At 49.5% G+C, this 57,208-nt stretch carries 55 protein-coding genes and 2 tRNA genes (1 of these 57 cut by a window edge); 49 read left to right on the forward strand and 8 right to left on the reverse strand.

What is annotated here, in order from left to right:
- Window positions 1–108: 108 nt before the first annotated feature.
- The 13 genes from B5E77_RS00005 (at window position 109) to B5E77_RS00060 (ending at window position 10,826) form a co-directional block, all read left to right on the forward strand.
- Window positions 109–1,113, forward strand: a complete 1,005-nt coding sequence (locus tag B5E77_RS00005) for an MATE family efflux transporter (protein ID WP_087163340.1) — start codon at window positions 109–111, stop codon at window positions 1,111–1,113.
- A 147-nt stretch (window positions 1,114–1,260) separates the two neighbouring features.
- Complete coding sequence (locus tag B5E77_RS00010) at window positions 1,261–2,553, forward strand: fused HPr family phosphocarrier protein/2-hydroxyacid dehydrogenase (protein ID WP_087163341.1); 1,293 nt, start codon at window positions 1,261–1,263, stop codon at window positions 2,551–2,553.
- A gap of 18 nt (window positions 2,554–2,571) precedes the next feature.
- On the forward strand, window positions 2,572–3,537 hold the full coding sequence (locus B5E77_RS00015) for a D-2-hydroxyacid dehydrogenase (RefSeq protein ID WP_087163342.1): 966 nt from the start codon (window positions 2,572–2,574) through the stop codon (window positions 3,535–3,537).
- Between the two features lie 244 nt (window positions 3,538–3,781).
- Window positions 3,782–3,853 (forward strand) — tRNA-Glu (locus B5E77_RS00020).
- A 51-nt stretch (window positions 3,854–3,904) separates the two neighbouring features.
- Window positions 3,905–3,976 (forward strand) — tRNA-Cys (locus B5E77_RS00025).
- Window positions 3,977–4,263: 287 nt separating this feature from the next.
- Window positions 4,264–4,629 (forward strand): NusG domain II-containing protein, encoded by a 366-nt coding sequence (locus B5E77_RS00030; RefSeq protein ID WP_087163343.1) that lies wholly within the window; start codon window positions 4,264–4,266, stop codon window positions 4,627–4,629.
- A gap of 28 nt (window positions 4,630–4,657) precedes the next feature.
- Entirely contained in the window at window positions 4,658–5,158 is a 501-nt protein-coding gene (locus B5E77_RS00035; RefSeq protein ID WP_087163344.1) for a Gx transporter family protein, read from the forward strand.
- A 116-nt stretch (window positions 5,159–5,274) separates the two neighbouring features.
- Window positions 5,275–6,654 carry an electron transport complex subunit RsxC gene (gene rsxC, locus B5E77_RS00040; protein ID WP_087163345.1) on the forward strand — a complete coding sequence of 460 codons (1,380 nt, stop codon included), beginning with the start codon at window positions 5,275–5,277 and terminating at the stop codon, window positions 6,652–6,654.
- The gene (locus B5E77_RS00045) at window positions 6,651–7,613 is read left to right on the forward strand and encodes an RnfABCDGE type electron transport complex subunit D (protein WP_087163346.1); all 963 of its coding nucleotides are present in this window, start codon (window positions 6,651–6,653) and stop codon (window positions 7,611–7,613) included. The genes rsxC and B5E77_RS00045 overlap by 4 nt, the downstream gene beginning before the upstream one ends.
- Window positions 7,594–7,758, forward strand: a complete 165-nt coding sequence (locus B5E77_RS16930) for a hypothetical protein (protein WP_162609603.1) — start codon at window positions 7,594–7,596, stop codon at window positions 7,756–7,758. Before B5E77_RS00045 ends, B5E77_RS16930 begins: the two co-directional genes overlap by 20 nt.
- Before the next feature lie 6 nt (window positions 7,759–7,764).
- Window positions 7,765–9,177 (forward strand): FMN-binding protein, encoded by a 1,413-nt coding sequence (locus B5E77_RS00050; RefSeq protein WP_087163347.1) that lies wholly within the window; start codon window positions 7,765–7,767, stop codon window positions 9,175–9,177.
- 18 nt (window positions 9,178–9,195) lie between these two features.
- Window positions 9,196–9,963, forward strand: a complete 768-nt coding sequence (locus B5E77_RS00055) for a hypothetical protein (protein ID WP_087163348.1) — start codon at window positions 9,196–9,198, stop codon at window positions 9,961–9,963.
- A gap of 257 nt (window positions 9,964–10,220) precedes the next feature.
- Window positions 10,221–10,826 carry a copper homeostasis protein CutC gene (locus tag B5E77_RS00060; RefSeq protein ID WP_087163349.1) on the forward strand — a complete coding sequence of 202 codons (606 nt, stop codon included), beginning with the start codon at window positions 10,221–10,223 and terminating at the stop codon, window positions 10,824–10,826.
- Window positions 10,827–10,866: 40 nt separating this feature from the next.
- Here the strand turns inward: B5E77_RS00060 and B5E77_RS00065 are convergent, their stop codons facing one another.
- Window positions 10,867–11,910, reverse strand: a complete 1,044-nt coding sequence (locus B5E77_RS00065; RefSeq protein ID WP_087163350.1) for an FAD:protein FMN transferase — start codon at window positions 11,908–11,910, stop codon at window positions 10,867–10,869.
- Between the two features lie 206 nt (window positions 11,911–12,116).
- Here B5E77_RS00065 and B5E77_RS00070 point away from each other — a divergent pair, with 206 nt between their 5' ends.
- Entirely contained in the window at window positions 12,117–12,710 is a 594-nt protein-coding gene (locus tag B5E77_RS00070; RefSeq protein ID WP_162609604.1) for a PepSY domain-containing protein, read from the forward strand.
- A 270-nt stretch (window positions 12,711–12,980) separates the two neighbouring features.
- Here B5E77_RS00070 and B5E77_RS00075 read toward each other — a convergent pair whose 3' ends face one another.
- Window positions 12,981–13,739: a DeoR/GlpR family DNA-binding transcription regulator gene (locus tag B5E77_RS00075; RefSeq protein ID WP_087163352.1), complete on the reverse strand. Its 759-nt coding sequence runs from the start codon at window positions 13,737–13,739 to the stop codon at window positions 12,981–12,983.
- Window positions 13,740–13,784: 45 nt separating this feature from the next.
- Here B5E77_RS00075 and B5E77_RS00080 point away from each other — a divergent pair, with 45 nt between their 5' ends.
- The 10 genes from B5E77_RS00080 to B5E77_RS00125 all read left to right on the forward strand — a co-directional run bounded on the left by B5E77_RS00080 (window position 13,785) and on the right by B5E77_RS00125 (window position 26,804).
- Entirely contained in the window at window positions 13,785–15,509 is a 1,725-nt protein-coding gene (locus B5E77_RS00080; RefSeq protein ID WP_162609605.1) for a cache domain-containing sensor histidine kinase, read from the forward strand.
- Between the two features lie 29 nt (window positions 15,510–15,538).
- The gene (locus tag B5E77_RS00085; protein WP_087163354.1) at window positions 15,539–17,119 is read left to right on the forward strand and encodes a response regulator; all 1,581 of its coding nucleotides are present in this window, start codon (window positions 15,539–15,541) and stop codon (window positions 17,117–17,119) included.
- A 109-nt stretch (window positions 17,120–17,228) separates the two neighbouring features.
- Window positions 17,229–18,194, forward strand: a complete 966-nt coding sequence (locus tag B5E77_RS00090; protein ID WP_087163355.1) for a thiamine pyrophosphate-dependent dehydrogenase E1 component subunit alpha — start codon at window positions 17,229–17,231, stop codon at window positions 18,192–18,194.
- Between the two features lie 14 nt (window positions 18,195–18,208).
- Window positions 18,209–19,234: an alpha-ketoacid dehydrogenase subunit beta gene (locus B5E77_RS00095; protein ID WP_275532743.1), complete on the forward strand. Its 1,026-nt coding sequence runs from the start codon at window positions 18,209–18,211 to the stop codon at window positions 19,232–19,234.
- Window positions 19,235–19,249: 15 nt separating this feature from the next.
- Window positions 19,250–20,443, forward strand: coding sequence for a dihydrolipoamide acetyltransferase family protein (locus tag B5E77_RS00100; RefSeq protein ID WP_087163356.1), 1,194 nt, complete (start codon window positions 19,250–19,252; stop codon window positions 20,441–20,443).
- A gap of 12 nt (window positions 20,444–20,455) precedes the next feature.
- Window positions 20,456–21,964, forward strand: coding sequence for a xylulokinase (locus B5E77_RS00105; RefSeq protein ID WP_087163357.1), 1,509 nt, complete (start codon window positions 20,456–20,458; stop codon window positions 21,962–21,964).
- Window positions 21,965–22,103: 139 nt separating this feature from the next.
- Window positions 22,104–23,156 carry a sugar ABC transporter substrate-binding protein gene (locus B5E77_RS00110; protein ID WP_087163358.1) on the forward strand — a complete coding sequence of 351 codons (1,053 nt, stop codon included), beginning with the start codon at window positions 22,104–22,106 and terminating at the stop codon, window positions 23,154–23,156.
- Window positions 23,157–23,305: 149 nt separating this feature from the next.
- Complete coding sequence (locus tag B5E77_RS00115) at window positions 23,306–24,310, forward strand: ABC transporter permease (RefSeq protein WP_087163359.1); 1,005 nt, start codon at window positions 23,306–23,308, stop codon at window positions 24,308–24,310.
- A 176-nt stretch (window positions 24,311–24,486) separates the two neighbouring features.
- The gene (locus tag B5E77_RS00120) at window positions 24,487–25,269 is read left to right on the forward strand and encodes an ABC transporter permease (protein WP_242963532.1); all 783 of its coding nucleotides are present in this window, start codon (window positions 24,487–24,489) and stop codon (window positions 25,267–25,269) included.
- An 11-nt stretch (window positions 25,270–25,280) separates the two neighbouring features.
- Window positions 25,281–26,804, forward strand: coding sequence for a sugar ABC transporter ATP-binding protein (locus tag B5E77_RS00125; protein ID WP_087163361.1), 1,524 nt, complete (start codon window positions 25,281–25,283; stop codon window positions 26,802–26,804).
- 79 nt (window positions 26,805–26,883) lie between these two features.
- On the opposite strand, the gene B5E77_RS00130 is transcribed toward B5E77_RS00125, so the two are convergent.
- Window positions 26,884–27,633, reverse strand: coding sequence for a sulfite exporter TauE/SafE family protein (locus B5E77_RS00130; protein ID WP_204247992.1), 750 nt, complete (start codon window positions 27,631–27,633; stop codon window positions 26,884–26,886).
- A gap of 208 nt (window positions 27,634–27,841) precedes the next feature.
- Here B5E77_RS00130 and B5E77_RS00140 point away from each other — a divergent pair, with 208 nt between their 5' ends.
- The 5 genes from B5E77_RS00140 to B5E77_RS00160 all read left to right on the forward strand — a co-directional run bounded on the left by B5E77_RS00140 (window position 27,842) and on the right by B5E77_RS00160 (window position 30,546).
- Complete coding sequence (locus tag B5E77_RS00140) at window positions 27,842–28,042, forward strand: hypothetical protein (protein ID WP_087163363.1); 201 nt, start codon at window positions 27,842–27,844, stop codon at window positions 28,040–28,042.
- A 4-nt stretch (window positions 28,043–28,046) separates the two neighbouring features.
- Complete coding sequence (locus tag B5E77_RS00145; RefSeq protein WP_162609606.1) at window positions 28,047–28,712, forward strand: 4'-phosphopantetheinyl transferase family protein; 666 nt, start codon at window positions 28,047–28,049, stop codon at window positions 28,710–28,712.
- A gap of 54 nt (window positions 28,713–28,766) precedes the next feature.
- Window positions 28,767–29,564 (forward strand): class B sortase, encoded by a 798-nt coding sequence (gene srtB, locus B5E77_RS00150; RefSeq protein WP_087163365.1) that lies wholly within the window; start codon window positions 28,767–28,769, stop codon window positions 29,562–29,564.
- 66 nt (window positions 29,565–29,630) lie between these two features.
- Window positions 29,631–30,368, forward strand: a complete 738-nt coding sequence (locus tag B5E77_RS00155) for an NAD-dependent protein deacylase (protein WP_242963515.1) — start codon at window positions 29,631–29,633, stop codon at window positions 30,366–30,368.
- Window positions 30,358–30,546 carry a DUF951 domain-containing protein gene (locus tag B5E77_RS00160; protein WP_087163367.1) on the forward strand — a complete coding sequence of 63 codons (189 nt, stop codon included), beginning with the start codon at window positions 30,358–30,360 and terminating at the stop codon, window positions 30,544–30,546. The genes B5E77_RS00155 and B5E77_RS00160 overlap by 11 nt, the downstream gene beginning before the upstream one ends.
- 81 nt (window positions 30,547–30,627) lie before the next feature.
- Here the strand turns inward: B5E77_RS00160 and B5E77_RS00165 are convergent, their stop codons facing one another.
- Window positions 30,628–31,761, reverse strand: a complete 1,134-nt coding sequence (locus B5E77_RS00165; protein ID WP_087163368.1) for a pyridoxal-phosphate-dependent aminotransferase family protein — start codon at window positions 31,759–31,761, stop codon at window positions 30,628–30,630.
- A 264-nt stretch (window positions 31,762–32,025) separates the two neighbouring features.
- Here B5E77_RS00165 and B5E77_RS00170 point away from each other — a divergent pair, with 264 nt between their 5' ends.
- The 6 genes from B5E77_RS00170 to B5E77_RS00195 all read left to right on the forward strand — a co-directional run bounded on the left by B5E77_RS00170 (window position 32,026) and on the right by B5E77_RS00195 (window position 38,231).
- Window positions 32,026–32,718 carry a hypothetical protein gene (locus tag B5E77_RS00170; RefSeq protein ID WP_087163369.1) on the forward strand — a complete coding sequence of 231 codons (693 nt, stop codon included), beginning with the start codon at window positions 32,026–32,028 and terminating at the stop codon, window positions 32,716–32,718.
- A gap of 10 nt (window positions 32,719–32,728) precedes the next feature.
- Window positions 32,729–33,277, forward strand: coding sequence for a signal peptidase I (gene lepB, locus B5E77_RS00175; protein ID WP_087163370.1), 549 nt, complete (start codon window positions 32,729–32,731; stop codon window positions 33,275–33,277).
- Between the two features lie 417 nt (window positions 33,278–33,694).
- Window positions 33,695–35,359 (forward strand): putative manganese-dependent inorganic diphosphatase, encoded by a 1,665-nt coding sequence (locus B5E77_RS00180; RefSeq protein WP_087163371.1) that lies wholly within the window; start codon window positions 33,695–33,697, stop codon window positions 35,357–35,359.
- A gap of 49 nt (window positions 35,360–35,408) precedes the next feature.
- A complete protein-coding gene (locus tag B5E77_RS00185; protein ID WP_204247993.1) occupies window positions 35,409–36,167 on the forward strand; it encodes a flavin reductase family protein in 759 nt (252 codons plus the stop codon).
- Window positions 36,055–36,537: a shikimate kinase gene (locus B5E77_RS17165; protein WP_242963533.1), complete on the forward strand. Its 483-nt coding sequence runs from the start codon at window positions 36,055–36,057 to the stop codon at window positions 36,535–36,537. The genes B5E77_RS00185 and B5E77_RS17165 overlap by 113 nt, the downstream gene beginning before the upstream one ends.
- A 71-nt stretch (window positions 36,538–36,608) precedes the next feature.
- Complete coding sequence (locus B5E77_RS00195) at window positions 36,609–38,231, forward strand: peptidoglycan DD-metalloendopeptidase family protein (RefSeq protein WP_087163373.1); 1,623 nt, start codon at window positions 36,609–36,611, stop codon at window positions 38,229–38,231.
- A gap of 401 nt (window positions 38,232–38,632) precedes the next feature.
- Here the strand turns inward: B5E77_RS00195 and B5E77_RS00200 are convergent, their stop codons facing one another.
- Entirely contained in the window at window positions 38,633–39,037 is a 405-nt protein-coding gene (locus B5E77_RS00200; RefSeq protein WP_087163374.1) for an amino acid-binding protein, read from the reverse strand.
- A 118-nt stretch (window positions 39,038–39,155) separates the two neighbouring features.
- Between B5E77_RS00200 and B5E77_RS00205 the strand changes: the two genes are divergently transcribed.
- From B5E77_RS00205 to B5E77_RS00215, 3 genes are all read left to right on the forward strand, one after another.
- Window positions 39,156–40,445: a class I SAM-dependent methyltransferase gene (locus tag B5E77_RS00205; protein ID WP_087163375.1), complete on the forward strand. Its 1,290-nt coding sequence runs from the start codon at window positions 39,156–39,158 to the stop codon at window positions 40,443–40,445.
- Window positions 40,442–42,982, forward strand: a complete 2,541-nt coding sequence (locus tag B5E77_RS00210) for a hypothetical protein (RefSeq protein WP_087163376.1) — start codon at window positions 40,442–40,444, stop codon at window positions 42,980–42,982. The genes B5E77_RS00205 and B5E77_RS00210 overlap by 4 nt, the downstream gene beginning before the upstream one ends.
- Before the next feature lie 93 nt (window positions 42,983–43,075).
- Window positions 43,076–44,191 (forward strand): aminopeptidase, encoded by a 1,116-nt coding sequence (locus B5E77_RS00215; RefSeq protein ID WP_087163377.1) that lies wholly within the window; start codon window positions 43,076–43,078, stop codon window positions 44,189–44,191.
- A gap of 44 nt (window positions 44,192–44,235) precedes the next feature.
- Here the strand turns inward: B5E77_RS00215 and B5E77_RS00220 are convergent, their stop codons facing one another.
- A complete protein-coding gene (locus B5E77_RS00220) occupies window positions 44,236–44,502 on the reverse strand; it encodes a hypothetical protein (protein ID WP_087163378.1) in 267 nt (88 codons plus the stop codon).
- 206 nt (window positions 44,503–44,708) lie between these two features.
- Between B5E77_RS00220 and B5E77_RS00225 the strand changes: the two genes are divergently transcribed.
- The 4 genes from B5E77_RS00225 (at window position 44,709) to rpsR (ending at window position 47,344) form a co-directional block, all read left to right on the forward strand.
- A complete protein-coding gene (locus B5E77_RS00225; RefSeq protein ID WP_204247994.1) occupies window positions 44,709–46,112 on the forward strand; it encodes a putative ABC transporter permease in 1,404 nt (467 codons plus the stop codon).
- A gap of 132 nt (window positions 46,113–46,244) precedes the next feature.
- A complete protein-coding gene (gene rpsF / locus B5E77_RS00230) occupies window positions 46,245–46,532 on the forward strand; it encodes a 30S ribosomal protein S6 (RefSeq protein ID WP_087163379.1) in 288 nt (95 codons plus the stop codon).
- Window positions 46,533–46,571: 39 nt separating this feature from the next.
- Window positions 46,572–47,033 (forward strand): single-stranded DNA-binding protein, encoded by a 462-nt coding sequence (locus tag B5E77_RS00235; protein WP_087163380.1) that lies wholly within the window; start codon window positions 46,572–46,574, stop codon window positions 47,031–47,033.
- Between the two features lie 44 nt (window positions 47,034–47,077).
- Entirely contained in the window at window positions 47,078–47,344 is a 267-nt protein-coding gene (gene rpsR / locus B5E77_RS00240) for a 30S ribosomal protein S18 (protein WP_087163381.1), read from the forward strand.
- 270 nt (window positions 47,345–47,614) lie between these two features.
- On the opposite strand, the gene B5E77_RS17585 is transcribed toward rpsR, so the two are convergent.
- The gene (locus B5E77_RS17585) at window positions 47,615–47,704 is read right to left on the reverse strand and encodes a putative holin-like toxin (protein WP_334293257.1); all 90 of its coding nucleotides are present in this window, start codon (window positions 47,702–47,704) and stop codon (window positions 47,615–47,617) included.
- A 547-nt stretch (window positions 47,705–48,251) separates the two neighbouring features.
- Here B5E77_RS17585 and B5E77_RS00245 point away from each other — a divergent pair.
- From B5E77_RS00245 to B5E77_RS00255, 3 genes are all read left to right on the forward strand, one after another.
- Window positions 48,252–48,821, forward strand: a complete 570-nt coding sequence (locus tag B5E77_RS00245; RefSeq protein ID WP_087163382.1) for a recombinase family protein — start codon at window positions 48,252–48,254, stop codon at window positions 48,819–48,821.
- Window positions 48,822–48,928: 107 nt separating this feature from the next.
- On the forward strand, window positions 48,929–49,780 hold the full coding sequence (locus B5E77_RS00250) for a hypothetical protein (RefSeq protein WP_087163383.1): 852 nt from the start codon (window positions 48,929–48,931) through the stop codon (window positions 49,778–49,780).
- A gap of 178 nt (window positions 49,781–49,958) precedes the next feature.
- Entirely contained in the window at window positions 49,959–50,267 is a 309-nt protein-coding gene (locus B5E77_RS00255) for a hypothetical protein (RefSeq protein ID WP_087163384.1), read from the forward strand.
- A gap of 26 nt (window positions 50,268–50,293) precedes the next feature.
- Here B5E77_RS00255 and B5E77_RS00260 read toward each other — a convergent pair whose 3' ends face one another.
- A complete protein-coding gene (locus tag B5E77_RS00260; RefSeq protein WP_087163385.1) occupies window positions 50,294–50,584 on the reverse strand; it encodes a helix-turn-helix domain-containing protein in 291 nt (96 codons plus the stop codon).
- Between the two features lie 1,190 nt (window positions 50,585–51,774).
- On the opposite strand from B5E77_RS00260, the gene B5E77_RS00265 reads away from it, so the two are divergent.
- The 4 genes from B5E77_RS00265 to B5E77_RS00280 form a co-directional block, all read left to right on the forward strand.
- Window positions 51,775–52,512, forward strand: a complete 738-nt coding sequence (locus B5E77_RS00265) for a hypothetical protein (RefSeq protein WP_087163386.1) — start codon at window positions 51,775–51,777, stop codon at window positions 52,510–52,512.
- A gap of 107 nt (window positions 52,513–52,619) precedes the next feature.
- A complete protein-coding gene (locus B5E77_RS00270) occupies window positions 52,620–53,027 on the forward strand; it encodes a hypothetical protein (protein ID WP_087163387.1) in 408 nt (135 codons plus the stop codon).
- A 319-nt stretch (window positions 53,028–53,346) separates the two neighbouring features.
- On the forward strand, window positions 53,347–53,865 hold the full coding sequence (locus B5E77_RS00275) for a hypothetical protein (RefSeq protein ID WP_087163388.1): 519 nt from the start codon (window positions 53,347–53,349) through the stop codon (window positions 53,863–53,865).
- Between the two features lie 117 nt (window positions 53,866–53,982).
- On the forward strand, window positions 53,983–57,208 hold the 5' portion of the coding sequence (locus tag B5E77_RS00280; RefSeq protein WP_087163389.1) for a hypothetical protein. Its footprint extends 71 nt past the window's final position; the window shows 3,226 of its 3,297 coding nt (coding positions 1–3,226); its start codon is at window positions 53,983–53,985; the stop codon falls past the right edge of the window.

Below are 57,208 nucleotides of genomic sequence, written 5' to 3' on the forward strand. Positions count from 1 at the left end.
CATTTCATGAATTTACATTACAGGCAGCATAAAAATACCGCCAGCCGTGTATCGGCTGACGGAGAAAAATTTATTGTTTTTCATTGTCCTCTTGACGGGTAGCACACCATTCGGGAGGATGCCTCCTGCTACTTTTTTATTATAAGTCTGCCCTTGATTTTCCGCTGCGCCAGCTCTGTGCTTGGCGCGGCGCTTCGTGCTGTCCAGAATACAAAGACACCCATGCTGATCAGCCTGGTGGCAAATGCAGTGAATATTGTGCTGAATTATCTGCTGATTTACACGGCAGATCTGGGAGTGGCCGGGGCGGCGGCTTCTTCTGCGGTCTCCTATGTATTGTCCGGTGTGCTGATGTACAGAGCCTGCCGGAAAAACAGGCTTCTGACCTGGAAATGGAAGGAGTTTTCGCTGGAAAAGGGATTGCTGAGGGAATGTGCTGTGACAGGGCTTCCGGTGCTGGGAGTGAGCATAGTCTCCTGTCTGGGATATGTAGTATTTGCAGGGCTCGTATCCGGAATGGGAACAACCGTCTTTGCGGCTCATTCCATTGCAGTGACTGCAGAAACGATTTTCTACGTGCCCGGCTATGGCCTGCGCTCTGCGGCGTCTACGCTTATCAGCAGCGCCCGCGGAGAGGGCAATATGGAGAAGCTGAAAAGGACTGGGCTAATCGGTATTTTTCTTACGATAGGGATGATGTGCGTAAGCGGCGTGCTGCTGTATTTGAGCGCGCGTTTTTTGATGCGTATTTTTTCTCCTGCGGAGGAAGTGGTGAGCCTCGGGGCAGAAATGCTGCGTCTTGTAGCCCTGTCCGAGCCCTTCTTTGGCTTTATGGTAGTGCTGGAAGGAATTTTTTACGGACTGGGGCGGACCCGCTACGCTTTCTTTGTAGAGACTGCAGGCATGTGGGGAGTGCGGATCCTGTTTACCTTCCTGTGTGTGCGGGTTTGGGATCTGGGACTTCGCGCAGTCTGGTATTGCATGATTGCAGACAACGTATGTAAGGCTCTGCTGTTTGCGGTTCCCGCTCTGCGTATTTTACTTTCGGGGAGAAATCATGCGGCGGCTTCCGAGAGGACGGGGAAGCCGGAGAGGCGGCTCAGCAGCTTGTGATATACAGCGATATTGCGGGGAATTATCGGTTTCCTGTCTTGTGCCTTTTCCTCTGACATAGTAAAATAAGGATGTATTTGGAATTTACCTTATACCATAAGTATTGTGTGGTAAAACTATGATAAAAGGTTAGAGGAGGTAACTGCAATGAAAGAAATCAAGTATGTCGTATCGAATCCGAATGGCGTTCACGCCCGGCCCTGCGCGCTGCTGGCACAGTGCTGCATGAATTTCAAGAGCCAGATCACGGTGAGCGTGGAGGAGGAGACTGCTTCGGCCCAGAACGTTCTGGAGCTGATGGCGCTGCATGCAAAGAAGGGCGACACGCTGGAGATCCGGATTGAGGGAGCGGATGAGGAGCAGGCTTATGTGGCGGTACAGCAGGTTCTCGATCACAGCTTTAATGAAAAGAGAGCGGGCCAGATCTTAAAGATCGCGTTCTTCGGCACAAAGGATTATGACAGAATTTTTTTCAGCGAGCTTTCCAGAGATAAAGGAGAAGGAACCTACAATTGTGAGATTAAATATTTCAGCTCCAACCTGGGGCCGGAGACAGCCGGAATGTCCAAAGGGTACGATGCTGTATGCGTGTTTGTAAATGACAACGTATCCAGGCCGGTGGTAGAGCAGCTGCATGACAATGGCGTCCGCCTGATTCTGCTCCGCTGCGCCGGCTTCAATAACGTAGATTTGGAAGCAGCGAAGGAATACGGAATCACTGTGCTGCGCGTACCCGCTTATTCTCCCTATGCGGTAGCGGAGCATGCCATGGCGATTCTTCAGGAGGCTAACCGCCGTCTGCACAAGGCCTACAATAAAGTGAGAGACAACAACTTTGCCCTCAGCGGCCTGCTGGGAATGGATCTGCACAATAAGGTGGCAGGCATTGTAGGAACCGGAAAGATCGGTATCTGCATGGCAAAGATTTGCAAGGGATACGGAATGACTGTGCTTGGATGGGACGCATATCCGAATAAGGCTCTGGAAGAAGAGGGCCTGCTGACCTATGTGGAGAAGGAAGAGCTGTTCCGCAGAGCGGATCTGATTTCTCTTCACGCGCCGCTGTTTCCTTCTACCCACCATATTATCAACGAGACGAGTATCGCCCTGATGAAGAATTCGGCCATGCTGGTCAACACCGCACGCGGCGGACTTGTAGATACGGAGGCGCTGATTGCCGCGCTGAAGCAGGGCAAGTTCCATGCGGTGGCGCTGGACGTCTATGAGGGCGAGGATGATAATGTCTATACAGACAGGAGCGATCAGGCGATTGCGGAAGATGTCACAGCCCGGCTGATGATGTTCCCGCAGGTAGTGATGACCAGCCATCAGGCATTTTTTACCCGGGAAGCCATGCAGGCGATTGCAGTGGTGACCATGGAAAATGCCCGCAACTTTAACGAAGGAAACGATTACGGAGACGCGGAGGTAAAGGCCTGACAGACAGGCGGAGAGGTTATGAAGATTACAGTACTGGACGGCGGTGTGGAGAATCCCGGGGATTTGAGCTGGGAAGAGCTTGGAAGGCTGGGAGAGCTCACCGTATATGAGCGGACAGCTGCGGCAGACGAGACGGAAATCGCAGAGCGGATTGCAGACGCCTCCGTGGTGATTACAAACAAAACGCCGATCAGCCGCAGAGTGCTGGAGCTCTGCCCATCGGTGAAATTTATCAGCGTACTGGCTACAGGGTATAATGTGGTTGACTGTGAGGCGGCAAAGGAAAAGGGAATTCCGGTGTCGAATGTTCCGGCCTACGGGACGGACGCGGTAGGACAGTTTGCCATAGCGCTGCTTTTGGAGATCTGCCATCATATAGGGGCTCATTCGGAGGCGGTGCACCAGGAGCGCTGGGAGAAGAGCACAGACTGGTGCTTCTGGGATTATCCGCTGATCGAGCTGGCAGGAAAGACGATGGGAATCATCGGCTTCGGAAGAATCGGGCAGAAGACCGGGACGATTGCGAAGGCACTGGGGATGAAGGTGCTTGCGTACAGTCCTCATGAGAGGGAAAGCGGGAAAAGCATAGCAGACTATACAGACCTGGACACGCTGCTTGCGGAGTCGGACGTCATTTCTCTGCATTGTCCGCTCTTTCCGGAGACAAAAGGAATCATCAACCGCGATACGATAGCAAAGATGAAGGATGGCGTCATCATCCTGAACAACAGCAGAGGGCCGCTGATAGAAGAACAGGATTTGGCGGACGCTCTGAACTGCGGCAAGGTATATGCGGCCGGGCTGGATGTGATGAGCGAAGAGCCTGTCCGGGGAGACAATCCGCTGCTGAAGGCGAAAAACTGTATCATTACTCCTCATATTTCCTGGGCTTCCAGGGAGAGCCGCCAGAGGATTATGGACAGCACGGTGGAGAACGTAAGGGCTTTTCTGGCCGGGGCTCCCATCAATGTGGTAAACAGATAGGCAGGCCAGGCAGGAGACAGCAGCCGGGTAAAAGCCTCCCGCAAGCCGCGCAGAGGACGGCTTGCGGGAGACTTTCCGTAAGGCGGGCGGGGCAGCCGGCAGAAAAACAGTACCGCAGAGTGTTGCCCGGAAGCTGCTGAAAAAAATGAAAAAAGTGCTTGCAAAATATATGGAAGTATGATAATATAATCGGGCACGGCATGAGTGATGCCGCTGCGATAAAGCCCAAAGGGGCAGTATATATGGCTCCTTGGTCAAGCGGTTAAGACATCGCCCTTTCACGGCGGTAACACGGGTTCGATTCCCGTAGGAGTCATTTTTAATCTTGACGCATATGTACGTCTTTGATAAAATATAATAGGTATATGGCGCAGTAGCCAAGTGGTAAGGCGTGGGTCTGCAACACCCTGATGCACCGGTTCAAATCCGGTCTGCGCCTCTAAGTGAGGAAGAGCTGAAGGTCTTGTATATACAGGGATTCAGCTCTTTTTCTGTGCAAAATCCGGAGCGCGCCATATTTTGCAGGGAGCGCTGTGGTTCGGAGCTTCTGGAAGATTGACGGAAAATCAGCAGAAATAAGAGAAGAAAAGGCTGCTATTTTCTGATTGCGAAGCTGTATTCCTCAGGGTACAATGAGATCGGAAGGGGACAGGGGGGCATTTTGTATTTTAATATTTTAAATAGAAAAGATGTATAATTTCGGGAAGGAACAGGAGAAATATAGTAATGAAACAGAAAATTTGGCTTTTTGTTCTCTGCGGCATCCTGCTTCTGGCGGGGATCGTGGGAAGCATTCTGGTTCTTCAAAGGCCGGATACCAGCCAGGTAGAGATTGTACAGGATGGAACTGTGCTTTACAGCTTTGACCTGGACAGTGAAGAGGATCAGGTTATCGAGGTGGAATATAACGGGCAGGTAAACCGGATTGAGATTCGTGATCACCAGATTCATGTGCTGGAAGCGGACTGTCCGGATCAGGTCTGTGTAAATATGGGATGGCTCCGTTCGGCGGCTCCGATTGTCTGCCTGCCGAATCATCTTGTAATTCAGTTTACGGAAGGGTCAGACAGCCTGGACGCGGTGGCGGGCTAGTGACGGCAGGACAAAGGAGGAGATGCGGTTGAAGACGAAGAGGCTGACGGAGCTGGCGATGCTGACGGCGGTCGCGCTGATTATTTTTGTGATCGAGCTGCAGATCCCGAATCCATTTCCGATTCCGGGCGTAAAGCTGGGGCTGGCAAATATTATCACTGTCTATGCGGTGTATCATTACCGGCCCGGGGAGGTTATGCTGATTGTATTCGTGCGCGTTTTTCTCGGTGCCCTGTTTGGCGGCGTCATGTCTGCGCTGATTTACAGCCTGGCGGGGAGCGTGTTCTGCCTGGCCGGCATGCTTCTGCTGCGGAAGGTCATAGAAGAGAAATACATCTGGCTTTCCAGCGTTTTTGGCGCGGTGCTGCATAACATCGGGCAGATCACGGCGGCGGTGCTGGTTACGCAGACAGCCGGCGTGCTGGCATACCTTCCGTTTCTTCTGGTGTCAGGCTGCCTGGCAGGGGCTTTTACGGGGATCTGTGCGCAGCTGATTCTCCGCAGGCTTTCAGGGAAGCGGATTGTATAAAATAAAATCCTTGCCAGAATGGCAGGGTGTATGGTAAGATACTGAGCGTGTGAATATTTTAACAAGCAAAGAAGCAGATAAGGAAGTAAAGAAAGAGGTTAAAGGAGAAACAGGATATGCAGAAAAAAAGAAAATCTGTATTTCCGGGCGGCGTGCACCCCACAGACGGGTCTGACAAGGCTTTGTCTATGGACGCAGCCGTACAGCAGTACTGGCCCAAGACAGTTACGATTCTCTCAGAGCAGTCCTTCGGCGGAAGGTGCCGGATCCTGGTACAGCCGGGAGACACTGTGGAAGAAGGCCAGCTGATCGGAGAGCCGGAGGCTTTTATGGCAGCTCCGCTCCATGCCAGTGTAAGCGGGAAGGTTCTGGATGTGAAGGAAGTCGCAAGCCAGGGGCGCAGCGTGCTGGCGTGCATAGTGCAGAAGGAAAAGGAGCATGAGGAAAGCAAGGCCGCTTACAGGACAGAGGCCGCGGATATCAGCGGGATATCGCGGGAGGAGATCCTGGCGGGCATCCGCGACGGCGGTCTGACCGGTATGGGAGGAGCGGGATTTCCGACTCATAAAAAATACGAGACGGACAAGCCCATTGACGCGCTTTTGATTAACGGTGCGGAGTGCGAGCCGTATCTGACCTGTGATTACCGCCTGATGCTGGAGGAAGGGTATGCGCTGGTAAACGGCGTGCGTCTCCTGCTGAAGGGATCCGGAGCGAAGCATGCATATATCTGCCTGGAGGATAATAAGCCCCAGGCGGCGGAAAACCTGAGCCGCATCCTGGAAGAGGCGCGGAAGTCAGGCGTCATGAAGGCAGAGGAGCAGGTAGAGATAAGAGTGCTTCCCACGAAGTATCCCCAGGGAGGCGAGCGCCAGCTCATCCAGGCGGTTACAGGGCGGGAGGTTCCCATGGGAGGCCTTCCTGCGGACGCGGGAGCGATCGTTTCCAATGTGGGAACGGCCCGGGCGGCTGCCGATATGATTCTGGGCGGAATGCCGCTGTACCGGCGTATTGTGACGGTGACAGGCTGTGTGGAGAAGCCCGGCAACTATCTGGTTCCGATAGGGACGTCCGCGAAGGAGCTGCTGAAGCTTGCCGGCGGCGTCACGGTGCCACAGAACCGTGTGATTGCGGGCGGTCCGATGACAGGCCCCTGTGTGGCGTCAGACTGGAACGGGGAAGATGAGCTTTTTTATGTGACAAAGAATACATCCGGAATTCTTGTTCTTCCGGATTCCGCTTACGAGGAGCAGCCCTGCATCCGCTGCGGCGGCTGTGAGAACGCCTGTCCGGCGGGGCTTTCCCCATGGCAGATTGATTTCGCTTTTCAGGAGGAGGACTATGACCTCTGCGAAAAGCTGTATGCCAGCGAATGCATCGCCTGCGGCTGCTGTTCCTATATCTGTCCGGCAAAGCGCGAGCTGACTGTACGGACACGGATGGCGCGTGACGCCGTGAAGCAGAGAATGAGAGAAAGGGCGGTGAAGAAGGCATGAATCAGGCAGAAGCAGTGACAAAGCCTGCAAGGGTAATCAACGGACCTCATGTGCGCACAGAGCGGACAACCAGATGGGTCATGCTCCATGTGGCCATTTCTCTGGTTCCGGCTCTTCTGGGAGCTGTGTATTTCTTCGGAATCCGTGCCCTGTATCTGACGGCCCTTTCTGTGGCCGTGTGCGTGCTGACGGAATATCTGTGGCAGAAGCTGACGAAAAAGCAGGTGACGGCAGGAGATTTCAGCGCGGTGGTGACCGGAATGCTTCTGGCCTTCAATATGCCGGCAACAGCTCCGGGCTGGGTCGTGGTACTGACGTCCATATTCAGTATTCTGGTAGTGAAGCAGATGTTCGGCGGCATCGGCAATAACTTCGCGAATCCGGCGCTTATGGGCCGTCTTTTGGCCATGGTGGTATGGCCGGGCGCGGTTATGCAGTATATCGCGCCTGTGACCCTGAACGCGGACGCGGTATCCTCCGCGACCGTCCTGGGAGCGGTGAAGACCGGAGGAGAGGCCGGATACAGCTATCTGCAGATGTTCCTGGGTGAGATTCCCGGGGCGCTGGGAGAGACCAGCAAGCTTCTTCTGCTGGTGGGCTTCGCGTATATGTGCTATATGGGCATCGTCAACGCAGAAGCAGCTGTCGTATATATTGTAACTGTGCTTGTTCTGACCTTTGTGTTCGGACCGGCAGGACTTTTTACCGGAGATATTCTGCTGAATCTCTTCGGAGGCGGACTGATCATGGGCGCCTGCTACATGCTGACAGATTACGCCTTCGTGACCAGGAGGGGAAGACTTCTATATGCGGTCACGGCGGGAGTCATCACAGCGGCGATCCGTATCTTCAGTATTTATCCGGAAGGAATCTGTTTCGGAATCCTGACGGCCAACTGTCTCGCAGGAGGGCTTTCCCTGCTGAATAAGAGACATGTATATGGAACCAGGAAAGGGTAAGGTGAATTCCGGCGGAGCCGGAAGAGAGAACCCCCTGGGGGGTAAGGTGAATTCCGGCGGAGCCGGAAGAGAGAATCCCCTGGGGGATAAGGTGAATTCCGGCGGAGCCGGAAGAGAAGACCCCCTAGGGGGTAGGGAGGAATAACAGAATATGAAAAATAAAGAATTAAGAGGTATTCTTGCACTGATAGTAGTAACAGCTCTGTCCTTCGGCGTGATCGCCGGATCGAGAGCCCTGTCTCAGGACATGGCAGGCGGAATCGCCCAGTCTGGCGAGGCAGCTGCTGCAGAGGAATATGACGTAAGCGGCGCGGAAAAGATTGAGGAGGCTGTGCGTCTGGAGGACGGCGCCTACAGGGTGACGGTCCGCGAGGCAGGCTACGTGGGAGATATCGTTCTGCGCGTGACCTTTGAGGACGATGCGGAAACGATCCGCCAGGTGGAAGTGCTGGAGCAGAACGAGACAGAGACTCTGGGCTCCAGAATCACAGAGCCGGAGTTCCTGGATCAGTTTGCGGGCGCGAAGGCTCCCGTCTATCTGCCGGGAATGTCTGTGGAAGCAGAGGGAAGCGCGGATGCTTCCGGTGAGGACAGTACAGCAGAAGCCGCAGAAGATACAGCGGCAGATCTGGCTGCGCTGGAAGGAGCAGTCCTGAATGACGGAACCTACGAGGCAGCAGGGGAGCCCGCGGACGGCTACACCGATCAGGTGACCATTACAGTCGCAGGCGGAAAGATCACAGAGGTGAACTGGGATTCCGTGGGAGAGGACGGCTCTTCAAAGAGTGTGATGTCCGAGAACGGCGAGTATGTGATGACAGAGGACGGACTGACCTGGGCGGAGCAGTCAGCAGCCCTTGCAGATGCCCTGATTGAGAACCAGTCTCTCACGTTCCTGAACCCGAATGCAGAAGGAAAGACGGATGCGGTATCGGGCGTAAGTATTTCTGTGAACGGCTTTATCAGTCTGGCGCAGCAGTGCCTGGAGCAGGCAGCCGGAATCGCAGAGAAGCCGGAAGCTTCTGAGATGACTCTTGCGGACGGAACCTATCAGGCAGTAGCTTCCGAGGCGTCCAATGGCTATACGGATCAGGTGACGATTACAGTGGCTGACGGAAAGATTACAGAGGTAAACTGGGAAGCAGTCGCAGAAGACGGTTCCTTAAAGAGCGTGATGTCTGAGAACGGCGAGTATGTGATGACAGAGGACGGCCCGACCTGGGCGGAGCAGTCAAAGGCTCTGGCAGAGGCGCTGATTGAGAATCAATCCTTAAGCTTCCTGAATCCGGATGCGGAAGGAAAGACAGATGCGGTATCAGGCGTGAGCATTTCTGTAAACGGCTTTATCAGCCTGGCGCAGCAGTGTATTGATCAGGCGGCAGGAATCGAGAGCACGGCAGATACAGAGACAGAAGCTGCAGAGGAGACCACAGAGGCTGCCGGCGGAGATACCGCAGCGCAGAACGGCACTCAGGTGGACGGCGTATCCGGAGCAACCAGATCCTCCACAGCAGCCGTGACAGCCATCAATGAAGCTTATAGCTTTCTGCAGACAGTGAAATAAGGAAACGGAGGGTTCGGTATGAAACTAAAGTATCCGGCAGAAGCCTTTGCTCTGGGAGTTATACTGTTTTCCGCGGGCATGAGGGAAGCCTTTGCAGCCGGAATCCTTGTGATTTTGTCTGCAGTGTTTGCGGAATTATTAAAGAATCTTCTGGAAAAGGCCCTTCCTGCATGGAGTCTCCGGCTCTGCGTCTATATCGCGTCCGGAGCGGTGTGCGCCTCTGTATTCCTGCTTGGTTTTGCGGCGCTTGGAAGCCTGCTTGATACCGGCATGTGGGCGCTGACCTTTGTGATCGGCCTTCTGTGCGCGCATCAGGCGCTGCGCGGTGACGCCGAGGCAGATTACGGGGATCTTCTGTGGGAATCTGCAGTTGCCTGGGGCTTTTGGATTTTGCTTGCCATCGTCCGGGAATTTGCGGCGGGCGGACAGATATTCGGAAATACCGTGCTGGAGCTTTCCTTCCAGTCAGCGGCCTTTGGGGAAGCCTGCTTTGCCTTTATCGCGGCAGGCCTTGTCCTGGCATTTACAAACGGAGTCCTGAAAAAAGACTGCAGAGGGCAGAACAGCTTTCTGGCAGCGGTTCCCGCCATGCTGCTTCTGCATCCCTTTACCACAAGGATCTTCGGAGAGGCGGCGGGCCTTGTCCTGACAATTCTGATACCTGTGGCTCTGTTCTTCTCTGTAAAGCAGACGCTGAAGTTTTCACGGGTGAGCAGATCCTACCGCGGGCTTCCGGCGGATATGCTGGCGGCAGGGATTATCTATATGATATTGAGCATTTATTGATATAAATAACTGCTGGCATGGAAGAAAGGCCGGCGGAATGGAGAGCCTGGGTTTACCGGAATGCAGGAAACAGAGGTCTCCGTTCCGCCGGTTTTTTTTAGCAGGCTGTCTCTTGCCGGCAGGGGCCGCGCCTGGTATAGTATAGACAGATAAGGCTGTAAGAGAACGGAAATTGCTTTCCTTTGTTCTCAGCCAGGGTTTGAGTGGGTGCAAAGGAAGTTTTTAAAGCAGTAATGTAAATCAGGAGGGGAACAAAAATGATCAAAGAGGCAGCGGTAGGAAATTTAAGAGAAGCGCTTCAGGCACAGGAAAGAGGCGCGGATCGTATTGAGCTCTGCGAAAATCTGGCGGAGGAAGGAACGACGCCTTCTTACGGCACGATCAAAGTATGTAAGGAGCTGCTGCGGATCCCGATTGTGGTGATGATACGGCCCAGAGGAGGGAATTTTGTGTATGACGACGCGGAGCTTCAGGTAATGCTGGAGGATATTCGAATCTGCCGGGAGCTGGGCGTGGATGGGATTTCGACCGGAATCCTGCGGGAAGATCATACGGTGGATTTTGAAAAAATGAAACGGATCGCAGAGTGTAAGGGCGATCTGAAGGTGACCTTCCACAAGGCGATAGACGAGACGCCGGATTATGCGGAGGCGGTTCGGAGCTTAAGCGCGCAGGGGCTCATTGACCGTGTTCTGACCTCGGGGCAGCAGGAGACAGCCCTGAAGGGGCTCTCAAGGCTTCGTGAAATTCAGGACATTCCGAATTTGGAGGTGGTTGCCGCAGGAAGGATCACAAAGGATAAGCTGGCGGAGCTTGCCAGGCAGCTTAAGGTAACCTCGTTCCATGGAAAACGGATTGTGTAGTTTCCCCCGTGTACTCCTTGACGTAGAAAATGATTTATGGTCAGGATTCGGTATATTCCACAGCAAACGCGTCCTCAAAGCCCTCGCTGAAGTGCAGCTCTCCGTCCTCTGTGATGAAAGCTGCGTATACATCCGGAAGGCTGTCGACAAGCTTCATACCCTTTTCCAGGCCAAGGGCGAAGCAGGAGGTGCTTAAGCCGTCCCCGTCTACAGAGTTATCCGAGATAATAGTGACGGAAACCAGGCCATTGTCATAGGGATATCCGGTATCCGGATTCAGAATGTGGTGATAAAGTACGCCGTCCTTTTCAAAATACCGTTCATAGATTCCGGAGGAAACGACAGATTTTCCGTCTATCTCCACGATGGCAGCCGTCTCGCTCCGCTCCGCGAAGGGGCGCTGGATTCCGATGCGGAAGGGTTCGCCGTCAGGGCGTTTCCCGACACAGAGAATGTTTCCGCCCAGATCGATGATCGCGCTTTCCACGCCCTGAGATATGAGATAATCCTTGATACGGTCTGCGATATAGCCCTTTGCGATGGCGCCCAGGTCAAGCTCCATGCCTTCCATTCCAAAGCGCAGGCTGGCGCCGTCCAGAAAGACCTGTTCATAGTCCACGAGCGCCAGAGCTTCGGAGAGCTCCCGGGCATCGGGCAGGATGGCTTCACCGGAAGTGAAGTCCCAGAGAGAGGATACGGGAGCGATGGAAATGTCAAAGGCTCCGCCGGAAAGACCGCTGTAATACAGGCCCTGGGAAATCAGGTCTGACAGAGGCTCCGACAGGACAAAAGCGCCGTCCTCCCGGGGGAGCGTACCTGCATTGAGCTGGTATAGCTCGCTTGCTTCCATGGTGCGGCTGAAGATTTGTTCATATTCATCGCAAAGCGCCATGGCGCCGTCCAGGATGGACGTATCCTGTGAATCGTAGATGGTGATGGTTACGACGGTATTTAATTTAAAGGCTGTGGCTGTAATCGGGTTCTGCTGTTCCTGCTGCTGCCTGGCGTAAAAAAAAGCGAATATGGCCAGAACAGCCGCAGCCAGCGGAATGATAACAAATGCCAGTTTCTTTTTATCTGTCATGAAAATCCTCCTGAAGTAAATCTAAGACTGTATTTGAATAATGAGGGTTATAGACGCTTCGGTGTTACAGGAGATATGTTACCACAGACATGCGGCTGTTTACAAGATAACGGTAGTGAAAAGCTCTGAAATCCATTAGAGTATTTACAGAATCGGAGCATACAAAACACCGGGAATACATGATACAGGAAGGGAGAAAAATCAAAATGAAAAGAAACAAATGGACTGTGGCTGCGGGAACAACGCTGTTTTTCCTTATTCTGACAGGCTGCGGCACCGCCGAAGGAGATCGGCAGGCAGCGCCGGAAGCAGAGAACCAGGGTCCCGGAGCTGAGTCAGCTATGCCTGAGGCGCCATCCGGTGAGACAGACAGAGACAGTGCGTTTGCGCTGGCGTTGGAGAACGCGGGAGTATCGGAAGGCGACGCTTACAATGTAAAGGTCGAACAGGATAAAGAGCATGAAATTTCCATCTGGCAGGTGGAATTCGAGACAGATTATGGTGACTATGATTATGAGATAGCTGTCGCAGATGGCAGAATCGTCGGCGCCGATTATGAGGTAGACGAAGAGTGGCTGGCTTCGCTGGGCGGTTCGCCGGCAGACGAAGATGAGGCAAAAACCATTGTGGCCGGAAAAGCAGGCGGAGCCGCTGCAGAAGAGGTGCAGATCTGGCAGGAAAGCGATGACGGTCAGGCTCGATTTGAAGGCGAGCTGTACTGGGATGGGATGAAGTATGAGTTTGAGATGGATGCCCAGACCGGGATTATTTTTGACTGGAATGCAGATATGAGGGAGTGAGAAGGGGGACTGTGTCGGAAGTGACGGAAAAATCAGAATGAGTGGAGGCAGCTGAAGTGGTTCGGCTGCCTTTTTTATCGGGTTTTGGCTTTGGCAGTTTTAAATGGATTCGTTTCTTGGGCACCACAAGTTATTTTGAACCAGAATAAAATGAGCAAAATGAATGCTTATTTTGCAAAAAATGAGAGTATTATCCGTATTTTTTGTGAAAATGATATAATAAACAAAACATTTATCTTGATTTAGTATTGGCAAAACAGATGTGTCGGGCTAAATAATCCGATGAATTTGAAAAGGAAGCGTATTTTCTTTTCGAAAGATATCAGGGCTGGCATTTGTGATTAGCATATGAATGTCTGAGGCGGCGCAGATCTTGTAGGTTGAAGTATGCTCAATTTTTGAAGCGTCAGCCAGATAAAATACTTGCCGGGCATGACGGACCATTTGTCGCTTTAGCTCTGTTTCTGTTTCGCTGTTATCAGTAACACCATGGGAGATGGAAAAGGAGTTGCTGGAAAAAAACAGTTTATCAGCAAAATAGTATTCAAAAAAACGCTGAGCATGGGCGCCCACAAAAGAATGAGAGGCGGAGACAAGCTGTCCGCCGGTACAGATGGTTTTTATTTTGGGGCAGTGAAGAAGCTGGCTGGCTAATTGGAAACCATTGGTAAAGACAGTAAGTTGAGAATGGTCTTTCAGAAAATCAGCCATTAGAAGAGCAGTGGAAGAGCTGTCAATAAAGAGGTGATCTCCATCGTTGATATAGCTTGCCGCTGCTTGTGCGATCTGCATTTTAGAAGCGGTTTCCTGATTTTCTCGGATTAGCGCAGGTACTCCTTCATCCCATCTGGTTTTGATGACTGCTCCTCCATGGGTGCGGCGGATCAATTCGTACTGCTGCAGGATTTCCAGTTCGCGGCGTATAGTGGACGGACTGAAAAATAGCAGCTCAGAAAGCTCGTCAACGGTAATCTGGCCTTTTTCCTGGAGTAATGCAATAATTTTCTGCTGTCTCTGTGTCAGATGCATGAGAATACCTCCTGTTTGCGACAATATGATAAAGGAGAAAGTGTTATGAAATTAAAAAATCAGCTTTTAATCAGTCATGTGCTGTTGTCGGTTGTTCCACTGCTTATTATAACCGTTTTCTTTTATGTCAAGCTGCTGGATACATTCTCGGTCACTATGGCGGAATCGGCGGATGTTCTGGTAGATCAGTCTGCCAATAACTTTGATATCCTGATAGAAGAAGCAGAAAAAGCAGCCAGCACCCTTTCGCATGAAATTGTACTGCTTCAAGCCTTACGGGAGCGTCCGGAGCTTTCTTCCTACGATGCATATCGTATCAGAATAAACCGATGGATGAAAAATCTTCATAATTATTCCACGCCGCGTCTGGATGCGTTTTACGTATTGGGAGAATATCAGGTGTTTTCTTCCAATGACGCGGAGATCACAGAAAATGTATGGAAAGAGAAGGAATGGTACAGACAGACGGTGGAACAGGACGGACCAGTGTGGTTCTCATCACATGCAGGTTCGTTTGTAGGGCAGGAGACGGAGCCGGTCATTTCCATGGCGACTACGATTCATGACAGTCTGAATGACGAACTGCTGGGGGTGATTCTGATTGATATCGGCGAAGAGGAATTCCGCCAGATTGCAAACAGCAGTATGGCAGACAATCTGATGATTCAGGTGTTGGATGAAGCCGGGCAGCAGGTATATCAGACGGGGAAGGATCAGAATTATTCTAAAGGCGAGAACAGTTTTTTGTCAAGCAACAATCTGCAGTTTACTGAGAATTTGATAAACGGATGGAGTATTCAGGTGGAAGTGCCGGTGGGAAAACTGGCTTTTGACAGAGCGTTTTCAATGATGGGAATTCTCATGGTTCTTATTATATTAATGATTCTGGTAGCGTTGGCGGTATCCTTTCGGCTGGCAGATACGATTTCACGACCGGTTGTAGCACTGCGAAATGCATTTCACAAAGTGGAAAACGGAGATTTCGATGTGGTGGCTGATGAGAGGACCAGCTCTCAGGAAATGCTTGCGCTGAACAAAAGCTTTAACAGAATGACTGGAAATCTGAAGGAGCTGATGGATGAGGCGGTGTTGAATGAAAAACGGCTTCGCGAGGCACAGATCGCAGCGTTGAATGCACAGATTAATCCCCATTTTCTCTACAATACCTTAGATACGATTGCCTGGAACGTGCGTCTGAATCATAACCAGGATGCGCTGGACGCTCTGTATGCGTTGACAAAGCTTTTCCGCATATCCATCAGTAAGGGGCAGGATGTCATCCCGCTTGAGCAGGAATTTGAACATGCCAGAATGTATTTGCTACTTCAATCCATGAGATACAGTGATATTCTTGATTACAAAATTGAGCTTCCTGATGAGCTGCGCGGTTGTAGCACGATTAAGCTTCTGTTGCAGCCCCTGGTGGAAAATTCTATTTATCATGGAATTAAAGAAGCAGAAAGAAAAGGGATGATAGAGGTTTCGGCATATGAAGAGGAAGAACAGATTGTTTTAAAGGTTTATGATGACGGAGCGGGAATGAAACGGACGACACTGCAGCATCTTAATTCACTGCTAATGCAGGGTGTAAAGACAGACAGGGAGGTGTTTGGGGTTTTAAATGTGAATTTAAGATTGAAGATGGCTTATGGTGAGAATTATGGGATCTTTTATGAAAGCGTGGAAAATAAATTTACGTGTGCATATGTCAGAATTCCCAGGTATGTGTATGAAGAAAGTGAAAATGCAGATAAGCGGAAAGCAGATTAGTCTGTTAAGTGAAATCAGGAGGAGCGCGTATGTGGGGTGTTGTAATTGCGGATGATGAGCCGATCATTCGGAGTGGGATAGCAAAAATTATTCCATGGAATAAATATGATTGTCAGGTGGCTGGAATTGCACGAAATGGGGAGGAAGCTCTGGAACTGATAAAAAAGACAGGAGCGAAAATTGTAATCAGTGATATTAAAATGCCGAAAATGAATGGGCTGAAGCTCCTTGACGAGCTCAGAAAAGCGGAGCTGGACGTATACTTTATTATTGTGAGCGGCTATGATGAGTTCCAGTATGTGCAGAAAGCGCTGAATAATGGAGCGTTCGGTTATCTCTTGAAGCCAATTATACCGGAGGAACTGGAAGAAATGATCCGGCGTGCGGCAGAAAAGGCAGGAGAGGTGTGGAATGAGGAAGAAGCTGAGGGGGCAGGGAACGAAAAGCTTTTTGAGAGCGAGACTTTGCACTCAAGGCTGGAATGGCTTCCTGCCTGGCTGTCAGGAGATATCAGCCGGGAAAGAAAGGAGAAGCTGCAAAGAGAATTGACAGAGGAAAATGCAAGATGGCATATAATGGCTCTGATACATCCGCTCAGGGCGGAGGCTTCAGGGGAGGCACTGGTGGAAGAACGGCTTTTCCTGGCTGAAACAGTTTTTGAAGAAGCCTTTGAGAATATGGAGTATATACAGTTTGTAAAGGACAGACAGCTTGTCTATGCTGTATTAAGCGTACCGGAGAGAGGAAGTATAGACTGGTGTGCGAAACAGCTTAAATATGCTTGGAACAAATACGGAAAGAGTGGAAATACAGCGTTGGCGGTCAGCAAGGCAGGGGAGAGCTTAAGAGCCTTGCTTGATATGCAGGCACAGGTGCAGAAAATCGCACGGTACCAGCTTTTTGGCGGAGATTACTTTTTTACTGAAAGGCAGTACAGGGAGGAATATGATAACTGGGAAAAATGTGCAGGTTTTACCTGCAGAGAACTTGAAAATATGGTTTTGGCAGGAGAAAAAGAGCTTCTTTTGAAAAAGCTTCGCGAAACTACGGAAGGGAAGCTTTTAGAGGAATGCAGATATATTTTAAGGGCAGCATTGTTCCGGGGACATGAAAGCTCCGTGCCGCCATCACAGAGGAGCTTGGACTACAGGCCAGGATGGCTGGCGATTAAGAAGGAAATGACGGAAAGGGCGGGAAAAAGTAATGAGCTGCGGCAGGTTGTGGAAGAAGCCTTCTGTGAAATTTTCGAACGTTTGGATCTGTTGTGTTCGAAAAATATGCAGATGATGGTAGAACGGGCAAAAGCAATTGCAAGGCTGGAATATGCGGATGCAGATCTGTCCCTGTCTCTTGTGGCGCAGCGTCTGGGCTTCAACGCAGCGTATTTTTCTCATGCTTTTTCTGCCGTACAGCAGCAGGGATTTGCAGAATTTCTAACGAACATCAGGATTCAGAGAGCAAAAGAGCTGCTGCTGACGGATATGAAAATTCAGAATATCGCTCAAAGCGTGGGCTATAGCAGTCAGCCCTATTTCAGTACCAGATTCCGCGCGGAGACGGGGCTGACTCCGTCTCAATACAGGGAAAAATATGCAATAGAGACAGAGTAAAAACGCAAAAAACTGAATGAAGAACAAAAGATATGCAATATTCCCGCTGGGCCGAAACTGCTATATTTTGATCAACAAAAGGATTTTATCAAAAGGCAGGAGGTTTGAAATGAGCAGCGTGGATAAAAGCACAGCTTTGGAGTTGTATCAGACGATGCTGATGATTCGGCGGTTTGAAGAAAAACTGTTTTATCTGTTTTCTACACGGGCGATGCCGGGGTCGATGCATCAGTATAATGGTGAGGAGGCGGTAGCAGCAGGTGTGTGTTCCTGCCTGAACAGGTCAGATTATATTACAAGCACGCACAGAGGGCACGGACATTGTATCGCCAAGGGAGCAGATGTGCGCAATATTATGGCGGAAATGTTTGCAAAATCTACAGGGTGCTGCAAGGGTATGGGAGGCTCCATGCACATTGCAGATTTTGGTGTGGGAATGCTGGGAGCAAACGGAATTGTCGGAGGCGGGCTGCCTCATGCGGTGGGAGCTGCATGGAGCAGCCAGTACAGAGGCACGCAGCAGGTGGCTGTTGCCTTTTTTGGCGATGGCGCAAGCAATGAGGGTTCATTTCATGAGTCCTTGAATTTGGCAGCGGTCTGGAAGCTTCCGGCAATCTTTGTGTGCGAAAATAATCTTTATGGTTTTTCTACCTACTACCGCCGTTCTACACCGATAGAAAATATTGCAGACAGAGCAGCAGCTTACGGAATACCGGGAATCGTAGTAGACGGTATGGACGTCTTGGCAGTCCGGGGGGCAGCCAGGGAAGCTGTGGAACGTGCCAGAAGAGGCGGAGGACCGACTCTGATAGAATGTAAAACCTATCGTTATATGGGACATTCCCGCTTTGAAAAGCCTTGCTATCGTACAGAGGAAGAGGTACGGCAATGGAAGGAGAGAGATCCGATTATCTGCTTCCCTGAGGTGTTAAAGGAACAGTTTTCGGTTACGGAGGAGGAGTTGAAGCAGACAGAGATATTTGTTGAGAAAGAAATCGAGGATGCGGTCAGGTTTGCAGAGCAGAGTCCGGATCCAAAACCGGAGGATTATAAGAAATATATTTTTGCCGAATAAGGGAGGTGGCTTTTGTGGAGAGTACGAGAATTGTTCAGGCTTTGCGGCAAGCACTTATTGAGGAGATGGACAGAGACGAAAATGTGGTGCTGCTGGGAGAAGATATCGGGGTATTTAACGGTTCTTACCGGGTTACAGAAGGATTGCTGGATAAATACGGGGAAAAAAGGGTAAAGGATACGCCTATTTCAGAAATTTCCATTACAGGAGCAGCGATAGGAGCGGCCATGACCGGACTTCGTCCCGTTGCGGAGATCCAGTTTAATGATTTTATGGGATGCGCAATGGATCAGATTTGTAATCAGGCGGCAAAGATACGTTTGATGATGGGAGGACAGGTGTCGGTTCCCATGGTGATACGAGCCCCTTATGGTGCTACAGGGAGAGCCGCTCAGCATTCTCAGTCTCTGGAGGCGTGGTTTGCGCATATACCGGGTCTTAAGGTAGTAATGCCCAGCACACCCTATGATGCAAAGGGACTCCTGAAAATGTCAATCAGGGATAATAACCCTGTTATTTTTCTGGAACATAAGCTTTTATATGGAGCGACCTCTCCGGGGGGAAAAGCAAAATCGGTGGTCGATGATTTAGATCAGACCTTCCGCCCGGCTCCAGAAGAGGAATATATGATTGAGCTGGGAAAAGGAGACGTCAAAAGGCAAGGAGAGGATGTGACGGTCGTAGCGGTGGGCTATATGGTGCACAGAGCAGTACAGGCTGCCAAAATTGTTGCGGAAGAAGGGATTGAGTGTGAAATTATAGATCCCAGAACGATTGTACCGCTGGATAAAGAAATCATTTTAAATTCGGTGAAAAAGACGGGACGCCTTGTGATTGTGACAGAATCTGCAGGCTGCTGTGGTTTTGCGGCAGAGGTGGCGGCAGTGGCTGTAGAGGAAGGGCTTTTTGATTTGGACGCTCCTGTAAAAAGAGTGTGTGCTAAGGAATCGCCAATTCCATTTGCACCCTGCTGCGAAGCAGACGTTCTGCCGGATACAGAAAAAATTGTGAAGGCTGTGAAAGAAATCTGCAGAAAATAAACGAGGAGTGAGAAAATGGCGACAAAGGTAATCGTACCGAGTGAAGGCGGGGATCTCTGTGTAATATCGGAATGTGTGGTAGCGGTGGGGGATCGTGTATGTATGGGAGATCTGATCTGCTCTGTGGAAACGGATAAGGCGATGGTGGACGTGTCAGCTCCCTGCGACGGCGTTGTACTTGCGATCTTGTATCAGGAGGGGGACGAGGTGAAAGCCTTTGAACCCATTGCGGTGATTGGAGAGGAAGGAGAGAAGATAGAGAAGGAGGACACAGGAAAAGAAGAGCCGGTAGAAGAAATGGTGCAGATACAAAGGCAGGCTTCAGAGAAGGAAAAAATGAAAGAGGAAAAGCCGGGAGATAAAAGAGAGGAGGTTCTGGTTTCTCCCAGAGCGCGCAGGTATGCGGAGAAGCATCAGGTTAGTCTGAAAGAAATAGTGGGAACAGGCATCTTTGGAAGTATAACGGAGAAGGATGTGGCGGAACAGGCAGCGCATACAGAAGAGAGCGAAGAAAAAGGATATCGGGTAAGAATGTTAAGTAGGATGGAACAGGCGTCTGGACGCCATGTGATGGAGTCTCTGCAGCAGAGCGCACAGTTTACTCTTACAATGCGGGTGTGTGCGGACAGGCTTTTGGAACTGCGCACACAGCTTAAAGAGAATCGGCAGATGCCGGAGCTGGCTTCTGTAACGGTAAATGATTTGTTCTGCTTTGCAGCAGCCAGGACACTCCTACAGTTTCCGCGGCTCAATGCAGTGTGGAATGGAGAAGAACTGCGGGAATATGATGTGGTTAATCTTGGAATTGCTGTGGATTCAGGAGAAGGGCTTGTGGTTCCTGTGGTTTCAAACGCGGATAGGCTTTCGTTGTATGAACTGTCCCGGAGAAGCCATGAATTGGCGGAAAGATGCAGGGCACATATACAGAGCGCAGAGGATCTGAAAGGAGCTACATTTTCAATCACGAATCTTGGAAAATACGGCATAGAGGTCTTTACTCCCATTTTAAATGTGCCTCAGACAGCGATTTTGGGAATCGGGGCGCCTGTAGGCCGGCTGGTACTGGATCACGGGCAGATTCGCGAGACAAAAGAGATTATGTTGTCTCTGACGCTGGATCACAGGGCAGTTGACGGCGCACTCGGAGCAGCGTTTATGCAGGCGTTGAAGATGAATGTGGAATGCATGGATATTCTTCTTGTCAGATAGGGGGATGATAATGTGAAATATTCTCTGGGAATCGATATTGGCACGGGCTCAGCGAAAGGTGTTCTGTTTTCAGCCGGTATACGGCCGGCAGCACAGGCGTCGGCAGAATATCCGACCTGTTTCCCGCGGGCAGGCTGGGCTCAGCAAAAGCCCGAGGATTGGTGGGATGCGGTGATTAAGGTTGTCCGCAGGATTTTGAAGGAAAGCGCTGTTTCTGCCAAGGACATCGGAGTAATCTCAGTCAGCTGCCAGGCGCCTACTGTATTGCTGTTGGATGAAAATGGCGAGCCGGTCTATGATGCCCTGATTTGGATGGACAGGCGAAGCGAAGCAGAGTGCAGCTGGCTGGAGCAGAAAGTGGGACGCGAACGAATTTTTGAAATCACTGGAACCCGGCTGGATCCTTACTACGTATATCCGGAGCTTCTCTGGATGAAAAAGAATGAACCGGAGGCTTTTCGAAAGGCTGAGATTCTGTTGCAGGTAAATGGGTATATTAACTATAAGCTGACAGGAAGATATTCCCTGGATCCGGTGCATGCTTCCCATACACAGATGTACGATGTGAGAAAGCGTTGCTGGAGCCAGGAACTCTTTGATGCGATAGGGGTAGATATAGAGCTGTTTCCGCCTGTGCATGAGTGTACGCAGAAAATAGGCGAGGTCAATGAAGAGGCTGCGTTTCTAACCGGTTTGGCGGAGGGTACACCAGTACTATGCGGTACCGTAGACGGCGCGGCAGCTGTGCTGGAGGCGGGCGTGACTGGAGGCGGAAACGCTGTGGAAATGACAGGCACTTCTTCCGGGCTTATGATAGCGTTTGAAGATCTTAAGACGGCGCCTAATATGGCCCATCAGTACAGCATTGTTCCGGGAGGCCATATTTTGTACGGAGCCATGAGTACGACAGGAGCAAGCTATAAGTGGTTCCGGGATCAGCTGTACGATCATGAAAGGCTCTTGAAGGATCCTTATGGGCAGATGGAGAAAGAGATACTACGGGAAGCGCCTGACCCGACAGAGCTTATTTTCCTGCCTTATATGCAGGGAGAGCGTTGTCCGGTCTGGGATACGAATGCCAGAGGTGTCTTTCTGGGAATGAATTTGGGAACTACGAGGACACAGATGATGCGTTCAGTCCTGGAAGGAGTCGCCTTTGCTCTCCGTGATAATGTGGAAGAGGCAAAAAAGGCAGGAGTCTCAGTTTCATCTCTTAGAAGTGTAGGAGGATGCACGGGAAGCCTGCTTTGGACCAAAATCAAAGCGTCAGTTTTGAATATGCCGATTGCTGTTCCCAAGCAGACAATGGGTGCGCCAGGAGGACTCGGAATTATGAATGCGGTCTGGCTGGGAGAACATGCGACGATTCAGGAGGCGGCGGCTGGTATCCAGACAGAGATGCAGATTATCCAACCGGAGGAAGAATGGATAGAGCATTATCAGAAGATGTATGAAATCTACCATTCGTGCTATGGTGATCTGAAGGAATGCTTTTCGGCAATTTCACGGTTAAACAGATAATAGAAGTTGAATTCCTGTATGGAATACACAAAAAAATGAACATTCACCTAAAGACAGTAAATTTACTCGAGGCAAGCAGAATGTTAGCATAAATACAGACGAAAGGTCGTCGGATAAAAAAAGAAAAGGAGAGTGAAACATGAAAAAGGTAATTGCAATGCTTCTTTCCCTGGTTATGGTATTGGGCATGGCTGCATGCGGCGGAACAAATACTCAGGAAGAAAGCCAAACGACAGCGGAGGATACTGCTGAGGAGGAGACAGAGGAAACCGAGCCGGCAGAATCGGAAGCAGAAGCAGAGACAGAGACGGGAAGCTACAAGATTGGATTTAGTGTAAAGACGCTGACGAATGAGCCGTTTCAGGCATTTATTGCTGACATGATCCAGACGAAGGTGGAAGAAGCGGGCTGCGAATTCGTGTTGGCTACGACGGACAGTGCGGAGGATGTGGCGCAGCAGGTCAGCCAGATTGAGGATATGCTGGTATCCGGTATTGACGCCCTGATCGTCAATCCTCTTGACAGCAACGCGATTATTCCGGCATTGGAAAGATGTAAGGAGGAGAATGTTCCTGTCATTATGGTAGACTCGGGACCTGCAGAAGGAACAGATGAAAGCCTTTATGTGACTTATATTGGAACGGATAATTATGCAGGTTCAGTGACAGCCGGTGAAAAAATGGCAGAAGAGCTGGGCGGTGAAGGAAAGGTCGTTATCGTCCGGGGCGTGAGTGGTAATACGGCAGGTGAAGCGAGGGCCAATGGTTTCAAAGCAGGATTGGAAGGGACGAATGTGGAAGTGGTGGCAGAGCAGCCGGGTAATTGGAGTAATGACGATGCACTGCAGGCGATGGAGAATATGCTGATTGCAAATCCTGACATAGACGGAGTATATTCCTGTTCAGACGTGATGCTGGATGGAATCCTGGAGGCTATCGACAGTGCTGGGGCGGACGATATTCTGATTTATAGCTTTGACGGACTGACAAATGGCTGCCAGCTTGTTCTGGATGGAAGAGTACAGGCTACCATGCAGCAGTATCCTTCCGTGATGGGTGAGCTTGCCGTAGAATATCTTCTTCAGATTCTGAACGGAGAAAAGACAGCAGATGATTTTGAAAAATTTGTTGACAGCGGCGTTGCCTATGTAACTCAGGAAAATGCGGAAGAAGCATTGCAAAATGCTCCGTAGAAAAAGCTGTGACGGGCAGATAACGGATAGCAGCTTCTGAATACAGATAGGAAAAAACATGAAACAGGCTGCATGGAGCATTCGACCTATGGCGAGGACATGCAGCCATTTTTATCTCTGCGGGAGGTTTGACCAGGAAGGAGAATGATATGCAAAAAAATGTGACAAGAAGAAAAAATCCTTTTCGGAAAGTGTCAGGGCGTCCGTTTGTTCGTACTCTCGTGATAATAGCGGTCATTCTGATGATGGCGGCTCTGATCCCAAACTTTTTGAAATTTTCGAATTTAATGAATGTGCTCCGACAGGCAAGCATTATAGCGATTCCGGCGATTGGCGTCACGATGGCTATGATTACAAAGGGAATCGATTTGTCTACCAGTGGTGTCATCGCGTTTGCGCCAATGTGTGTGATTGTGATGTACCATGCGGGCATTCCGTTTGCGTTGTGTGTACTGTGCGGGATTCTTACAGGCGTTCTTGCAGGGCTTTTGAATGGTCTTTTGATCGCCCGGGTTGGCGTACTGCCTTTTATAGCGACCTATGTATCAGGGACGATTATGCTGGGCCTTACAATGGTGATTGGAAATGGTGGTTCTGTGACGGGTTTTCCCAAAGGCTACACACAAATCGGGAATGGTTCTGTTCTTGGAATTCCATGGTCTAACATAATTATGCTGCTGTGTGTGGCGGCAGGTGCGTTGTTCCTTGGAAAGACCAAATATGGAAACAGAATCTATGCCTTGGGAAATAATGAGTCCGTAATACGAATGGAGGGGCTAAGCCCGGAGAAACTGTTGATTGCTATCTATGGAATTGGAGGCTTTTTCTCCGCAGTAGCAGGCCTCCTGCTCAGCTCCCAGCTTTCTACCGTTCATCCCACACAGGGAAACAGCTATCAGCTTGACTGCATTGCAGCATGTATCCTCGGAGGAACCAGTATGTTGGGTGGCTCGGGGACTGTGATAAACTCAGCTTTAGGAGCAATCGGCATCGCCGCCATGCGTAATGCGCTGAATCTTCTCGGTCTGCATCCTTATGTACAGAATCTGCTTCTTGGAACGTTGATTATTTTAATTGTGGCCGTCAATGTACTGCTCAAGCAGCGTGAGAAGAGACAACAGGAAGGCTTTAATATCAGGAGGGCAGATACATAATGAGTGCGAGGAAAAGCAAAAATACAGTTTTAACAGTTGTAAAGCAGAATGCTCCCATTTTTTATCTTGTAATTTTTGTGTTGATAGGCTGTTTGTTTATTCCTAATTTTGGATCCAGAGCAAATTTTCTTAATATTCTGAGGCAGTCGGCGGCGCCGATTATTTCCTGTATTGCTATGACCTTTATTTTGATCACGGGAAACATTGATCTGTCCACGGGATATATTGTCAGTCTTGTTTCAATTTCGTGCGGAATTATGGTGAAAACCCTGGAGCTTTCTCCGGGTCTGGTAATTCTTTTATGTCTTTTGATAGGATGTGCAGCTGGCGCGGTAAACGGCCTACTGGTAACCGTATTCCAGATTCCCTCATTTATCGTAACTTTAGGCACAGGAATGATTCTTACAGGGTTGGCGCAGCTGGTCAGTCAGAATACCTCCTATCATGATCTGCCGGATGGATTCCGGGCGTTTGCTAAAGCAGAACCGTTTTCGCTTCCTATTACCATTTTCTATGCGATTATCATCGCCTTTATTGTGTGGGTTGTCCTGCATAAATCCGTTTTCGGTCGAGAACTGCGGGCTTTGGGGCTTAATGCCCAGGCCAGTCGTATAGCAGGAATAAATGAGAAGAAATCGGTTTTTATTACCTTTGTGATTTCCGGCTGCTTAACGGCTTTTTGCAGTATTCTTATGACGATTCGTGTAAATTGTGCCCAGCCAGATCTGGGAGGGAGTAATTTTTCCTTTGAAGCAATAACAGCGGCTGTGATAGGAGGAACGAGCCTCCTGGGAGGCCAGGTAAATGTGCCCTGCTGTGTGGCCGGAGCTCTGATTATCAAATGCATCGAAAGCTGGATTAATATTCTGAATCTGAATTATTACCTGTATCAGGCGATTTTGGGCATTGCGATTTTGGTTGCGCTTGTGGCAGATGCTTTGAAAAACAGGGCGAGATAGGAGGAGCGGCATTGAAAAATAAAATTCTGGAATTGAACCATATCACGAAATATATATTCAATGTGAGCACAGGAAAACCGATCCGTGGAACAGAGATAAAAATTTTGGATGACGTTCACTTTGATCTCTATGAAGGAGAAGTGCACGCGCTTCTAGGGGAAAACGGAGCGGGCAAGTCGACGCTGATGAAAATTATAGGCGGTATCATTCCGTATGATGAGGGAAGCATGACACTGAACGGAAAAGAGGTGCAGTTTCATAATTCCCGGGAGGCGAGAGCAAGAGGAATCGCCTTTGTACATCAGGAACTGAATCTGTGCACGAATATTGATGTGGCTCATAATTTTTATCTGGCAAATGAACCTACAGGAAAGCTGGGGTTAATGAAAGAAAAAGAGATGTACCGGAAAAGCGCGGAGGCAATCCGGGCGTTGGGATTTGAATTAGATACGCATACAAAGCTCGGGAAACTTTCTACGGCACAGCAGCAGATTGTAGAAATATCAAAGGCATTATCCTTTGATTCCAAAATTATTATCATGGATGAGCCTACAGCCAGCCTGACCAGAAAAGAAATTGATATGCTCTTTTCGTTGATTCATGATTTGAAAAACCGAGGGATTAGCATCATCTATATTTCCCATCGATTGGATGAGATTCAGCAGATAGGGGATCGGATGACGGTGATGCGTGACGGCTGCTATATCGGAACTATGGAGAGGGTAAATTACAGTGACGAACAGGCAGTCAATATGATGGCAGGCCGTATTACAAAAAATATATTTGAAAAAGAACATGTACCGGGAGAGGAGACTGTGCTGGAGGCCAAGGGACTGAAGATAGGAGAAGCTACTGAGCCGTTGGACTTCACAGTTAAAAGAGGAGAAGTGGTGGGGCTTTGTGGTCTTGTGGGAGCTGGGCGGACGGAACTGGCTAGAACGATTTATGGTGAGCGCCCAGACGCTGGCGGCGAAGTCTGGTATGAAGAAGCCTTATATCAAAAACGCTCTCCGGGATTATCCATTAAGAAAGGCATTATTTACTTATCCGAGGACAGAAAAATAGACGGACTGATCACAGCGGCAGATGTGTCAGAGAATCTCGTTCTTTCTGCACTTCATAAGCTGTTCCCAAAAGGAATCATAGACAGAAAAAGACAAAAGCAGGAGGTGCAGCGACTAATAGAAGAGTTCAATATTAAATGTATGGACGGCGGACAAATTGTATCCACATTGTCAGGGGGCAATCAGCAGAAGGTGTCCTTGGGAAAATGCTTTGCAGTAGAGCCGAAGGTTTTGATTCTTGATGAGCCTACCCGCGGGATTGACGTTAATACAAAATTTGAAATCTATCATCTGATAGATCAAGCTGCGAAAAACGGACTTTCTGTTCTCGTAATTTCATCTGAAATGGCGGAATTAATTGGCATGAGCGATCGGATATATATTATGCGGGGAGGTACGATTACAGGAATGGTATCAGAAAAGGAGGAGATGACTCAGGAAAATCTGGTCGCGAAAATTATTGGGGTGTAAGAAAGAAATTTTTTAGATAATGTATAGGACAATGTGAACGAGAAAAAGTGCACATTGTCCTTTTTGCGGTATATGGAGCTTAATTCGTCAGAACCTTAATAAACAGAATTGCCAGCACCACCAGGATCACCGGCTTTACAATCCGCGTCCCGTTTTTTACGACCATACCTGCGCCCAGGTAATGTCCCGCGATGCAGAAAAGAGCGGCGGGCAGCCCGAGGGGGAAGAGAACCTGTCCGTTTAAAATGAAAACGGCAAGGGCTCCGATATTAGAAGCCAGGTTGACCGCCTTTGTGTTTGCAGAGGCTGTCAGAAGATCGAGCTTAGCCAGGCTGGTGTACAGGAGAATCAGAAAGGTTCCCGTACCGGGGCCGTAGAAGCCGTCGTAAGTACCTATCACAAAAGAGACCGGCATGCAGATCAGAAATGTCTTCCGGCGGGACAGCTTTTCCTGCCCGGCCTGTTCCAGATCCTTTTTGCGGAGCACATAGTAGGCTGCGACAGGCAGTACGGGCAGCAGCATGTACTGGATCAGCTTTTCGCTGGCGAGAAGAGCCAGCGATGAGCCGGCGCCGGAACCGATCAGAGAGCAGGCGACGCAGGCGCCGGCCAGCGGAAGATCCATGTATTTGAAAAGCCGGGCGGCTGAGATGGTGGTTCCAAGCGAGGATGAAAGCTTATTGGTGGCAATTGCCATATGAGGAGGAATTCCGGCAAAGAGGTAAGCGGGCAGAGAGATCAGGCCGCCGCCTCCCCCAATAGAATCTACAAGCCCTGCAAGGAACACCAGAGGGCATACAATCAAAAGCATATGCAGTGAGACTTCCATTCGTGATTTCTTCTTTCATTATATTTCTGCAGGATGGCTCATGCTCCTGGCTGGCAGGGACAGGCACGGCCCTGCCTTTTGCTATTTTAGTAAAAGGACGCGGCGCTGTCAATAAAAATGCTTTGTGGGGCGGCTGGGGATGTGCTATAATGTCAGGGAGAATCTGGATTTCCCGGATTCTGATGCAAAGACTCTATGGAGGAACATTATGAAGTTTAAGGAAAGATATCTGGCGGGTGAAATTCCTTTTGAAGAGATCGACCGGTACATTGAAGAATGGGGGAACAGCGACGAGACCTGTACGCTTCGGGAGTACCTGGGTCTGAATGCGGAGGAAGAGGACGTCTGGATTTCCGACAGCGACGAAGCGCTTCAGGAGCTCCTGGACAGCCAGAAAGGGCGCGCCTGATATTATGGTCCGGGTTTATCTTACGGAAATCACAGAAATTTCCGAGGCAGAAGGAAAAGGCGCGGCGTATGCCCGTGAAAGGCAGTCGGCGGCGGCCCGCCGCCTTCTTATGCTGGCGCTGGAAAAGGAGTATCCGGAGTCTGCAGGGGCCTTTCGGACAGAGCAGGTGGTCAAGGATGAGCGTGGAAAGCCTTATCTGGCCGGGTATCCAGATATCCACATCAGCCTTTCCCACAGCGGCAGGCTGGCGGCCTGCGCGGTTGGGAAAAAGCCGGTAGGCGTGGATGTAGAGCTGCGGAAAATGCGGCAGAACAGAGAACGTGTCGCCCGGAAGCTCCACGCGGCAGAGCAAGAATGGCTGGCGGCAAGGGCGGAAGAAGAACAGGAAAAGGCTTTTTATGATCTCTGGGTCCGGAAGGAGAGCTTTTTGAAGGCGACCGGAGAAGGGCTGCGCCTTGCGCTGGATTCCTTCTGTACAGTAGGAGATGAACTGTGGACCTGTGGGTTATATTCCGGGACGGCAGAGAGAGTACGGCAGAATTCCGGGGACAGTGCGTATTTTATCCGGCAGTATGAGCTGGCGGGCGGGAGGTACAGCCTGGCGGTCTGCTCGGAGGAAACGGATTTTGTGGAAGAGCCGGTCTGGCTTTCTGCTGAACGTGAATTTTGATCTGGCTTTTTACAGGCCAGTCTGATAGAATGAGGGAGAGGTGAGGAGTATATTATGGCCAAGAGAAAAAAAAAGAAAAAAATGCCGGTGCCTTTGATTGTTGTGCTGTGCGTCTGCGTAGTGGCGCTGGGAGTGAGCATCTGGCAGCTTTCCGATATATTTTTGGAATATAAGGCGGGAACAGATGAATACGAGGATCTGCAGCAGTATGTGATGGCTGAGATTCCGGAGGACGGGGAGACGCCGGCAGCTGAGGACGCCGCAGAAGAGGGCGAAGACGGTGTGGAAGAGGAACGCGTACAGCGTGTGGCGTTAAGCGAGCTGCAGGCGCAGAATCCCGATACGGTGGGCTGGATCGAGATCCCGGGTACGGGAATCAGCTATCCTCTGATGCAGGCGGACGACGACGCCTATTATCTGAACCATACCTTCAGCAACAAGGTGAACAGTGCGGGCAGTATTTTTGTCGAGGCGCTGAACAGTCCGGATTTTACAGATCTGCATACAATCATTTACGGGCATAATATGAAAAACGGTTCCATGTTTGCGGGACTGAAGAATTACGCGTCCCCGTCCTATCTGGTGGCACATCCGAACGTGTACATCGATCTGGCGGATGGAACACACTGTTATCAGATTTTTTCCGTCTATGAGGTGGAGGCTGAGAGCGACAGCTACACGATAGGCTTTGCGCCGGACGAGCAGTATGAGACGTTTCTGCAGACGCTGAAGAGCCGTTCGGAATATGATACGGGAGTGACTGTGGCAAAGGAGGATTCTATTGTCACCCTTTCTACCTGTACCAGAAACGGGGAACACAGATATCTGGTTCATGCCAAAAAAATATATTAGCGCCTGAGACAGAGCAGGGAGAAAGACTGACGGAGCAGATCGGTTCACGGGAAAGAAGGGATGATTGTGGGCGGAAATGCAGCGGTAGATGAAGAAAAAGTGAAGCTTTTGAAGGAATATGTGCAGGAATGCGGTTCCATTGTGTTTTTTGGTGGGGCAGGCGTGTCCACGGAAAGCGGGATTCCTGATTTTCGCAGCACAGACGGCCTTTACCATCAGGAGTGGAGGTATCCGCCGGAGACGATCTTAAGCCACAGCTTTTTTGTGAGCCATACGGAGGAATTTTTCCGTTTTTACAGAAAGAAAATGCTGTGTCTGGACGCGGAGCCGAACGCGGCCCACAGAAAGCTGGCTCAGCTGGAGCAGCAGGGAAAGCTGTCTGCGGTGGTGACGCAGAATATCGACGGCCTTCACCAGGCGGCCGGGAGTCAATGTGTCTATGAGCTTCACGGCTCTGTGCACAGAAATTACTGCCAGCGCTGCGGCGCATTTTATGATGCCCGCTATATTCTGGAGTCCGAGGGAATTCCCCGGTGCAGCTGCGGCGGCGTCATCAAGCCGGATGTGGTGCTGTATGAGGAGGGACTGGACAGCCAGGTGCTCCGGGGTGCGGTCAGCGCGATTTCCAGGGCGGATATGCTGATAATCGGCGGGACGTCTCTGGCGGTCTACCCCGCAGCCGGGCTCATCGATTATTTTTCCGGCAGGCATCTGGTGCTTATCAACCGCGACGCTACGCCCAGGGACAGAGAGGCAGATCTGCTGATTCAGGGTAATATAGGAGAGGTGCTCAGTGGAATATAAGGTAGGAGATATCGTAAAGCTGAAAAAGCCCCACCCCTGCGGAAGCTCTGAGTGGGAGATCTTGAGAGTAGGCGCTGATTTCCGTCTGAAATGTCTGGGCTGTGGACACCAGGTTATGATTGCAAGACGGCTGGTGGAAAAGAATACCAGGGGCTTAAGAACGCCGGGAGAGGCGTGAGAACGAATAAGAATCAATAAGAATCCTGCGTGCCTGCAAAAACGGCGCGCAGGATATATTTTTATAATGAGTTAGTTAATGCTAATTATCAAGAGCCCTTGTATAAGCGGCTTCCAGGCTTCCGCTCAATGCTACTCCAAGCTTTGCCATCACGCCGTCCAGCGCCTTCATAACCGCGAGAACCTTTTCCTCCCTTGCATTTTCGCCCATATGCCCAATGCGGATGACCTGACCTTCCAGCACGTCGAAGGAGCCGGCAAGCATCAGGTTATAGTCTGTGCGCAGGGCAGCCAGAATGGCAGAGGCGGTGGTTCCTTCCGGCACATCAAAGACAGAGACGGTATTGGACCAGCCGTCACGGGTGTGAAGCGTAAGGCCGCACCCGGTAAGAGCGCTGCGCACAGCTTCGGCAATGCGTGCGTGGCGGCCGAGAATGTCCGGATCTGCCTGGATGTTTTCAAAGGCAGTGCGCAGGCCCCGGATATCGCTGATGGGCATGGTATAGGGGAACCATTGCTTTTCAAAATAGCCGTCAAAGGCCATAAGATTTGCGTAGAAGGAGGCGATGGGGGTCTTGCGCTCCTTCATGGCCTTCCAGGCGGCTGGGCTTATCGTGACAAAGGTCAGTCCCGGAGGCGCGGACACAGCCTTCTGGGAACCGCCGCAGAGTAGATCGATCTGGAAGTCGTCTGCGCGGACCTCTTCGCCGAACATGGCTGAGACGGAGTCCACGACTGTCAGGATGCCATAGGACTTCAGCAGAGGGCAGATGCGGGAAATATCGTTGAGCACGCCGCTGGGGGTGTCGCAGTGAACTACGGTGGCGTATTTGAAATCGTGATCCTTTTTCAGATATTCAGCCAAGGCGTCCACCTCAAGTGTATGAAGGTAGTCTGCAGTGTAAAGCACGGGAATGCCGCCGTACATGCTTACGAAATCCGCGAAGCCCTTTCCGAAGACTCCGTTGTCCAGAACCAGAACCCGGTCTCCCGGTTCGGTCAGACTGGCGCAGGCGGCCTCCAGGCCGAGAATGCCCTCTCCGCCCAGGATCAGAGTCTCGTTTTTGGTATGGAGCAGGGAACTGATAAGCTCACAGGTTTCTTTATAATAGGTGAAAAAATCCGGATCGAGGTCGGGATTGGTACAGGGCAGAGCCCTTGCCGCCAGTACATTTTCCCGCACATGCGTGGGGCCGGGCGTCATGATTTCATACATAATGTTCTTCCTTTCTGTCATTTCCTTACTGTCGTGCTGTATCAAAAACAGGCCTGTTACAGCTGTTTGTATATGTTACAGCGTACTATAGCGGGAAAGTGGCTTTTTTAAAATAGCCAGTTTTTTATAAAATGACCAGGCCAGTTTGCGGAGAGAGAGTGAAATCCGTTTTTTCAGCAGCCGGACAGGCTGAAGAATGCTGTGTTCTGTATTGTGAATAGTGCAAAAGGAGAATAAAGGTTGCAAAAAGAGGGATTACAGGGTATGATGAAAAAAACGCAGTCTGCCCGAAGGGGCGGGCGGTCAGGGGGAAGACTGGACATGGAAATGCAGGAAAAAGAAAAGCAGGATGCGGTGGAATACACGCCGCTGGAGGTTCCGGAGGTAGTGCCGGGAGTGACGGCTGTAGATTATCCGGAGATCAGTGATTTCCTGAAAAATATGAAGCTGAAGGGCAGTCTGTTTGGCTTTCAGAAAGAGGACGTATATGAAAAAATGCAGAAGCTGAACGGAATGTACCAGGCCAGGGCCCAGCAGATGCGGGATCAGGCGCGCGGACAGCTGAAGCAGATGAAAAAACAGAATCAGGAAGAGGCGGAAGAGCTGAGGCAGCGGCTGGAGAAGGAAAAGCTGGAATTTCAGGCAGGGCTTGAGGAGGAGCAGAAGCAGCTGCGGGAAGCCCTTGAGAAGGAGCGCAGCGAGGCGAAGGAGCAGCTTGAGAAGGAGCGCAGCGAAATGAAAGCGCAGCTTGAGAAGGAACGTGAGGAAGCGGCTCGCCAGCTTGAGCAGGCCAGAGTGGAGATACGCCGGGAGATGGAAGCGCAGCTTCACGCGGAGGCAGAGAAGCGCGACCGGGAGCTCGCAATGGTCCGCGAAGAGATGGACAGGCTGATCGAGCGCCTTCATATGCTGAAAAATAAAGTGAAAGCGGCAGCGGGAGAAGAACAGGCAGGATAGGATAGCACAGATGAAAAAAGATGAAAAGCAGTCAGTGGATGAAATTCTGGAGGAGAAGATAGAGAAGGTTCAGAGAAGGCGGGAATGGAAGCGTTTCCTGATAGAATGCGTCGTGGTGGTGACGGCAGTCTACCTGATTTTTCACTATTGTATCGGCCTGGCTTTTGTCAGCGGACATTCCATGGAGCCTGCTCTGAAGGACGGCGAGCTGGTGGTATTTTACCGGCTGGATCAGGCGTACCAGACAGATGATATCGTGATTATCCATCGGGAAGAGAACGTCGAGTATGTCAAGCGGATCGTGGCGGAGCCTGGAGATGTCGTGGAGCTGTCGGAGGACGGCGTCCTGCTGGTCAATGGATCTCCGGAGGACAGGGATGTACTGGGAGAGACGCTGACGGTTTCGGGCGGTGTGGAATTCCCCTACACGGTGCCGGAGGGCAGCTATTTTGTCCTGGGGGATAACCGGGGAAATTCGAGAGATTCCAGGGTGTTCGGCGCGGTGCCGCAGGAGGAGATTACAGGCCGTGTATTTTTCCATCTTGGGATGACGCAGTAGTGCTTCAAAAAAAGGAAAAGCGGCAGGAAGCGGTTAGGGCTTCCTGCCTGTAAAATGAGGAGTGCCCCGACATATCATTGCTGATATGCCGAGGCTATTATGAAAAAATTTATCTATATGTGTAGTGAAAGCGTTTTAATTGAGCTTCTATTCTTTAGAGCTCTTCTTTTGGAGTGACTTTAGTATAGCAATTGATTATGAATAAAGTGTGAACAAAATATGAATTTATTGTGAAAATACACAAAATATAGAGCGGTCAAAAGAAAAAATAGGGCAAATTACCTAAAACAAGCGAGGAGAAGCAGCCCTTGCCCAAGGCAGAGTGCTCTTGCCAAGCCTGTCCGGGTGATGGTAAAATAGAAGAAACACAGGCTCTTTCCGGAGAGGGGCCCTTATTTTGAAAGACGAGGAGAAGGAATGGAGAAGGATTTGACAAGGCCGGTGTATATCATCGGACACAAAAACCCCGATACAGATTCAATCTGTTCGGCGCTTGCTTACGCGTACCTGAAAAACCATCTGGAGGGAGGCGGCTATATTGCGGCCAGAGCGGGACAGCTGAACCAGGAGACCCAGTATGTGCTGAATTTCTTTCAGGCGGAAGCGCCCGTTTATGTGGCGGATGTGATGACGCAGGTAAAGGATATTGAGATCCGTAAGACGGAAGGCGTCAAAGGGAACCTTTCCCTTAAGCAGGCATGGAACCTGATGCGGCGGCTGGGCGTCGTGACGCTTCCGATTACGCGGGAACAGAAGCTGGAGGGCCTGATCACGATCGGCGATATCACCACCTCCTACATGGACGTATATGACAGCAAGATTCTGGCCCAGGCGAATACCCAGTACAGCAACATCATCGACACACTGGAGGGCAAGATCCTGGTGGGATCGCCCGACGACTACTACAATAAGGGCAAGGTTCTGATAGCTGCGGCCAATCCGGATCTGATGGAGGATTATATTGAAGAGGGAGATCTGGTGATTCTGGGGAACCGCTATGAATCCCAGCTCTGCGCTATTGAAATGAATGCCGGCTGCATCATCGTATGCGAGGGCGCGAAGGTATCCATGACGATTACGAAGCTGGCTCAGGAGCATGGCTGTGTGGTGATCAGCACGCCGCTTGATACATTCACCGCAGCCAGGCTGATCAACCAGAGCATGCCGATCCGGTATTTTATGAAGTCGGATAATCTGACCATTTTCAATGTCAATGAGAAAACCGAGGACATCCGGGAGGTCATGGGACAGAAGCGCTACCGTGATTTCCCGATTGTGGACAAGGACGATAATTATGTGGGCATGATTTCCAGGCGGAACCTGCTGAATCTGAAACGCAAGCAGGTCATCATGGTAGACCACAATGAGGAGTCTCAGGCAGTGGACGGAATCGAGCACGCAGAGATCCTGGAGATTATAGACCATCACCGCCTGGGCTCTCTGGAGACGATGGCTCCTGTGTTCTTCCGGAACCAGCCTCTGGGATGTACGGCTACCATCATGTATCAGATGTACCAGGAAAAGGGCGTGGAGATTCCCAGGAAGATTGCGGGGCTGCTCTGTGCGGCGATTATCTCGGACACGCTGATGTTCCGTTCGCCCACCTGTACGGCGGTAGATAAGGCGGCAGCCGAGTACCTGGCGCAGATTGCCGAGGTAGATATCGAGGATCTTGCAGTGGACATGTTCTCGGCCGGCAGCAATTTAAGCGCCCGGACTGCGGATGAAATCTTTTTCCAGGATTTCAAGCGGTTCAGCGTAGGAAATGTGGAGTTTGGCGTAGGCCAGATCAATTCCATGAACGCCATCGAGCTGGGAGAGATCCGGGAGAAGATCGTGCCCTATATTTCGACAGCTCTGAAGGAGAGCGGCCTGAACATGATTTTCTTCATGCTGACAAACATTATCCGGGAGTCTACGGAGCTGCTCTGCTGCGGAGCCAATGCGGATGTTCTGGTGAAGGAAGCCTTTCAGCTGCCTGAGGACACCGATGCCTACGAGCTGAAGGGGCTGGTATCCAGAAAGAAGCAGCTGATTCCGGCCCTGGTCGGCATGATCCAGCAGATGGAAGAGATGAGGTGAATTCCGCCGAAGGCGGAAGAGAGGATCCCCTGGGGGGGACGAGGTGAATATGAAAAAACAGCACTGGAGAGCAGGAAATATGCTCTATCCCCTTCCGGCAGTCATGGTAAGCTGCGCCAGGGAGGGAGAAAAACCGAATATTATCACAGCAGCATGGGTCGGAACAATCTGTTCCGACCCTGCTATGGTATCCGTCTCCATCCGTCCGGAACGGTATTCCTACCAGATCATCCGGGAGACAGGAGAGTTTGTCATCAACCTGACGACGAAAGAGCTGGCGTATGCCACGGATTACTGCGGCGTGCGTTCCGGGAGGGATGTGGACAAGTTTCTGGAAACCGGGCTGACGGCGGAAAAGGCGCAGCATCTGAAGTATGCGCCTGTCATCGGAGAGAGCCCGGTCAATATTGAATGCCGGGTGACAGAGGTGAAGGAGCTGGGGTCCCACCATATGTTTCTGGCTGAGGTGCTGGGCGTATCCGTGGATGAGGCTTATCTGAATGAGAAGGGGCGTTTTGAGCTGAACAGGACAGGCCTTATCGCCTATTCGCACGGCGCCTATCTGACCCTGGGAGATTCCTGCGGGAGCTTCGGATACAGCGTAAGAAAAAAACGTCCGGGAAATGCGGAAGCGCCCCGGAGTACGGAAAAGGAAAGCAGAAAAAGAAATGAAAAGGAACGTAATTTTGATCGGGATGCCCGGCGCGGGCAAGAGCACAATCGGCGTCATTCTGGCAAAGGTGCTGGGAAAGGACTTCATCGACGCGGATCTGGTAATCCAAAAGGAAGAAGGACGTCTTCTCAGTGAAATCATAGAGCAGGAAGGGCCGGATGGCTTTCTTGCCATAGAGGAGCGGGTCAATGCGGAGATCCAGCCTGAGAGCGCAGTGATCGCCACCGGCGGGAGCGTGGTGTATGGGGCGAAGGCCATGGAACACCTGAGCGGAATCGGCGCTGTCGTCTATCTGAAGCTTTCCTATGATGCGGTGGAGGCGCGTCTCCGGGACATCCGGGGGCGGGGCGTAGTGCTGCGCAGCGGGCAGACTCTGAAGGATCTGTACGAAGAGCGAGCGGGACTCTATGAACGTTATGCGGAGGCAGTTGTGGAAGAGGACGGCCTGAATGTGGAGGAAACATTAGAAAAAACTTTACAAGCGCTGAAAATGCTGGTAGAATAAGAAATGTTACAAAAGTATTACGAAGAAATGAAGTCTTCCGCAGACCTGCAGGCTGCGGAAAAGAAGAACGAATGAGCAGGAAAAAATTATTTTTTAATAAAAGATCAAAACTGACGTTTATTGAGGCTATGGTGATCACCTGCGGATGCATGCTGGTGGGGGTGCCTCTTCTGGGAAGCGGCTTTGGCAGCGGAAACAGCTATTACGAGGTGACGCTGGAAGGCAAGGTCGTCGGCTCGGTGCGTAATCCGGACGTCGTAGAGAATGCGTTCCTGGAGGCCAGGGCCCGGATTTCCCGTGAGACAGAGGGGCTGGTGCTGGCCGATGTGGAATACAGCCTCGATAAGGTGCCGAGAATCTTCGGAAGCACAATGGATCCGGAGACGCTGACGGAAGCCATCTATCAGGAGCTTAAGGATGTGGTGGCGACTGCCAAGAAAAAGGCATACCAGCTGAAAATCAATGAATTTACAGTGACGCTTGGCGGATATCAGGACGTCATGGATGTGCTCTATGCCGCAAAGAACCGGTATGACGCCGAAAATGAGTTTCAGATCAGTGTCGTTTCCGACGCGGAGCGTGAGCTGAACGTCTATACGGTGGAGGTGTCCCCGCAGGAGACGGAGGAACTTCTGGAGCAGACGGAGCCCACAGGCATCGCGGGCGTTCCCGGCACAAGCGCCGGTATCGGCGAATTCGACGTCAGCTATGCAGTGGAGGACGTCATCACAGAGACGGTCACCCAGGAGGATGTCCAGAATGCCGGCGAAGAGCAGGACGAGCTTCAGGAGGTGGCTGGAGACGGACTGAGGGACGTGGATTTCAGCGAAAAGGTAGAGATTGCAGAGGCATATGTATCGGAAGACCAGATTACGCCCACAGACGAAGCGATAGAGATGGTTACCAAGGAGACGGCCAAGAATACGGTCTATGAGGTACAGTCAGGCGACACCCTTTCTGTGATTGCGAACAGCAACGGGCTGCTTGTGGCGGAGGTTCTGGCGCTGAATGAAGGCCTGTCAGAGGATACGGTTCTCCATCCCGGGGATCAGATTATCATTACGGTGCCTGAGCCTGAGCTCACCGTGACCACGGTAGAAGAGTCCACCTATGAAGAGGATTATTATGCGGAAGTGCAGTATATAGACAATGACGAGTGGTACACGACAGAGACCGTCGTGCGCCAGGAGCCGGTGGCGGGCCACCATGAGGTGACGGCCCTGATCACAAAGGAAAACGGCACGGAGACAGGCAGGGAGATTATCGCTGAGACCGTCATGACGGAGCCTGTGCCGGAGATCATCGAGCGGGGCACTCAGACGCCGCCGACCTATATCAAGCCGCTGTCAGGCGGAATCTTCACCTCTGGATTCAAATGGAGATGGGGAAGACAGCACAAGGGATTGGACTGGTCCACCCCGGTCGGAACCTCTATTTTTGCATCCTGCGGCGGAACGGTGATCCAGGCAGGCTGGTTCAGCAGCTATGGAAACTGCGTTACGATACGGCATCCGGACGGCAACCAGACACGCTACGCGCACTTAAGCCGTGTGCTGGTGTCTGTGGGAGAGACCGTGGAGCAGGGAGAGCGGATTGCCTTAAGCGGAAATACCGGACGAAGCACAGGACCGCATCTGCATTTTGAGATCATTGTAAATGGTTCTCAGGTCGATCCGCTGACTATGCTGGAATAGACAGAATAAAACAGAGAGTAACAGAAGCCCCGTACTGAGGAATCAGCCCGGGGCTTTTTTCGGTATATATGTTCCGCCTGAAGGAAAAAGCTTTCCCATGGTTTGCTTTACATTTTACAAAACCAGGATAGAAAACTTTACAAACTGTTTCCTATAATAAAAGCAGAAAACAAAAGCTTATCTGTTTTGAAAGAAGGAAAAATGATGCAGGCGGGAAATGGAATAGACCTGATATTGTTTGTGCAGGTGCTGTGGGTTTCTGTATGCTGTCTGGGGACGGTTGTCTGTATGATTCGCAGCAGAAAAGAAAATTGAAAAAGACGTGACAGGCAAAAGGCGCCCGGGTCTCTCAAGACCTGAGCGCCTTTTCCTATCGATTGAGCTGCTTATACAACAGAAAACTATACAACGGAAAAGCCCTTATTCTTGATGCAGCTTTCCACCTCAGGCACATCCTCTGTCTGAAAGATCAGTACCGGGAGCCCGGAATCGCGGTTAAAGGAAAGGTAGATATAGTTGATGTTGATATTGCTTTCTGCCAGAGCCTTCAGAAGACGGTTCAGGTTTCCGACCTCGTCTGCCAGCTCCACGCCGATGACGCTGGTCAGGCGGCAGAGATAGCCGGCTCTTTCCAGGGCGTCCATGGCCTTTTCCGGATCTGATACAACCATACGGTTGATGCCATATTCCGCTCCGTCGTTTGTACAGGACCCCCAGATATTGATGTTCTCGTCCGCCAGTATCTGCGTGATGCTCTGCATGGTTCCCTTTTTGTTTTCTGCGTATATGGATAATTGTCTGAGCATAATGCTACCTCTCCTTTGTTCGAAACTTCTCTTACCTTAGGCTAACTGTAAACATGATACCACAGGGCTTTGTATTTTACAATGGTAATCAGAAAGACTTTGTGCTATACTAACCGTTATGGAAGAATTAAGAAGATTGCTGGAAAAATATATAGATCAGGATCTGGAGCAGCTTATTTTAAGCGCTCCCCGAAAAGGGCAGGAGGAACAGAAGGTTCGGATCCGGCCAGTGCTTTTAAAGGGACAGCTGAAATTTCAGGCAGAGATTTTCCGGGGAGTTCAGGCGTTTCATGAAAATATGGAGAAGGAGGAGCTCCTGAACCGTATCTTAAGCTGGATGGAGCATACCTTCTGCCAGCTGCAGCTGACAGGTCCATCTGGAAGCGTGACTGCGCTGGTCAGCAAAAAGGGCCGTGTGACCGTGAAGGAAAAGCGGCAGTCCGGCGGCGGAAGAGCCGGGAATGGAACGCAGGAGGCTTCCGGTGTAAAGAGGCCGAATCTGGAACATAATAGAAAGAAGGCCTATCTGCTGGAAGAAGGGAAACCGGTGCCCTTTCTGGTGGATCTGGGTGTCATGACTGCGGAGGGCCGGGTTGTGCACGCACGCTATGACAAGTTCCGCCAGATCAACCGCTTTCTGGAATTTATTGAGGACATTCTCCCGGCGCTTCCCAGAGACAGGGAGCTGACGATCCTGGATTTCGGCTGCGGAAAGTCCTATCTGACCTTTGCGGTTTACTATTATCTCAGGGAGTGCCGGGGACTGGATGTGCGGATTATCGGCCTTGATTTGAAACGAGATGTGATTCGCAGATGCAGCGAGCTTGGCCGGAAGTATGGATACGAAAAGCTGACCTTCCTGGAAGGCGATATCGCCGGGTATGAGGGCTGCAGTCAGGTGGATATGGTGGTGACCCTTCATGCCTGCGATACGGCTACGGACCATGCGCTTTATAAGGCGGTAAAATGGAACGCGAAGGTCATTCTGTCGGTGCCCTGCTGCCAGCATGAGCTGAATGCGCAGATTCAGAATGACGTCCTGGCTCCCGTGCTGAAATACGGCCTTTTGAAGGAAAGGATAGCGGCGCTGGTGACAGACGGACTGCGGGCGGAGCTTTTGGAGCAGCAGGGCTACGACACGCAGATCCTGGAATTTATCGATATGGAGCATACGCCGAAGAACATCCTGATTCGGGCAGTGAAGCGTAAGGACGCAGAAAACGCAGGCAGCGTGTCTGAAGGTCCGGGGAAAAGGGCAGAAGAGAAAAGGCGCAGGGAATGCGGGCAGGAATACTGGCGCTGCGCAGAGGCGCTGCACGCAGATCTGACTCTTGCGAGGCTTCTCGGCGCGGGAGCGTCCCCGGCAGAGGCTTACCGGAGAAGGCGGGAAGGAGGAGAAGGCCAATGAAAAAGACTGTTTTGAAAATCGTATCTGTCCTGGCGGCCTTTTTTCTCGGCGTTCTGGGAATGGGCTATTATCTGATGGCCGGAAATACAGATTCTACGGCGCATATGGCTTCGGCTTCGCTGCCTCTGATCTACCTGGAACAGAATGGCCGCTCTCTGAATCTGATGCACGGCTATACCAAGAGCATGGACGCATCCTATATCCGGGACGCAGTTCTTCCGCTTCCGGAAAGCCGGGAGATTTCTGTGCGCATAGAGAGCCCGGATACGGCAGTGCGGGGCGTTCATTATGAAGTGAGGAGCACGGATACGGAACGCCTGATAGAGGATGGAGAACTGACGGAGCTGGAACGGGACGGCAGCGAGATTCGCGCCACATTCCAGCTGATGGATCTTCTGGAGGATGGCGGAGAATATCTTCTTGTGATCCGGCTGGAGCTGGAACAGGGACAGGAGGCATATTATTATACACATATTGCAAACGTGGGCAGCACGCATCTGGAAGAATGTCTGGAGCTGGTTGATACGATTCACAACGCGCTGTTTGACAAAAACAATACGGTCAGTATCGCCCAGTATATGGAGACGGATTCTACAGCGGACAACAATACGCTGGATCATGTGACGATCCATTCCCGCTACAATCAGATGATCTGGGCGGATATGGAGGTACAGGCGCCTGAGGGAGAGGTCAGAACCTATATTACCGAGATAGAGGATTCTGTCGCTTCGGTCCGCCTGGAGTATGAGGTAGAGTATGAGAATGAAGAGGCGCAGACAGAGCGCTATGAGGTGACGGAGTCCTTCCGTGTCCGGTACACGGAGCAGAGAATGTATCTCCTGAATTACGATCGGAAGGTAAACCGCATCTTTGATCCGGAGCTTGATATTTTCTCCGATGATTCTGTCATGCTTGGCATACTGAATGAGGATGTGGAATACCGGAAGAACCAGGAGGAGAATATTGTAGGCTTTGTGCAGAACGGACAGCTGTGGAGCTACGACGCGGCGCAGAATAAGCTGTCGCTTGTCTTCGGCTTCCGCGAGGGGGACGATCTGCGGGGCAGCTACGGAGAGCATGCAATCCGGATTCTGGATGTGGACGAATCCGGAAGCATGAATTTCCTGGTATATGGATATATGAACCGGGGCCCTCACGAGGGAGAGACTGGTGTGGCCCTGTATACGTATGACGCTCTGGCAAATTCCGTGGAGGAGAGAGTATTTCTGGAGAGCAGCCGCTCCTTTGAGGCGCTGCAGGCGGAGCTGAACGATCTGGCCTATGTGAATAACAGACAGCAGTTTTACCTGTACCTGGATGGAAGCATTTTCCGGATCGATCTGAATACGCTGGAATATGAGACAGCGGCCACGGAGGTCGGCGCAGAGAGCTGCGTGGTGTCGTCGGACGGACGTTTTGCCGCCTGGCAGCAGGAAAATTCCCTGTATGAATCCGGTTCTGTCTCTGTGATGGATCTGGAGACCGGATCGAGAAGAAGCATTTCTACCCAGGAGGGCTGCTATATTCAGGCGCTGGGCTTCATGGGAACGGATTTTATCTATGGTGAAGCCAGACAGAGTGATGTGCAGCAGGACATTGCGGGGAACTGGCAGTTCCCCATGGGCCGTGTAGTGATTCAGGACCAGTACGGTGAGGAGCTTCGCGTCTCTGACTATGAAGCGCTGGGTAAATTTGTAGTTTCGATTTCGATTGAGGATAACCGGATTTCGCTCGAATGTGTGCAGCGTTCGGCTGACGGCGGCTTTGAGGAAGCGGTGCCGGAGACGATTACAAACAGGGATGTGGAAAATGTGGAAAAAATATCTCTGGAAACGCAGAATTCCGGGGATAAGAAACGGGAATATTATTTCTCACTGGCAGAGGGACACGGCACAGGACGCCTCCGGCAGCTTGCGCCGGAGCAGGTGCTTTTTGAGGGAAGCCGGACGCTCTCCCTGGAGACAGATACGGCAGATGAGAGGTATTATGCCTATGGCTTTGACGGCTCCTTCCTGGGAGCTTATCAGAAGGCGAACGAAGCGATTCTGGAGGCCTATGACGCTATGGGCTGCGTGGTGGACAGCAGCCAGGAGTATATCTGGAAAAGAGGCGGACGGAGAACCCGGGCAGAGCTGTCTGGCATGGAGAATCCCCAGCAGAACGCAGGTGAGTCAAGTCTGCAGGCGGCTCTTGAGATTCTTCTGGGCACGCAGCAGATTTACAGCGATGTGGAGGCCTACCTGGCGGAAGGCTACACGCCCTATGAGATTCTTGCGGAACAGATGAATGGGCGCGTGCTTGATTTGTCAGGATGCTCTGTGAGCATGATACAGTATTATATCAGTCAGGGATATCCGGTTCTGGCGATGCAGGGAGGAAATGCGGCAGAGCTGATTACAGGCTACGATCAGCAGAACATCATCGTCACGGACCCGCTTACCGGTGAAAGCAGCCGCCGGGGTATCAATGACAGCACGCAGATGTATGAGGAGCTGGGCAACCTGTTCCTGGTCTGTCTCCCGGCTGAGGAGGCATAAAGCAGGGCGGAGGAATTGCGGCGTCTGCCGCTTCTGCCCTGCAAAAGCAGCACACGGCAGTGGCAGCGATAGAAGAAGGAGGAATATGCAGACATGGATGAGAGAATCAAGACGCTGGCGAAAAACCTGGTGAACTATTCCTGCAGGGTGAAAGCAGGAGACAAGGTATATATCAATTACACCGGGCCTTCTACAGAGGATTTGACGAGGCAGCTTGTGAAGGAAGTGTACGCTGCAGGCGGACTTCCCTTTGTGCACTATATCAATCCGAAGGTGCAAAGAGAGGTGCTTCTGAACTGTACAGAGGAGCAGCTTAAGATGATGGCAGAGCTGGCGTCCCGGGAGATGTCCCAGATGGACTGCTATATCGGTGTGCGCGGCAGCGACAACGTGTCAGAGCTGTCTGACGTACCTGCAGACAAAATGAATCTGTATGAGACCCTGTATTCGACGCCGGTACATCATGGTATCCGCGTCCCGAAGACCCGCTGGGTGGTTCTGCGTTATCCGAACGCGTCGATGGCCCAGCTGTCCGGCACAAGCACAGAAGCCTTTGAGGATTTCTACTTCCAGGTGTGCAACCTGGATTACTCCAAGATGGGGCGCGCCATGAAGGCGCTCGTGGAGCTCATGAACCGCACAGACAAGGTGCGGCTGACCGGAAAGGGAACAGATCTTACCTTTTCTATCAAGGATATCCCGGCCATCGCCTGCGACGGACAGCTGAATATTCCGGACGGAGAGGTCTACACGGCTCCGGTTCGTGATTCCATAAACGGCGTCATCACCTACAATACGCCGTCCCTCTATCAGGGCTTTACCTTCGAGGATGTGCGTCTGGAATTCCAGAACGGAAGGATTGTAAAGGCTGCGGCAAATAACACCGAGCGCCTGAACCAGATTCTGGATACGGACGAGGGCGCGCGCTATGTGGGCGAATTCGCCATCGGAGTGAATCCCTATATTCTGAAGCCGATGAAGGATATTCTTTTCGATGAGAAGATTATGGGCTCTATTCATTTTACGCCGGGCAACTGCTACGACGACGCATACAATGGCAACGTAAGCGCGATTCACTGGGATTTGGTCATGATTCAGAGAGAGGAGTACGGCGGGGGCGAGATATACTTTGACGACAGGCTGATCCGGAAAAACGGACGCTTTGTGCTTCCGGAGCTGGACTGCCTGAACCCCGAGAATCTGGTATAACTGGTATAACAGGAAAGGGCTGCCGCTGTCTTTGGCGCAGCCCTTTAGTCTTCTTCGATCACCTGAAGCTCCAGGTAGTCAAATTCAATCTGGTCGATAAAGCTGTCCTGGTAAAACCGTACCTTTGCGTGCCGCTGAAACTCCCGGATATTGGAATCCAGCCATACAGGCTGGCTTAAATCAAATTCATGGCAGACCTGGTCCAGCGCATGAAAAACCTTGTGCGTCCTTGTGTCCTCTGTGCCGTCGCAGACGACGGTATCCCGCAGCATGCGGTTGTCTTTAAATTCCTTTGCCCAGAGACGGAACATGATTTCCCTCCATAAATAAAATTGAAAATAAAGCCAGGATAACGTGAAGCGCAGCTGTTCCCGCGCGGTTTAATGATTTTCAGTATAGAGGATTCCGCCGGGTTTGTAAAGAAGGTGTTTTCGGGCTTGTTATTTTCCCTGCGATCCGATATAATGTCGCTCATATCAATTTAACGAGAAAGATGTAATGCAAAAGAGGAGGAGACATGAATCCGATACTGTATGAGCTTCTGTGGTTCTTTTTCCTATATGCCTTCGCGGGCTGGGTCATCGGCACTGCGGCGGCAGCGGTCCGGGAGAAAAAATTCGTGGATGTAGGGTTTCTTTACGGCCCTGTCTGCCCGGCCTATGGTTTTGGCGGCGTGATATATGCGATATTCCTGACAGAGCTGAAGGATCACCTGTTTTTCCTGTTCCTGGGCGGCGCGATCCTGTGCTTTCTGCTGACTCTGCTTACAGGCTTTGTACTGGAGCGGATTTTTCACCGAAGATGGTGGGATTATTCAAGAAAGAAATTCCAGTTCGGGGGCTATGTGAATCTGCCCTATGCTGTGATCTGGGGTGTTCTGGGTGTTTTATCGGTTCTTTTTGTAAATCCGTTCCTTCGGGGAACGCTGAAGCTGATTCCCCGGACGGCGGGAGAAGTGATCCTGATTGTGCTTGTCGTTTTAACGGCCCTTGATCTGGCGGGAACTCTGACTGGAATTCTGAAGGTTAAATCTCATGTGAAGAAGCAGTCTCTGCTTTACGGAGTGTCGGAAAATCTCCAGAAGACTGCGGATACGATGGGCAAGGGCCTGACCCGGCTTGTGCTCCGGCGTATGGAGCGGGCCTATCCGTCCCTGAATGCAGGAGAGCTCCTGAAAGCCAGAAGGGAGCAGGAGCAGAAAAGGAAGGAGGCCAGAGAGGGGGCGGGCGTGTTTGCCCGGGGCTGCTCCTTCTATAAGCTGGTCAGCCTGTTTTTCCTGGGAGCCTTTCTGGGGGATATTACGGAAACCATCTTTGTCTTTGTGACGGCCGGAAAGCTCATGAGCCGGAGCAGCGTGGTGTATGGCCCCTTCAGTATCGTCTGGGGACTGGGCTGCATGCTTCTGACTGCCATCCTTTATCAGTACCGGGACCGCAGCGACAGCTTTATCTTTGTCTTCGGCACGGTTATGGGCGGAGCCTATGAATATATCTGCAGTGTGTTTACAGAAATCGTCTTCGGCACGGTTTTCTGGGATTACAGCAATATCCCCTTCAACCTGGGAGGCCGGATCAATCTGCTGTTCTGCTTTTTCTGGGGGATTGCGGCAGTGGTCTGGATGAAGCTCCTTTATCCGTTTATCTCAAAGTGGATTGAGAAGATACCGAAGAAAACCGGAACCTGGGTTACCTGGATTCTGATCGTGTTTATGGTGTTTGACATCGGCGTGACAGCCCTGGCCATGAACCGGTACACGGTTCGGCAGACAGGGGAGGGGCTTCACACGCCGGCAGACGCGTTCATGGATAAGCATTTTCCGGACGAACGGATAGAGAAGCGGTTCCCGAATCTGAGAATCGTGGAAAAGCCGAAGGGGCCGGAAGCGGTGCAGAGCGGGGAGAATGATGCGGAAAACCCGTAAATCCCTGCGATTTTCCTGCGAAAAGAGCTTGAATTTCCAGAAAATCTATGGTATAGTATTACCTCGTGATATATTATTAATTTCCTTGTTTCCCCCAGAGTGAGGAAGCCAGAGACCAAAAGGAGGTAAAGCATGAACAAGTATGAATTAGCATTAGTTGTGAATGCAAAGGCAGAGGATGATGTCAGAACCGCTACCGTGGAGAAGGCAAAAGAGTACATTGCCCGTTACGGCGGCGTTGTGACAGAGGTTGAAGATTGGGGCAAGAAGCGTCTTGCTTACGAGATTCAGCACATGAGAGAAGGATTCTACTACTTCATCCAGTTCGACGCTGAGGCTGACTGCCCGGCTGAGGTAGAGAAGCATGTTCGCATCATGGAGAATGTCATCCGCTATCTGTGTGTTCGCAAAGACGCATAGACGTAAGGTTTTTGACCGGAAAAGTGGAGGATTGTTGGTATGAATAAGGTCATTTTAATGGGACGTTTGACAAGAGATCCGGATGTGCGCTATTCGCAGGGCGAGAGCGCCACAGCGGTAGCAAGATATACGCTGGCAGTAGACCGCAGATTCAGAAGAGACGGCGACGCGACGGCTGATTTTATCGGCTGCGTGGCTTTTGGCCGGCAGGCTGAGTTTGCAGAGAAGTATCTGCGCCAGGGAACGAAGATAGCGATCACCGGCCGTATCCAGACCGGAAGCTATACGAACCGTGACGGACAGAAGGTTTATACCACAGACGTGGTAGTGGAGGAGCAGGAATTTGCGGAGAGCAAGGCAGCCGCAGGCGAGCGCGGCACAGGCTTCCAGCCCCAGCAGAGCTCCAATCCGTTCCAGTCTGCACCGGCTCCTTCCGCAGCGGCGGGAGATGGCTTTATGAACATCCCGGATGGAATTGACGAGGAGCTTCCGTTCAACTGACAATCGTGGAACAGTTTATAGAATTATAGAAGGAGGAAACAGCCATGGCTTACACAAAATCCGATAAAGGCGACGCTCCGATGAGACGGAGAGGCATGGGACGCAGAAGAAAGAAAGTCTGCGTATTCTGCGGCAAAGAGAATAACGAGATCAGCTACAAGGATGTAGCAAAGTTAAAGAGATACGTATCTGAGAGAGGAAAGATCCTTCCCAGAAGAATCACAGGAAACTGTGCAAAGCACCAGAGAGCGCTGACTGTAGCGATCAAGAGAGCACGTCACGTAGCTCTCATGCCGTATGTGATGGACTAAAACCTGATAAATACGGGCTTTCCGGGGTTCCGGGCAGAAAATTTGACTCAATTTTGACTCAACTTTGACGCAGGAAATCTGGGGGCTGACTCAGGAAAAAGGACGGGCCGGAAGGCGAGAGGGAAGGAATGGATACATGATTTTCCCTTGCTTTCCGGCCCGGATTATGTTATATTAACAGTAGAAAAGGGAAAGCCAGAGACACACGGCCTACCCGTATAGTTTTAAGCTAATTTTATCATTAGCCGTCACTACTGCGAATAGTGGCGGCTATTTTCTGCCCCGGAAGATTGTGTAACACAATCCCACCAAGGCCACAATGAATGTACAAAACTGAAGCAATTCAGAATATGTAATCATTGGCTTCGCCCCCTTCCTCTTTGGTCGGAGGGTTCAGCCCCTCCGTAAAAATGGAGGGTAGGCCGCCTAATGCGCTCTGACTTTCCGTGAAGTCAGTATATCATATATCTAAGGGATTGTAAATTTGGAGTTTGCAGTCAACTTTATGTAAACCGGCTAGCTATTGATAGCAGTGGTCGGCTATTCTTTTTTATCAAGGGTTTTTCAAAATTCGTTTATCTTTCCCATTTTCCCCTATAAGCAGTAAGAAAAAAATAGTCAGCAGTTCAGGAAAAAATCCTGCGTTTTATATGAGTATGAAAGGATGAAAAAAGAGCGGAAACTCTGGATTGTCGGTTGTGTTTCAAAAAAGGATTGGACTTATATGAGTGCCTCAAAATGATAAAGGGTATTAAATGAGATATGTTTCAAAAGGTGTATAAAAAGTGGAAAATATGCTCTATTGGGACAGATTTCAGTGGAAAAAATGTCGCTTTAGTAGAGTATACCCAAATGGGACAGTCTCAAAAATGTGTATCAAAAATAAAATGTGCAGGAGGAAAGAGGCATGAAGGTAGGTTATGTGCGTGTCAGCACGGCAGAACAAAACACGGCGAGACAGGAAGAACTAATGGAGCGTTTAGGGGTGGATAAGGTGTACATTGACAAAGTAAGCGGCAAGAACACAGACCGCCCGGAACTCCAAAAAATGATGAACTTTGTGAGAACCGGGGACATGGTAATTGTAGAGAGTATATCCAGATTTGCAAGGAACACAAAAGATCTGCTTGAATTGGTGGAGAAATTAAACCAGAAGAATGTGCAGTTTATCAGCCAGAAGGAGAGCATTGACACAAAGACATCCGCTGGAAAGTTTATGCTTACGGTTTTTGGCGCTATAGCCGAGTTGGAGCGGGGCTATATTCTTGAGCGTCAGAGAGAGGGTATAGAGGTAGCAAAAGAACAAGGGAAATATAAGGGACGGCCTGCTAAAAAGCTGGATAACTTTGATGAGGTTTATTGGGAATGGTACGATAAGAAGATAACAGCAACAGAAGCTTGCCGGAGACTTGGAATCAGCAGGAGTACCTTTTACAGGAAGGTGAACGAGTGGAATGAGGAAAAGCTGGAGTTTTAAGAGGTTATCTCTGCTACTAGTGTTACCAGTGTTACCAGAATTACGGAGCCTGCAAAATTGCTGGGAGACAAAAATATAAAAAATAAATGCTTTAAGGAGGAAAATACATGAGTAATGATATTTGCAGAATCATCTGGAGGAATGCTGAGAGCAGTACATATCGGTTATACAACTTTACCAAGTCAGTGTATGCCGACATAAACGAACACCAGATAGGGCAGTATGGGCTTAGGGATGAAGTGGAGGCGTTTGAGGGGTATTTGAGAAACGCAGAGCAGTTCAGAAGAATGCTCGGAGAAGCTGAAAATCTGTTTAAATGGGATTTAGTCATTCCAGTATCAAAAGTTCTTGCAAGCAAAAATCTGGCAGTAGCGATTGTGCGTGAAGGCATAGTGAAGCGTATATGTAGCGCAGGGTATTCATACAAGGATACAGCCCAGATTTTTGGTGCCAAGTATGGAAATCTTATCTGTAGCCAGGATGTGAAAGCAGTAGATACAAACTGGAAAAATAGATATGGCTTAGCGTATGTGATTCGGTACGGGTGCGTTGTGGCTGGTATAGTAAGCAATGAGTATTTTGATAAAAGCGTGCTTGATGAAAAGCAAAGAAACTTTATTAATAATATTATACAGACGATTGGAAAGCCGGGAGATCTTTGTCTGAGGGATGAACAGGACAAAATAAACGGTGCATTATGTAGCATGTATAAGAATCTGGACAGCCTTAGAGAAACGCTCAATCAGTGTATGGATAAGCTGCGGGCTGGTGAGAGTTTTGAGCCATTACAAATAATGGAGATGAATTACTGTATAAGTGATATTTGCAGACTTACAAGGCAGGCGCATAAAGAACTTAGAGCGTTTGCTGAGAAGAAAATGGAGCCTGAGGCTGTAGAGGATATGTTTCTGTTTGAAGATGAGGTGCTGAATACCGGGAGTATAAGACTTAATCTGTGAATATGGTTTAACTGGTGGATTGAGTCTGCTACCAGTGCTACCAAAAAACAGCGGGTGCATAATAGGAAAAAGACTGGCCGATTCGTATATATACCACGGAAATTTCTGTGAAAAAACACCATTGAATTTCCAAAATGTCAGCGTTATGATTCTGGTACCAATAAGGAAGGAGGCTGACATGGTGGAGAGCAGTGAACTAAGGGAACGGAGAATCGGGAACCTGATTGCAGATATAACAGACCGTTGTTATGCGCTGGAGCAATCTTTTGAGAAATTAATAGGACTGCTGGAGTATGTGAACATAGAACAGGTATCCTATAGCAGTTCCCAGAAAGAAGGAGCCATAGCCTGTCTTTATGTTACAAAGGAACTCTTGGAAATGATTTATTACCGGGACGTGATAAAACTGCTTGAACTTGCAGAGGAATGCTACAGGCGGGAACATGAGATGAACCCTGCGGAAGAAGAAAAGGACATAGAGGAATAAACAGGCAGTTTATGTATAATGCCTGTTTATTCCATAGTTGCGACTAGGGAACGGAGAATAGAAGCCTGTTCCTCCGTAAGATGAGAAACGTCAATGAATTTGCCTGGTTCGGATTTTTCCAGTCCCAGCAGATAATCGACAGATACGTGGTAGAGTTTAGCAAGGGCAATGAGCTTCTCCACGCTGGGCGTACGTTCCCCTGTTTCATAGGCGGCTATGGCAGAGGGGACAACGTGGATAAGGTCAGAGACAGCTTTTTGGGAAAATCCACGTTGCCTGCGTAATTCTTTTAATCGTTCAGATAAGCCTTGTATCATAAGAGTGTACCTCCTATGAGCATTGTATAATGCCGGGCGAACTCAAATGGAGATTGAAACACTCTCTTAAAGTGATTGACATTGACTATAGGTGTGGTAAACTGTATGTGATAGGGGATAAACCTTGACAATAAGTATAAGAATCAGGTTTAATTAAGGGTGTACTGGCAGAGTGCTTTAGAAAAGGATTACCATACTAAGAGTAAAGGGTAATAGCTGAGCAATAGCTAATGAAAAAATCGCAGTAGCATGGCTGTGCTGGCAGTGTGCTTTATGAAAAAACTGTACTAAGGGTAAAGGGTAATAGCTGAGCAATAGCTGGTAAAAAAATCATAGAGGCACGGCTGTATCGGGAAGATACTCTATGAAGAAAAACTGTACTACGAGTAGAGGGTAGTAGCTAAGTAAAAGGGGGTAGTAGCTGAACAACAGCTAATATAAAAATCGTAGAAGCATGGCTGTGCTGGTAGTGTGCTTTATGAAAAATCACCTTGCTAAGAGTAGAGAGTAGTGGCTAGGACACAAAAAAGATTAGCCAGACAAAAAATCCGGTAATCAGGTTTAATCAGGGTAATCTTGATAGTAAGAAAGTAGTGGCTATATTGTTCGCTTTTTAAAGGGGTGTTCGCTTTCGTGTTTTCGGGGGAACTGTCGCAGTGCTTTCCCTGAACCGCATGAAACTAGGTTCGTGTTACCATGTTACCAGAAAAGCGTGTGAATTTAAAAATTTTATACATCGGCACTGATAGAACAGTTAGTGTATCGGCTGAATCTCCACACTTTCGCTATAGCATTATGGTAAATTTTGGTTAGCGCACTACCCAACTTGGTTTTGATATATCAATGTCTCCGCAAAGGGTTAAGCTGGAGCGAACTGATGTTCTCTGAACTTTGCTGAACTCTGAATAAGCTGAACTAAGCTAACTGAAAGCTAATGGTAGTTGTATGAACATCTGTAAGCTGATCTGATTGAGCAGAGCTAAATGGACTGACTGCTATTGATTTCGTTGCGACAGGCAGTTGAAATTGTGTATATGGCTTATGTTGTAATGTTGTATCTGGTTGTTTAATCTCGCATAAGCAGAACCAGCATAGTCTGTTGTCACAGGTACTTTGTATCAGCTTAGTTGCAAACACAGGATACTTTGTAATTTTAATATTAATCTTACGATATAAGGGGAGGTAACATCATGAACAAAAGAATCAACATATCAAAGAAAGGAGCCAAGCCTAACATAGCCAAAGCGTTATCATGCCTTATGGCGTTATTGCTGTTATTGAGTTTATATGGCTGTAGTAAACAGGAAACAGGCTCCGCAGTCACATCAAGCAACGTAATAGCAGAAGTGGAGATACCTGAACCCGATGAAAGTTTATCTTCCGGTGACAGTGAGAACATCGGCGAAAGCGGCACGGTCAATCTTCCTTCAGGCATGGAAGATATTGAGAGTGGTTCCGATGTAGAGGTAGACGGTGAAACAGTAGGTGAGACAGCCCTTACCCAGGAAGAAATTGACGCCCTACGAGCCAGTACCAGCGACGACATATTCTTAAGAAACCTTGAAAGATATGAGGAAATTATGGAAAATGGAAGTTGTGACAATGGCCAAGGAGGCACACTCACCAACGTAGTCGGAACCCCTGGTGATGAATCCTGGCGTAATATGACTAAAGCCGAAGCAGAGGCAATCTTAGCAGAGCGCCCCTATGACATAGTAGCTTTAGCCGAAGCCTCCGACGAACCCTTCGCTCGTGTCGGTGGGGACACCATTTATTTCGACCCTTACGCATACAATGACTACATGGAAGAATCAGCTGCAGAGATAAGCGTTAACGGTGGAGATAACCCAGCCGACCCTGAATTAGTGAAACGTCTCGAAGAAGCTTCTGGAATCCATGACGGCAGGTACTCAGGTATCCCTGACTAGCATAAAGATCTTAGGAAATGTTATAAAGAGCAGTAGACAATTACAAGTCTACTGCTCACAGTATTTTAAGAGTTTAATATGAGCTTGTAGGGAAGGAATTGGAGCACATGGAATTAAAATTTGAATATGAAAGAATACAAGTAGAGTTAAATTTAAAAAGTCGTGTAACAATTCTAAGCGGAGACAGTGGAACAGGTAAATCTTATCTATACAATACAGTTAAAAACTTTTCTGTCGAAAATGACATGGGAGATAATATATTGTGCATAGATATTGGAAACTATCAGCTTGTTGGTTTATCGGATTTAAGAAATAGAAAAAATAGTATAATCTTCATAGATCAAGCTGACGACATATTGGAAGGAGAATTGTACGATTTTTATTACAATGACCATGATAATTATTATGTCATAATAGGAAGAAGTTTTGCTAATGATGTAGATCAATTAGCAAGGCCAGTAATAAAAGGAAAACATATAGGAATTAAATATTTAACAGAGGATTACAGGGTGTGAAAGTATGATACATATTCTAGTACTGCTCACGGATTAATCATTATAGATTAATCTAATATAGCATGGGGACACCTAATTAAAGGTGTCCTCTAATCATGTACAATATATAGTTTAATCCCTATATGTGTTACCAGCGTTACCATAAACCAGTAGTATTTTTTGATTAAGCCATAGGGGTGATTGCAACAAATGCAGCAACATCAAGATTTCATATAAATAGCAAATATTTCGATAATTGCAACCAACACTCTAACTTATGAGTAAATAATAGTAAAAATAAATAAAAAATAAAAGCAATTTTTGCAAGGAGGTTTAAGCTATGAGAAAGAACAATACACAATTAAGATTTTGGTTACTGACAATTTTAACAATGCTGTTGCTGTTTAGTTTAACCGGATGTGCCGCTTGTGGTCAGAAGAACACAGAAACCACAGACACGGAGACCACAGAAACCATTACAGAGCCGGAGACCAGCATAGAAACCGACATTACTGATGAAGTTGAAGCTACTGATGAGGGTTTATCTTCCAGCGACACCAATACATCTGATGAACCGGAAACTGCTGAACCTGAACTTACTGTTGAAGGCAACGGAACAGGCGTTGACGGTGTATCTGATGAAGAAGTACAGGCTGAAATAGATGAGGCTCCTGTGACAGAGGGACAGAGACGGGAAGATTTGGACGAGGAAACTCTTGAAATGACAAACAACTTAACGTTTAATGGTGTGCAGTACGATACATGGGAAGAATACTGGCAGGCCGTAAACGAATATGAAGCGGCTAATGATCCGGATGTATATACACCCGATGAATTTGATGAAATACTGAACTGGTAAACCATAACCAGCCTTAAAACAGAACTAAGGAAACATAATTGAGCAGTAGGCACACAATGTCTACTGCTCACAGCATTTTTAGAGACTATTTTAGAGAAAGGAGATACAGGTAGATAAATGAATAAGATATTATATTTTTTCAAGTGTACATTGATTATTTTGTTCATGGCATTATTAGTATTCCAGTTACCTGTAGTTTATGCTTCTGAGGCTGGTGGAAACGTAAACATAGGTGGAGAAGGAACAGGTAATGCAAGTTTAAACGGTATCGTAGGAGGCTGGAGCGAAGTGCGGCAGGGATTCCGGCTGTATATTGTCAATGAGAGTAACACCTCCAAAAGCCCTGTGCTTGACATTTGGTTTTGTTCACCAGATGAATTTTTTACAGGCAATCAGTTTAAATATGGCAGAACAACCCGTGGAGGAACGCGACTTGCTTCTTTATGGGAGCAGGAGATCGCTTCTAATCTGTTAGAGGGTGACATGCCTAAGCCTTGGATAGGAGAAGCAACTAACTATCAGGCAGTAGAGAACTGGTTGCTTGAAGTCAAAGAAGGCTATGACATGAATAATGCTGAAAGAGCCATAGAGCAGGTCTTTGGTGAAGGTGTACTTGATGAGTTCCGGGAGAATGCTGGAGAGGATCCATATTTTCTGTTTATTGAAGGTTTAGCTAACTTTGGAGTTTATGCTCCAATCAATGAAACCAAAAACCCCAGCGGAGGTTGGAATAATTATACCGGGAAAGCATTTGCAGGAACCTTCTATAATTGGTGTGACTGGTGTTATAGTGGATGTGGTTCCGGTGATTATTGGGAAACTGGTGGAGTTCCTCTTAAGAGCCGTACTAATACTATCTTTGCAATAGGCATACAGGTTGTAGAAAGAGAAGGCTGGTCTATGGATAGGTTTGACAAGTTAGCAGTACCAGAGCAGACAGGGGGAACCATAACTACAGAAATGGGTTTACAGTATGGATATGACGTAGCGATTTATCGAATCAGTGATATTACGATGAACGGCCTGATAAGAACCTATGATACAGTGTTAGGGGACTCCAAAGGCCCGGCCGAACAGCCTAAGACCAAAGGACAAGAGGGTATATACTCAATAGTCAAGATATATGCCCTTGAAAAGAATGACGGTAGTCGGGAGTATGAAGGCTGCTATACCCGTTTAAAGGTTTGTAAGAACATAGAAATCATGGATGAGCCTCTATATAATGTGAAAGAGTGGCATACAAGTTCCATGGTAATCTTGAGACCATATCCTTCCAATACAACATGGGAGCAGGTCAATAAGTGCTGGAAACCCCAAAGCGGCAGTTCACCCGGAACCGTGAGCCTAGATTATGATACAGGAGAGAGAACATTATTTGTATTGCTTGTTCGTGAGGAAGAAGAAACCGTAGAACAGGATTTAATCCTGAGAGAAAGTGAAATCAGCAGATATTTCAAACTTTCCGATGTGGCTGAGTTTAGTGGTTTAGACAGGCGGATCACATGGACTAGCCCCAGCTTAGGTTTAAGTGTATGTGGATTTGGCCCCTTGCATGATAACCATGACGGCATTGTGAATAATGAGGTCGTACATAGGCCGTGTAATCACTACTGCGGAAACACAGAAGTCATACTTGGCGACAATACATTAAATTTAAAAGTGAGAAACGAGTATGAAAGTTCCTATAGCCATATATTGGCTATAGCTGGTGAGTTTAGTCCAAAGGTACACCCGGAAAATGGAGTACAGTACACCAGAACCTATGCAGGGGAGGTTAAGCTCACCAAAGCATGGGATTATACTTTCACTGTGTGGAGGGCACAGGATGAATTGACGCTTGCTGACTATAGTTTTTCGGATTCATCTGGAGTAAGCTGGGAGACATCCCCAATAGACAGTTTAGTTGGGCGTTTAGCTAACATTCCACAGTCCGAACGCTGGACAGCTAGAGAAACAGACGTGCCATTAACCATTTTGCTGAAAGAGGATTCCTCTGGAGATTATGTAACGAGCGGTCGATTTTCCTGTGGACATAGGGAGAGCGTTGAGAGCATAGCCACACCAGACCGTGAAGTAAATGCTACTGGCAATGTGAAGGTTTATAGCTATTCCGGTCAGCCCTCAGGCTCCGTCAGCACATCAGCCCCTAAAAACCTATCCTCCATGGGTGGAGTGACAAGGGGAAATGGTATAGGCATAGCTGGGGACACGGTACTTTCTTTTTATCCTTATATTAGAATGACATACGAAGTAGATTCTTCTGAAAAGCATGACGTGAATGTGCTGTCACAGCATAAGCGGAGTTTAACGGTCAATGAGTACTTTGAAGCCGGGTACAAAAAACAGCAAGATGAAAACCTTAACATTATGAGCCAGCAATGGAGTGTACATCAGCTTGCCACCAATCCGTCAGCAGGTAATCCTTGGGCTGACAGAAACAAGGTACTCCCGGGCGGAGCCTTGTATAGTGTTAGTAGCGACGGGCTGAACGGGGCGAGCATTGTATTGAGAAGTTGGCAGTTTGTCTCCGAGGGTGAGAACCGTCAGCGTCTCGTAGAAGCCGGAACAAGTTTCGGAAGTGATCCGCATACCATAGCGTCAGCCCAGCAGGCACATCAGGAGTTTGTGGAGAGTGCTATTGAAAGTTTCAATAATGGCTACTATATCGAACAGAGCGTCAATAAAAACCCGGAGACCACTAATGTATTTGGTGGTGACTATACTACAGTTCAGAGAGGCGGTTATGGTTTAAATGGTAGCCTGTCTGATGAGGATAAGTATTACATGACTTCATCAGCGGATAGCGTAGGTGATATTCAAAGTGCTTTAGTACAGGCTGGTGAAGCCTCCCTAAGTACAATCTTCTACAGGATTTATTCCGATACCTCAGGTAATGTTTATCTGGCTAAGGCGAAAAGTTATGACGGTGTCATAGGAACCGCTGGTTCCAGAATATTAGCCAAAGACCAGAGTGCAAGCAGTTTAAGCGGAGTAGCGAAAGAATTAGACAGCCGTATGGGAGTGATTTCTAACTTCGTATCTACAATAGAACGTAACACTGGTGATGATGAAACAGCTTCTTGGGCTCCTGATGCTAAGTGGTACAATGAAGCTTTTGAGTTAGTTATCATGGTACAGACGAGCCAGTTTGGTGTAGGTTTACAGAACCCCGCCAGACGAGAGACAGTCCTCGATCCGGCATTATGCCCCAGTAATAGCGGCAGAGCAGACCTGTTTAGTTCCGCATACAGTAGCGCATATCGTTTAAGCAGTTATAGCATTAAATATCCAGATAAAGGTTCAGGATATGCTGGTAGCTTTAAAGGGCAGGACATTCATATCA

This window comes from Lachnoclostridium sp. An131 (assembly GCF_002160825.1).
In the GTDB taxonomy this organism is placed as follows: domain Bacteria; phylum Bacillota; class Clostridia; order Lachnospirales; family Lachnospiraceae; genus Laedolimicola.

Excerpts from the sequence above, each read along its gene's own strand:
- B5E77_RS00010 (WP_087163341.1), top strand. The coding sequence starts at position 1,261 with ATGAAAGAAATCAAGTATGTCGTATCGAATCCGAATGGCGTTCACGCC.
- B5E77_RS00015 (WP_087163342.1), top strand. The coding sequence starts at position 2,572 with ATGAAGATTACAGTACTGGACGGCGGTGTGGAGAATCCCGGGGATTTG.
- B5E77_RS00030 (WP_087163343.1), top strand. The coding sequence starts at position 4,264 with ATGAAACAGAAAATTTGGCTTTTTGTTCTCTGCGGCATCCTGCTTCTG.
- rsxC (WP_087163345.1), top strand. The coding sequence starts at position 5,275 with ATGCAGAAAAAAAGAAAATCTGTATTTCCGGGCGGCGTGCACCCCACA.
- B5E77_RS00045 (WP_087163346.1), top strand. The coding sequence starts at position 6,651 with ATGAATCAGGCAGAAGCAGTGACAAAGCCTGCAAGGGTAATCAACGGA.
- B5E77_RS16930 (WP_162609603.1), top strand. The coding sequence starts at position 7,594 with ATGGAACCAGGAAAGGGTAAGGTGAATTCCGGCGGAGCCGGAAGAGAG.
- B5E77_RS00050 (WP_087163347.1), top strand. The coding sequence starts at position 7,765 with ATGAAAAATAAAGAATTAAGAGGTATTCTTGCACTGATAGTAGTAACA.
- B5E77_RS00055 (WP_087163348.1), top strand. The coding sequence starts at position 9,196 with ATGAAACTAAAGTATCCGGCAGAAGCCTTTGCTCTGGGAGTTATACTG.
- B5E77_RS00060 (WP_087163349.1), top strand. The coding sequence starts at position 10,221 with ATGATCAAAGAGGCAGCGGTAGGAAATTTAAGAGAAGCGCTTCAGGCA.
- B5E77_RS00065 (WP_087163350.1), bottom strand. The coding sequence starts at position 11,910 with ATGACAGATAAAAAGAAACTGGCATTTGTTATCATTCCGCTGGCTGCG.
- B5E77_RS00070 (WP_162609604.1), top strand. The coding sequence starts at position 12,117 with ATGAAAAGAAACAAATGGACTGTGGCTGCGGGAACAACGCTGTTTTTC.
- B5E77_RS00075 (WP_087163352.1), bottom strand. The coding sequence starts at position 13,739 with ATGCATCTGACACAGAGACAGCAGAAAATTATTGCATTACTCCAGGAA.
- B5E77_RS00080 (WP_162609605.1), top strand. The coding sequence starts at position 13,785 with ATGAAATTAAAAAATCAGCTTTTAATCAGTCATGTGCTGTTGTCGGTT.
- B5E77_RS00085 (WP_087163354.1), top strand. The coding sequence starts at position 15,539 with ATGTGGGGTGTTGTAATTGCGGATGATGAGCCGATCATTCGGAGTGGG.
- B5E77_RS00090 (WP_087163355.1), top strand. The coding sequence starts at position 17,229 with ATGAGCAGCGTGGATAAAAGCACAGCTTTGGAGTTGTATCAGACGATG.
- B5E77_RS00100 (WP_087163356.1), top strand. The coding sequence starts at position 19,250 with ATGGCGACAAAGGTAATCGTACCGAGTGAAGGCGGGGATCTCTGTGTA.
- B5E77_RS00110 (WP_087163358.1), top strand. The coding sequence starts at position 22,104 with ATGAAAAAGGTAATTGCAATGCTTCTTTCCCTGGTTATGGTATTGGGC.
- B5E77_RS00115 (WP_087163359.1), top strand. The coding sequence starts at position 23,306 with ATGCAAAAAAATGTGACAAGAAGAAAAAATCCTTTTCGGAAAGTGTCA.
- B5E77_RS00120 (WP_242963532.1), top strand. The coding sequence starts at position 24,487 with ATGACCTTTATTTTGATCACGGGAAACATTGATCTGTCCACGGGATAT.
- B5E77_RS00130 (WP_204247992.1), bottom strand. The coding sequence starts at position 27,633 with ATGGAAGTCTCACTGCATATGCTTTTGATTGTATGCCCTCTGGTGTTC.
- B5E77_RS00140 (WP_087163363.1), top strand. The coding sequence starts at position 27,842 with ATGAAGTTTAAGGAAAGATATCTGGCGGGTGAAATTCCTTTTGAAGAG.
- B5E77_RS00145 (WP_162609606.1), top strand. The coding sequence starts at position 28,047 with ATGGTCCGGGTTTATCTTACGGAAATCACAGAAATTTCCGAGGCAGAA.
- srtB (WP_087163365.1), top strand. The coding sequence starts at position 28,767 with ATGGCCAAGAGAAAAAAAAAGAAAAAAATGCCGGTGCCTTTGATTGTT.
- B5E77_RS00165 (WP_087163368.1), bottom strand. The coding sequence starts at position 31,761 with ATGTATGAAATCATGACGCCCGGCCCCACGCATGTGCGGGAAAATGTA.
- B5E77_RS00170 (WP_087163369.1), top strand. The coding sequence starts at position 32,026 with ATGATGAAAAAAACGCAGTCTGCCCGAAGGGGCGGGCGGTCAGGGGGA.
- lepB (WP_087163370.1), top strand. The coding sequence starts at position 32,729 with ATGAAAAAAGATGAAAAGCAGTCAGTGGATGAAATTCTGGAGGAGAAG.
- B5E77_RS00180 (WP_087163371.1), top strand. The coding sequence starts at position 33,695 with ATGGAGAAGGATTTGACAAGGCCGGTGTATATCATCGGACACAAAAAC.
- B5E77_RS00185 (WP_204247993.1), top strand. The coding sequence starts at position 35,409 with ATGAAAAAACAGCACTGGAGAGCAGGAAATATGCTCTATCCCCTTCCG.
- B5E77_RS17165 (WP_242963533.1), top strand. The coding sequence starts at position 36,055 with ATGCCCGGCGCGGGCAAGAGCACAATCGGCGTCATTCTGGCAAAGGTG.
- B5E77_RS00195 (WP_087163373.1), top strand. The coding sequence starts at position 36,609 with ATGAGCAGGAAAAAATTATTTTTTAATAAAAGATCAAAACTGACGTTT.
- B5E77_RS00200 (WP_087163374.1), bottom strand. The coding sequence starts at position 39,037 with ATGCTCAGACAATTATCCATATACGCAGAAAACAAAAAGGGAACCATG.
- B5E77_RS00205 (WP_087163375.1), top strand. The coding sequence starts at position 39,156 with ATGGAAGAATTAAGAAGATTGCTGGAAAAATATATAGATCAGGATCTG.
- B5E77_RS00210 (WP_087163376.1), top strand. The coding sequence starts at position 40,442 with ATGAAAAAGACTGTTTTGAAAATCGTATCTGTCCTGGCGGCCTTTTTT.
- B5E77_RS00215 (WP_087163377.1), top strand. The coding sequence starts at position 43,076 with ATGGATGAGAGAATCAAGACGCTGGCGAAAAACCTGGTGAACTATTCC.
- B5E77_RS00220 (WP_087163378.1), bottom strand. The coding sequence starts at position 44,502 with ATGTTCCGTCTCTGGGCAAAGGAATTTAAAGACAACCGCATGCTGCGG.
- B5E77_RS00225 (WP_204247994.1), top strand. The coding sequence starts at position 44,709 with ATGAATCCGATACTGTATGAGCTTCTGTGGTTCTTTTTCCTATATGCC.
- rpsF (WP_087163379.1), top strand. The coding sequence starts at position 46,245 with ATGAACAAGTATGAATTAGCATTAGTTGTGAATGCAAAGGCAGAGGAT.
- B5E77_RS00235 (WP_087163380.1), top strand. The coding sequence starts at position 46,572 with ATGAATAAGGTCATTTTAATGGGACGTTTGACAAGAGATCCGGATGTG.
- rpsR (WP_087163381.1), top strand. The coding sequence starts at position 47,078 with ATGGCTTACACAAAATCCGATAAAGGCGACGCTCCGATGAGACGGAGA.
- B5E77_RS17585 (WP_334293257.1), bottom strand. The coding sequence starts at position 47,704 with ATGATTACATATTCTGAATTGCTTCAGTTTTGTACATTCATTGTGGCC.
- B5E77_RS00245 (WP_087163382.1), top strand. The coding sequence starts at position 48,252 with ATGAAGGTAGGTTATGTGCGTGTCAGCACGGCAGAACAAAACACGGCG.
- B5E77_RS00250 (WP_087163383.1), top strand. The coding sequence starts at position 48,929 with ATGAGTAATGATATTTGCAGAATCATCTGGAGGAATGCTGAGAGCAGT.
- B5E77_RS00255 (WP_087163384.1), top strand. The coding sequence starts at position 49,959 with ATGGTGGAGAGCAGTGAACTAAGGGAACGGAGAATCGGGAACCTGATT.
- B5E77_RS00260 (WP_087163385.1), bottom strand. The coding sequence starts at position 50,584 with ATGATACAAGGCTTATCTGAACGATTAAAAGAATTACGCAGGCAACGT.
- B5E77_RS00265 (WP_087163386.1), top strand. The coding sequence starts at position 51,775 with ATGAACAAAAGAATCAACATATCAAAGAAAGGAGCCAAGCCTAACATA.
- B5E77_RS00270 (WP_087163387.1), top strand. The coding sequence starts at position 52,620 with ATGGAATTAAAATTTGAATATGAAAGAATACAAGTAGAGTTAAATTTA.
- B5E77_RS00275 (WP_087163388.1), top strand. The coding sequence starts at position 53,347 with ATGAGAAAGAACAATACACAATTAAGATTTTGGTTACTGACAATTTTA.